General features: G+C 72.4%; 56 protein-coding genes (1 of these 56 running past the window's edge). 31 read left to right on the top strand and 25 right to left on the bottom strand.

The window, feature by feature from the left end:
• The 9 genes in view from ABD292_RS04320 to ABD292_RS04280 are tightly spaced (at most 38 nt apart) and all read left to right on the top strand, a layout consistent with a single transcriptional unit that may run on beyond the window.
• Positions 1 to 782, top strand: partial view of an ABC transporter permease gene (locus ABD292_RS04320; RefSeq protein WP_344205385.1) — the 3' portion only. Its footprint begins 73 nt before the window's first position; 782 of the gene's 855 nt are visible here — the last part of the coding sequence; its start codon lies off the left edge, out of view; its stop codon occupies positions 780 to 782.
• A 4-nt stretch (positions 783 to 786) separates the two neighbouring features.
• The gene (locus ABD292_RS04315) at positions 787 to 1,806 is read left to right on the top strand and encodes an MCE family protein (RefSeq protein WP_344205384.1); all 1,020 of its coding nucleotides are present in this window, start codon (positions 787 to 789) and stop codon (positions 1,804 to 1,806) included.
• Between the two features lies 1 nt (position 1,807).
• Positions 1,808 to 2,863, top strand: coding sequence for an MCE family protein (locus ABD292_RS04310; protein ID WP_344205383.1), 1,056 nt, complete (start codon positions 1,808 to 1,810; stop codon positions 2,861 to 2,863).
• Positions 2,863 to 3,900, top strand: a complete 1,038-nt coding sequence (locus tag ABD292_RS04305) for an MlaD family protein (protein WP_344205382.1) — start codon at positions 2,863 to 2,865, stop codon at positions 3,898 to 3,900. The genes ABD292_RS04310 and ABD292_RS04305 overlap by 1 nt, the downstream gene beginning before the upstream one ends.
• Positions 3,897 to 4,910 carry an MCE family protein gene (locus tag ABD292_RS04300; RefSeq protein WP_344205381.1) on the top strand — a complete coding sequence of 338 codons (1,014 nt, stop codon included), beginning with the start codon at positions 3,897 to 3,899 and terminating at the stop codon, positions 4,908 to 4,910. Before ABD292_RS04305 ends, ABD292_RS04300 begins: the two co-directional genes overlap by 4 nt.
• Positions 4,907 to 5,923 (top strand): MCE family protein, encoded by a 1,017-nt coding sequence (locus ABD292_RS04295; RefSeq protein ID WP_344205379.1) that lies wholly within the window; start codon positions 4,907 to 4,909, stop codon positions 5,921 to 5,923. Before ABD292_RS04300 ends, ABD292_RS04295 begins: the two co-directional genes overlap by 4 nt.
• Positions 5,920 to 7,257, top strand: a complete 1,338-nt coding sequence (locus tag ABD292_RS04290) for an MlaD family protein (RefSeq protein WP_344205377.1) — start codon at positions 5,920 to 5,922, stop codon at positions 7,255 to 7,257. The genes ABD292_RS04295 and ABD292_RS04290 overlap by 4 nt, the downstream gene beginning before the upstream one ends.
• A complete protein-coding gene (locus tag ABD292_RS04285) occupies positions 7,254 to 8,144 on the top strand; it encodes a hypothetical protein (protein ID WP_344205375.1) in 891 nt (296 codons plus the stop codon). The genes ABD292_RS04290 and ABD292_RS04285 overlap by 4 nt, the downstream gene beginning before the upstream one ends.
• A gap of 38 nt (positions 8,145 to 8,182) precedes the next feature.
• Positions 8,183 to 8,764 carry a 4'-phosphopantetheinyl transferase family protein gene (locus ABD292_RS04280; RefSeq protein ID WP_344205373.1) on the top strand — a complete coding sequence of 194 codons (582 nt, stop codon included), beginning with the start codon at positions 8,183 to 8,185 and terminating at the stop codon, positions 8,762 to 8,764.
• Here the strand turns inward: ABD292_RS04280 and ABD292_RS04275 are convergent.
• Positions 8,761 to 9,705: a cation diffusion facilitator family transporter gene (locus ABD292_RS04275; RefSeq protein WP_344205371.1), complete on the bottom strand. Its 945-nt coding sequence runs from the start codon at positions 9,703 to 9,705 to the stop codon at positions 8,761 to 8,763. The two genes, ABD292_RS04280 and ABD292_RS04275, sit on opposite strands and share 4 nt — an antisense overlap.
• Positions 9,706 to 9,738: 33 nt before the next feature.
• Here ABD292_RS04275 and ABD292_RS04270 point away from each other — a divergent pair, with 33 nt between their 5' ends.
• The 3 genes from ABD292_RS04270 (at position 9,739) to ABD292_RS04260 (ending at position 12,514) form a co-directional block, all read left to right on the top strand.
• Entirely contained in the window at positions 9,739 to 10,197 is a 459-nt protein-coding gene (locus ABD292_RS04270) for a MarR family winged helix-turn-helix transcriptional regulator (RefSeq protein WP_344205370.1), read from the top strand.
• Positions 10,198 to 10,283: 86 nt separating this feature from the next.
• Positions 10,284 to 10,937: an LppX_LprAFG lipoprotein gene (locus tag ABD292_RS04265; RefSeq protein WP_344205368.1), complete on the top strand. Its 654-nt coding sequence runs from the start codon at positions 10,284 to 10,286 to the stop codon at positions 10,935 to 10,937.
• Positions 10,934 to 12,514 carry an MFS transporter gene (locus ABD292_RS04260; RefSeq protein WP_344205366.1) on the top strand — a complete coding sequence of 527 codons (1,581 nt, stop codon included), beginning with the start codon at positions 10,934 to 10,936 and terminating at the stop codon, positions 12,512 to 12,514. The genes ABD292_RS04265 and ABD292_RS04260 overlap by 4 nt, the downstream gene beginning before the upstream one ends.
• A gap of 21 nt (positions 12,515 to 12,535) precedes the next feature.
• Here ABD292_RS04260 and aspS read toward each other — a convergent pair whose 3' ends face one another.
• From aspS to ABD292_RS04235, 5 genes are all read right to left on the bottom strand, one after another.
• Complete coding sequence (gene aspS, locus ABD292_RS04255) at positions 12,536 to 13,798, bottom strand: aspartate--tRNA(Asn) ligase (RefSeq protein ID WP_344205364.1); 1,263 nt, start codon at positions 13,796 to 13,798, stop codon at positions 12,536 to 12,538.
• 336 nt (positions 13,799 to 14,134) lie between these two features.
• Complete coding sequence (gene der, locus ABD292_RS04250) at positions 14,135 to 15,526, bottom strand: ribosome biogenesis GTPase Der (RefSeq protein ID WP_344205363.1); 1,392 nt, start codon at positions 15,524 to 15,526, stop codon at positions 14,135 to 14,137.
• 42 nt (positions 15,527 to 15,568) lie between these two features.
• Entirely contained in the window at positions 15,569 to 16,225 is a 657-nt protein-coding gene (cmk, locus tag ABD292_RS04245; protein WP_344205362.1) for a (d)CMP kinase, read from the bottom strand.
• 52 nt (positions 16,226 to 16,277) lie between these two features.
• On the bottom strand, positions 16,278 to 17,639 hold the full coding sequence (locus ABD292_RS04240; protein WP_344205361.1) for a carotenoid oxygenase family protein: 1,362 nt from the start codon (positions 17,637 to 17,639) through the stop codon (positions 16,278 to 16,280).
• Positions 17,636 to 18,442: a TetR/AcrR family transcriptional regulator gene (locus ABD292_RS04235; protein WP_344205358.1), complete on the bottom strand. Its 807-nt coding sequence runs from the start codon at positions 18,440 to 18,442 to the stop codon at positions 17,636 to 17,638. The genes ABD292_RS04240 and ABD292_RS04235 overlap by 4 nt, the downstream gene beginning before the upstream one ends.
• A gap of 118 nt (positions 18,443 to 18,560) precedes the next feature.
• Between ABD292_RS04235 and ABD292_RS04230 the strand changes: the two genes are divergently transcribed.
• Together ABD292_RS04230 and ABD292_RS04225 are read left to right on the top strand one after the other, a co-directional pair.
• Positions 18,561 to 19,406: a glycosyltransferase family 2 protein gene (locus ABD292_RS04230; RefSeq protein ID WP_344205356.1), complete on the top strand. Its 846-nt coding sequence runs from the start codon at positions 18,561 to 18,563 to the stop codon at positions 19,404 to 19,406.
• Between the two features lie 50 nt (positions 19,407 to 19,456).
• Positions 19,457 to 19,651 (top strand): DUF2795 domain-containing protein, encoded by a 195-nt coding sequence (locus tag ABD292_RS04225; protein ID WP_344205355.1) that lies wholly within the window; start codon positions 19,457 to 19,459, stop codon positions 19,649 to 19,651.
• Positions 19,652 to 19,765: 114 nt separating this feature from the next.
• Here ABD292_RS04225 and ABD292_RS04220 read toward each other — a convergent pair whose 3' ends face one another.
• The 9 genes from ABD292_RS04220 to pyrG form a co-directional block, all read right to left on the bottom strand.
• Positions 19,766 to 20,854 carry a prephenate dehydrogenase gene (locus ABD292_RS04220; RefSeq protein ID WP_344205354.1) on the bottom strand — a complete coding sequence of 363 codons (1,089 nt, stop codon included), beginning with the start codon at positions 20,852 to 20,854 and terminating at the stop codon, positions 19,766 to 19,768.
• Between the two features lie 39 nt (positions 20,855 to 20,893).
• Positions 20,894 to 21,253, bottom strand: coding sequence for a chorismate mutase (gene aroH / locus ABD292_RS04215; RefSeq protein ID WP_344205353.1), 360 nt, complete (start codon positions 21,251 to 21,253; stop codon positions 20,894 to 20,896).
• A 75-nt stretch (positions 21,254 to 21,328) separates the two neighbouring features.
• The gene (locus ABD292_RS04210) at positions 21,329 to 23,389 is read right to left on the bottom strand and encodes a pseudouridine synthase (RefSeq protein WP_344205352.1); all 2,061 of its coding nucleotides are present in this window, start codon (positions 23,387 to 23,389) and stop codon (positions 21,329 to 21,331) included.
• Positions 23,386 to 23,919, bottom strand: coding sequence for an SMC-Scp complex subunit ScpB (scpB, locus tag ABD292_RS04205; RefSeq protein WP_344206429.1), 534 nt, complete (start codon positions 23,917 to 23,919; stop codon positions 23,386 to 23,388). Before scpB ends, ABD292_RS04210 begins: the two co-directional genes overlap by 4 nt.
• A gap of 538 nt (positions 23,920 to 24,457) precedes the next feature.
• On the bottom strand, positions 24,458 to 25,279 hold the full coding sequence (locus ABD292_RS04200) for a segregation and condensation protein A (protein ID WP_344205351.1): 822 nt from the start codon (positions 25,277 to 25,279) through the stop codon (positions 24,458 to 24,460).
• Entirely contained in the window at positions 25,276 to 26,211 is a 936-nt protein-coding gene (locus ABD292_RS04195) for a ParA family protein (RefSeq protein ID WP_371250375.1), read from the bottom strand. The genes ABD292_RS04200 and ABD292_RS04195 overlap by 4 nt, the downstream gene beginning before the upstream one ends.
• Before the next feature lie 123 nt (positions 26,212 to 26,334).
• Entirely contained in the window at positions 26,335 to 27,240 is a 906-nt protein-coding gene (gene xerD, locus ABD292_RS04190) for a site-specific tyrosine recombinase XerD (protein ID WP_344205349.1), read from the bottom strand.
• A 21-nt stretch (positions 27,241 to 27,261) separates the two neighbouring features.
• The gene (locus ABD292_RS04185; protein WP_344206428.1) at positions 27,262 to 27,870 is read right to left on the bottom strand and encodes an NUDIX domain-containing protein; all 609 of its coding nucleotides are present in this window, start codon (positions 27,868 to 27,870) and stop codon (positions 27,262 to 27,264) included.
• A gap of 8 nt (positions 27,871 to 27,878) precedes the next feature.
• Positions 27,879 to 29,543, bottom strand: coding sequence for a CTP synthase (gene pyrG / locus ABD292_RS04180; RefSeq protein ID WP_344205347.1), 1,665 nt, complete (start codon positions 29,541 to 29,543; stop codon positions 27,879 to 27,881).
• 110 nt (positions 29,544 to 29,653) lie between these two features.
• Between pyrG and ABD292_RS04175 the strand changes: the two genes are divergently transcribed.
• From ABD292_RS04175 to ABD292_RS04165, 3 genes are all read left to right on the top strand, one after another.
• A complete protein-coding gene (locus ABD292_RS04175) occupies positions 29,654 to 30,298 on the top strand; it encodes a DapH/DapD/GlmU-related protein (protein WP_344205346.1) in 645 nt (214 codons plus the stop codon).
• Positions 30,299 to 30,360: 62 nt separating this feature from the next.
• On the top strand, positions 30,361 to 31,482 hold the full coding sequence (locus ABD292_RS04170) for an NAD(P)H-dependent flavin oxidoreductase (RefSeq protein WP_344205344.1): 1,122 nt from the start codon (positions 30,361 to 30,363) through the stop codon (positions 31,480 to 31,482).
• Positions 31,483 to 31,508: 26 nt separating this feature from the next.
• Positions 31,509 to 32,252, top strand: a complete 744-nt coding sequence (locus ABD292_RS04165) for a GntR family transcriptional regulator (RefSeq protein WP_344205343.1) — start codon at positions 31,509 to 31,511, stop codon at positions 32,250 to 32,252.
• Here the strand turns inward: ABD292_RS04165 and ABD292_RS04160 are convergent.
• Complete coding sequence (locus ABD292_RS04160; RefSeq protein WP_344205342.1) at positions 32,245 to 34,608, bottom strand: GcvT family protein; 2,364 nt, start codon at positions 34,606 to 34,608, stop codon at positions 32,245 to 32,247. The two genes, ABD292_RS04165 and ABD292_RS04160, sit on opposite strands and share 8 nt — an antisense overlap.
• A 69-nt stretch (positions 34,609 to 34,677) precedes the next feature.
• On the opposite strand from ABD292_RS04160, the gene ABD292_RS04155 reads away from it, so the two are divergent.
• Positions 34,678 to 35,610 carry a phosphotransferase gene (locus ABD292_RS04155; RefSeq protein ID WP_344205341.1) on the top strand — a complete coding sequence of 311 codons (933 nt, stop codon included), beginning with the start codon at positions 34,678 to 34,680 and terminating at the stop codon, positions 35,608 to 35,610.
• A gap of 19 nt (positions 35,611 to 35,629) precedes the next feature.
• Positions 35,630 to 36,235, top strand: a complete 606-nt coding sequence (locus ABD292_RS04150) for a DUF4126 domain-containing protein (RefSeq protein ID WP_344205340.1) — start codon at positions 35,630 to 35,632, stop codon at positions 36,233 to 36,235.
• 147 nt (positions 36,236 to 36,382) lie between these two features.
• Here the strand turns inward: ABD292_RS04150 and ABD292_RS04145 are convergent, their stop codons facing one another.
• Entirely contained in the window at positions 36,383 to 37,195 is an 813-nt protein-coding gene (locus tag ABD292_RS04145; RefSeq protein WP_344205339.1) for an alpha/beta fold hydrolase, read from the bottom strand.
• A gap of 3 nt (positions 37,196 to 37,198) precedes the next feature.
• Positions 37,199 to 38,059 carry a glucose 1-dehydrogenase gene (locus ABD292_RS04140; RefSeq protein WP_344205338.1) on the bottom strand — a complete coding sequence of 287 codons (861 nt, stop codon included), beginning with the start codon at positions 38,057 to 38,059 and terminating at the stop codon, positions 37,199 to 37,201.
• A 179-nt stretch (positions 38,060 to 38,238) separates the two neighbouring features.
• Here ABD292_RS04140 and ABD292_RS04135 point away from each other — a divergent pair, with 179 nt between their 5' ends.
• Entirely contained in the window at positions 38,239 to 38,844 is a 606-nt protein-coding gene (locus tag ABD292_RS04135) for a hypothetical protein (RefSeq protein WP_344205337.1), read from the top strand.
• Positions 38,845 to 38,893: 49 nt separating this feature from the next.
• Positions 38,894 to 39,478 carry a Uma2 family endonuclease gene (locus ABD292_RS04130; RefSeq protein ID WP_344205335.1) on the top strand — a complete coding sequence of 195 codons (585 nt, stop codon included), beginning with the start codon at positions 38,894 to 38,896 and terminating at the stop codon, positions 39,476 to 39,478.
• Here the strand turns inward: ABD292_RS04130 and ABD292_RS04125 are convergent.
• Complete coding sequence (locus ABD292_RS04125; protein ID WP_344205333.1) at positions 39,469 to 40,266, bottom strand: MBL fold metallo-hydrolase; 798 nt, start codon at positions 40,264 to 40,266, stop codon at positions 39,469 to 39,471. The genes ABD292_RS04130 and ABD292_RS04125 overlap by 10 nt on opposite strands.
• Before the next feature lie 47 nt (positions 40,267 to 40,313).
• On the opposite strand from ABD292_RS04125, the gene ABD292_RS04120 reads away from it, so the two are divergent.
• Positions 40,314 to 40,736, top strand: coding sequence for a MerR family transcriptional regulator (locus ABD292_RS04120; RefSeq protein ID WP_344205331.1), 423 nt, complete (start codon positions 40,314 to 40,316; stop codon positions 40,734 to 40,736).
• On the opposite strand, the gene ABD292_RS04115 is transcribed toward ABD292_RS04120, so the two are convergent.
• Together ABD292_RS04115 and ABD292_RS04110 are read right to left on the bottom strand one after the other, a co-directional pair.
• Positions 40,712 to 41,272, bottom strand: coding sequence for a hypothetical protein (locus tag ABD292_RS04115; RefSeq protein WP_344205329.1), 561 nt, complete (start codon positions 41,270 to 41,272; stop codon positions 40,712 to 40,714). The genes ABD292_RS04120 and ABD292_RS04115 overlap by 25 nt on opposite strands.
• A gap of 40 nt (positions 41,273 to 41,312) precedes the next feature.
• Positions 41,313 to 41,852, bottom strand: a complete 540-nt coding sequence (locus ABD292_RS04110; protein WP_344205328.1) for a PadR family transcriptional regulator — start codon at positions 41,850 to 41,852, stop codon at positions 41,313 to 41,315.
• A gap of 58 nt (positions 41,853 to 41,910) precedes the next feature.
• Here ABD292_RS04110 and ABD292_RS04105 point away from each other — a divergent pair, with 58 nt between their 5' ends.
• Positions 41,911 to 42,672, top strand: coding sequence for an alpha/beta fold hydrolase (locus tag ABD292_RS04105; protein ID WP_344205326.1), 762 nt, complete (start codon positions 41,911 to 41,913; stop codon positions 42,670 to 42,672).
• A gap of 426 nt (positions 42,673 to 43,098) precedes the next feature.
• Here ABD292_RS04105 and ABD292_RS04100 read toward each other — a convergent pair whose 3' ends face one another.
• From ABD292_RS04100 to ABD292_RS04090, 3 genes are all read right to left on the bottom strand, one after another.
• Positions 43,099 to 43,818: a PepSY domain-containing protein gene (locus ABD292_RS04100; protein WP_344205325.1), complete on the bottom strand. Its 720-nt coding sequence runs from the start codon at positions 43,816 to 43,818 to the stop codon at positions 43,099 to 43,101.
• Between the two features lie 69 nt (positions 43,819 to 43,887).
• A complete protein-coding gene (gene uvrB / locus ABD292_RS04095) occupies positions 43,888 to 45,999 on the bottom strand; it encodes an excinuclease ABC subunit UvrB (RefSeq protein ID WP_344205324.1) in 2,112 nt (703 codons plus the stop codon).
• Positions 46,000 to 46,037: 38 nt separating this feature from the next.
• Complete coding sequence (locus tag ABD292_RS04090) at positions 46,038 to 46,271, bottom strand: helix-turn-helix transcriptional regulator (protein WP_344205323.1); 234 nt, start codon at positions 46,269 to 46,271, stop codon at positions 46,038 to 46,040.
• Positions 46,272 to 46,441: 170 nt separating this feature from the next.
• Between ABD292_RS04090 and ABD292_RS04085 the strand changes: the two genes are divergently transcribed.
• From ABD292_RS04085 to ABD292_RS04055, 7 genes are all read left to right on the top strand, one after another.
• Positions 46,442 to 48,067, top strand: a complete 1,626-nt coding sequence (locus tag ABD292_RS04085) for an SPFH domain-containing protein (RefSeq protein WP_344205321.1) — start codon at positions 46,442 to 46,444, stop codon at positions 48,065 to 48,067.
• Positions 48,064 to 49,293 (top strand): SPFH domain-containing protein, encoded by a 1,230-nt coding sequence (locus tag ABD292_RS04080; RefSeq protein WP_344205319.1) that lies wholly within the window; start codon positions 48,064 to 48,066, stop codon positions 49,291 to 49,293. Before ABD292_RS04085 ends, ABD292_RS04080 begins: the two co-directional genes overlap by 4 nt.
• 16 nt (positions 49,294 to 49,309) lie before the next feature.
• Positions 49,310 to 50,083, top strand: a complete 774-nt coding sequence (locus tag ABD292_RS04075) for a sporulation protein (protein WP_344205317.1) — start codon at positions 49,310 to 49,312, stop codon at positions 50,081 to 50,083.
• Between the two features lie 143 nt (positions 50,084 to 50,226).
• Positions 50,227 to 51,267, top strand: a complete 1,041-nt coding sequence (locus ABD292_RS04070; protein WP_344205315.1) for a hypothetical protein — start codon at positions 50,227 to 50,229, stop codon at positions 51,265 to 51,267.
• Positions 51,264 to 51,878: a hypothetical protein gene (locus ABD292_RS04065; protein WP_344205314.1), complete on the top strand. Its 615-nt coding sequence runs from the start codon at positions 51,264 to 51,266 to the stop codon at positions 51,876 to 51,878. The genes ABD292_RS04070 and ABD292_RS04065 overlap by 4 nt, the downstream gene beginning before the upstream one ends.
• A 10-nt stretch (positions 51,879 to 51,888) precedes the next feature.
• The gene (locus ABD292_RS04060; RefSeq protein WP_344205313.1) at positions 51,889 to 52,689 is read left to right on the top strand and encodes an inositol monophosphatase family protein; all 801 of its coding nucleotides are present in this window, start codon (positions 51,889 to 51,891) and stop codon (positions 52,687 to 52,689) included.
• Between the two features lie 120 nt (positions 52,690 to 52,809).
• Positions 52,810 to 53,052, top strand: a complete 243-nt coding sequence (locus tag ABD292_RS04055; RefSeq protein ID WP_344205312.1) for a hypothetical protein — start codon at positions 52,810 to 52,812, stop codon at positions 53,050 to 53,052.
• A 3-nt stretch (positions 53,053 to 53,055) separates the two neighbouring features.
• On the opposite strand, the gene ABD292_RS04050 is transcribed toward ABD292_RS04055, so the two are convergent.
• On the bottom strand, positions 53,056 to 54,213 hold the full coding sequence (locus ABD292_RS04050) for an ArsB/NhaD family transporter (protein ID WP_344205311.1): 1,158 nt from the start codon (positions 54,211 to 54,213) through the stop codon (positions 53,056 to 53,058).
• A 270-nt stretch (positions 54,214 to 54,483) separates the two neighbouring features.
• Between ABD292_RS04050 and ABD292_RS04045 the strand changes: the two genes are divergently transcribed.
• Positions 54,484 to 55,043: toll/interleukin-1 receptor domain-containing protein (locus ABD292_RS04045; protein WP_344205309.1), on the top strand; the 560-nt coding region annotated here is incomplete at its 3' end.

Raw genomic sequence — 55,043 nt, 5'->3', positions numbered from 1 at the left:
CGGACTGGCCGCTGTTCGTGGGGAAGGTGCTCTTCTACTGCGTGCGCGACGTCGTCCTGCGGCTGCGTTACGTCAAGGTCGTCATCCGGCAGGTCAGCGACGTCGTGGTGGGGGTCGGGGCGACCGTCATCGGCGGCGGCATGGTGTTCGTGGTGTTCACCATGGCGTTCGTCGTGGGCGCGACCGTCGGCCTGCAGGGCTACCAGGGGCTGCAGGCCATCGGCGCGGAGTCGTTCATGGGGCTGGTCGGCAGCTTCGCGAACGTCCGCGAGATCACCCCCATCATCGCGGCGACGGCGCTCGCGGCGCAGGTCGGCTCGTCGTTCACGGCCGAGCTCGGCGCGATGCGGATCTCGGAGGAGATCGACGCGCTGGAGGTGATGGGCATCAACGCCTTCACCTATCTCATCTGCACCCGCGTGGTGGCGGCGTTGCTGGCGCTCGTGCCGATCTATCTGATCGCGTTGTTCGCCAGCTTCTTCGCCACCCGGCTCATGTGCACGGCGTTGTTCGGGCTCGCGCCCGGCGTCTACGACTACTACTTCTATCTGTACCTGCCGGTCAGCGACATCCTGTTCAGCGTCGCCAAGGTCGGCGTGTTCGCCTTCGCGGTCATCGTGATCCACTGCTACCACGGCTACCACGCCACGGGCGGGCCGGTGGGCGTGGGGGTGGCGGCGGGCCGTGCCATCCGCCAGTCGATCGTCACGATCGTGCTGCTCAACCTGCTGCTGTCGTACCTGTTCTGGGGCGGCGGCGGCAACATACCGCTGACGGGGTGAGCCGGTGGCCCGATTCGAACTTCCCCTCGCCGCCCGGGTGGGCATCGCCTTCGCCGTGCTCGCCGTGCTGGCCGCGACGGGGGTCGTCGTGGTGCGCACGGCCACCGAGGCGGCCGGGACGCGGATCGACGCGGTGTTCGCCCGCGCCGGGCAGGGCCTGGACACCAACTCGCCGGTCAAGATCCGCGGCATCACGGTGGGCGACGTGACCGGCGTCTCCCTCGACGCCAAGGGCCGCGCCGTGGTCACCATGCACGTGCGGCCGGAGGTGCGGGTGCCGGCCTCCGCGTCCGCCTCCGTCGAGCCCAGCTCGGTGTTCGGCCCCAAGTACGTCGCCCTCGTCCCCGGCCCTGACGAGGCCACCGGCCCCTTCCTCGCCTCCGGCGCGGTCATCACGAACACCACGGGACCGCTCGACCTGTCCGACACGCTCGGCGCCGCCTACCGCGGCCTCGACGCGATCGACCCGCGCGAGGTCACCGTCATCGTCCACACCCTGGCCCGCGGCCTGGACGGCGAGGGCGGCAACCTGCGCGAGCTGATCGGCGACGCCGGCACCCTCGTCGGCGTGGCCCACCGCCGGCGCGACCTCGCCCGGCGGTTCCTGCGCGACACCGCCGCGCTCGGCACGGCCCTGTCGGACAAGGGCGACGAGCTGGTCTCGATCTCCTCCGACGTCAACGTCATCACCCCCGACCTGCTGAGACGCGCCGACAAGGTACGCGCCCTGCTGGAGGAGACGACCTCGATCGCCGAGCAGGGCGCGCACGGCCTGTGCGCGCACCGCCAGGACCTGCGGGCCGGGGTGCACTCCGCCGAGCGGGTGGCCGCGCTCATCTACGCCCAGCTCGGCCTGGCCGGCGACGGCGTACGCGGGCTCAACCGGCTGCTCGACCTGCTCAACGAGCTCGTCGAGGCCCCCGGCCCTGGCGGCAGGAACCAGCTCCAGGTGGAGGCGTTCGTGGAGACCGACGTCTGCGAGCTGTTCGTCGGCGCCTGCGGCCCGACCGACGGGAGGCGCTGAGATGGGCGTCTCCGCCGAACGGGCCCGCCGCCGCTGGACGTTCCTGCGCTTCGCGCTGTTCCTCGGGCTGACCGTGACGCTGATCGTGGTGATCGGCGTGCAGATCGCCCGGGTCGGCGGCGGTGGCGGCTACCGCGTCGTGGCCGCGTTCGACGACGTGTCCGGGCTGGCCGAGGGCGACCAGGTGAAGATCGCCGGCGCGCCGGTGGGCCGGGTCGAGGACATCAGGGTCGTGGACGGCCGCGCCGAGGTCACGATGGAGGTGCAGGACGCGGTCAGGGTGCCTGCCGACACCGAGGCGGCGATCCGCTGGCGCAACGCGATCGGCCAGCGCGTGGTCTACCTGCTGCCCGGCACCGCGCCCGGCCGGCTGCCGCCCGGCGGCCGGATCGCGCGCACCTCGTCCGTCGTGGACGTCGGGCAGCTCGTCAGCGATCTCGGCCCGCTGACCCGCAGCCTCGACGCCGACCAGATCAACCAGCTCCTGACCGCCGCCGCGGCCGCGCTCAAGGGCAACGAGCGCAACCTCCCGCGGCTGCTGGACAACGTGGACGCCATCACCACCACGGTCGCCGAACGCCGGCAGACGATCGAGGGCCTGCTCAAGGACTACGCGACCGTCAGCGACGTGGTCGCCCGCCGGGACGTGCAGATCGAGCGGCTCGTCGACAACCTCGTCACGCTGACCGAGGCGTTCGCCGCCAACCGCAAGCTCGTGGACGACTCGCTGGTGGAGCTGTCGGCCACCGTGCACACCGCCGACCAGGTGCTCGGCAGGAACGCCGGGGAGCTGGGCGCGTTCGTGGACAACCTCCAGGGGCTGACCGGCGGCGTCCGGCGGCACGTGGGCCAGATCGACCGGACGGTGAACACCCTGCAGCCGGTGCTCGCGCGGGCGTACTCGACGGTGGACCGGGGCCGCTACTTCGTCACCGCCGTGCCCTGCCTGGCGCTGGGGCCGGCGCCGTGCCCGTACGGGATGCAGACGCCGCCGCCGCTCCGCAACACGCGCGTGCAGAGCGCCGACGACCTGCGCAAGCTGATGGTGGGCCGCTGATGCCGCTCAAATCCTTCCGGGACCGCAACAAGCACGCCGTCGGCCTGGTGTCGATGGTGACGCTCGGCGCGATCCTCGTCGTCACGTTCCTGGTCGGCAACCTGGGGCTGCTGGAGGGCGGATACACCGTCTCGGGCGTGTTCGCCGACTCCGGCGGGCTGCGGACCGGCAACGACGTGCGGGTGGCCGGGGTACGCGTCGGCAAGGTGACCGAGGTGCGCGCCGACTACGCCCGGGGCCAGGTCGTCGTCACCTGGCGGGTGGACGACGGCGTACGGCTCGGCCGCGCCACCCGGGCCGACATCGCCCTGTCGAACCTGCTCGGCGGCCGCTACGTCAAGCTGTCCGGCGCCGTCGCGGCCCCCTACCTGGACCAGCTCCCCGAGGCGCAGCGGCGCATCCCCCTGGACAGGACGGGCGTGCCGACGCTGGTCAACGACGCCATCAACGACGCCACCCGGCTGGTGAAGCGGCTCGACACCGACGCCGTGGACGACCTGCTGAGCGAGCTGAACAAGGTGGACCTGTCCAAGAAGGGCCGGCTGACCCGGCTGCTGCGCAACATCGGCGACCTGTCGGACACGATCAGCAAGAGCGAGCCGCAGCTCCAGCGGCTCCTCGACAACGGCAACAAGATCATGGATGTCCTGGAGAAGAAGGACAAACAGCTCGTCCGGCTCATCGACGCCATCGAGGTCATGCTGCGCGAGCTGCGCAAACGGCGCAACGAGCTGCGCACCTTGCTCGGCGACGGCAGCGACCTCGTGCAGAGCACCACGCGGCTGATCAGCGAGCACGAGCGCGCCCTCGTCCAGGTGCTCGACGACAACGCGGCCATCACGACCCGGCTCAGCGGCAGCAACAAGGAGTTCAACGCGCTCCTCGCGTGGGCGGGCCCGACGTTCACGGGCCTCGCCACGATGGGCGGCCAGGGCCCGTGGCTGGAGGCCATCGCCACGGGCCTCGGTCCCATCAACCCCGAGGTGCTGGCCGCCGTGGCCAAGGACAGGGCGAAGGACAGGAAGGACGACCGGTGAGGCGGCTGGCGGCGGTCCTGACGATGTGGGCGCTGCTGGCGTCCGGGTGCTCGGTGCTGGGGGCGCAGCCGTACCGGCTGACGGCGGTCTTCAGCGCCGCGCCCGCCCTGTACGAGCAGGCGCGGGTCAAGGTCATGGGCCTCGACGCCGGCTACGTCGAGAGCATCCGCGTCGACGGCGACCGGGTGCGCGTGAGCCTGCTGGTGGACCGGGAGGTGCCGCTGCCGGCCGACGTCCGCGCCGTGGTCGCGCCGCAGAACACCCTGGGCGAGCGGAACGTCGTGCTCCACCCGCCGTGGCGGCCCGGCGACCGGCGGATCGCGGCCGGTGCCACGATCCCGCTGGAGCGCACCGAGCTGCCGGTGGAGATCGACGACGCGCTCGACGCGTTCACCAAGCTGACCGACGCGCTCGACTCCGACAAGCTGGGCGAGACGGCGGGCGACCTGGCCCGCAGCGTACGGGGCCGCGGCAAGACGATCAACAACGCGATCGCCGACACCGCCGAGCTGACCGGCACCCTCGCCAAGCAGGACCAGCAGCTCGTCGACCTGGCCAAGGGCCTCAACAAGATCGCCACCACGCTCAACGAACGCGAGAGCCAGGTGACGGGCGCCATCGACTCCTTCTCCGAGGCCAGTGCCATCCTCGCGGAGGAGCGGCGGCGGCTGCGCGGCTTCATCGCCGGCATGGCCGACTTCGTCCGGCGCGGCGACGTGCTCATCGAGCAGTACTCCACCCGGCTGCCGCAGGCCGCGGGGACGCTGGCCGAGCTGGTCCTGACGATGCGGGCCAACAGCGAGTCCGTCGCGCGGGCGGTCAAGGGCGCGGCCGACTTCGCCGACGTGCTCGTCGACTCCTGGGACAGGAAACACCACGTGCTGAAGATCCGGGTCGTGCTCAGCGCGCTCACCAGGGCCTGGCTGCAGCCGCTGTTCGACGCGCTGAAGCTCGGCCCGGTGCCGTGCCTGCCCGGCGGGCTCAGCAACTGCCCGAGGAGGCGGCGATGAGGGCACGCCTGCCGGCCGCGCTGCTCGCGCTGCTCATGACCGCGTCCTGCGCGCTGCCGACGCCGGGCGCCACGACGGGCGAGCTGACGCTGCACGCCGTCTTCGACGACGTGCAGAGCCTGGTGACCGGGCACAGCGTGCAGATCGCCGACGTACGGGTCGGCACCGTCACCGGCATCCGGCTCCAGGGCTACCGGGCCAGGGTCACCATGTCGGTCCAGGCCGCGCACCGGGTGCCGCAGGGCAGCACCGCCACCGTCGCGAAGACGTCCGTGCTGGGCGAGAACTACGTGCTGCTCACCCCGCCGCCGGGCAAGGATCTGACCACCGGGCCGTACCTCGCCGACGGCGCCACCATCGCCGAGACCTCCGTCGAGCCGGACATCGAGCAGGTCACCGCCAGGGCCGGGCCGCTCATCGAGGCGCTCGGCGCGCAGGACGTCAACGCCATACTCGACGCCGCCTCGACCGCGTTCGCCGGGCAGGGCGACCAGGTCAACCGGCTCATCAGGCAGACCGCCGAGGTCACCGACGCCTACGCGGCCGCCCGCGCCGACCTCGCCACCACCATCGACGCGCTGGCCCGGCTGGGCGACGACCTGGCCGAGGGCAGCGCCGAGCTGGACCGGCTGCCCGGCACGCTCGCCGCGGCCACCTCCCGGCTCGCGCACGGCCGCCGGCACATCAAGACGACCGTGATCGCCCTGACGAAGCTGGCCAGGGAGGCCAACCTCACCGTCTACCCGCGCCACGCGGCCCGGCTGCGTACGCTGCTGCGCGAGCTCGAAGCCGTCTCGTCGTCGATGCAGCGCGGCAAGGAGGACCTCAAGAGGCTGGTGAACGAGCTCCAGGAGTTCATCGACGCGCCGCCGATCGTGGTCAACGGGCAGATGCTCACCTACCTCTGGCTGAAGGGCCTGCTGCTGCCCGCCCCCGCCCCCTCCTCCCCCGGCGACCCGCCCGCGGCCGACGGGCGCGGGGACTTCCGCCTGCTGCTGGAGCCGCCGCGATGAGGCACCGCATCCACCTGAACCTCGGCTTCTTCGTGCTGCTCGGGATCGTCATGACGGTCTGGGCGTTCAGCACCGTCATCCGGCTGGACGTCATCGAGCGGCCGTACCGGGTGTCGGCCGAGTTCGTCTCCTCCCCCGGGCTGGTACGCGGGTTCGACGTGGCGTACCTGGGGGTGCGGGTCGGCAGGATCGGCGACGTGCGGCTCGCGCCCGGCCGGATCGTCGTCGGGCTCGACCTCGACCGCGACGTACGGCTGCCGAAGGGCGTGACGGCCGAGGTGCGGCGCAAGTCGGCGGTCGGGGAGCCGTACGTGGAGCTGTCGCCGCCGGCGACCGGCGTGCGCGGGCCGGTCCTCGCGGCCGGGGACACGATCCCGCTGACGAAGACGGCGGTGCCGCTCGACTACAAGCGCCTGTTCGAGGGCGTCGGCAAGCTGCTGAACGCCGTACCGCCCCGCGACGCCAGGACCATCACCCACGAGCTGGCCGTCGCGCTCGACGGGCGGGCGCCCGCGATCCGGAACATCATCGAGGACGCCCACCAGCTCACCGGGACGCTGGCCGACAACGCCGACGCGCTCGACGAGCTGGCGGTGCAGCTCACCCGGCTCACGCACACCCTGGCCGGGCGGAAGGACGCCCTCGCCTCCGGGATCGGCGACCTCAGCGCGGTGACGGCCGCGCTGCGGGCCTCGCGCACCGACCTGAACGCCTTCCTCGACCAGGGGCCGGGGGTGTTCGCGCAGCTCGACGCGGCCGTCAAGCGGTCACGGCCGGGGTTCTCCTGCCTGCTGACCGGGCTGGGGCTGCCGCACCGGCCCGCCTTCTCGGCCGCGACCGAACGCAACGCCCACCACCTGCTCGCCATCGTGCCGACGGCGCTCAGCCTGGCCGACGACATCAGCGAACGGCAGGGCGGCACCGTGTACGGGAAGGCGACGTTCATCTTCAGCGTGCCGGGCGGGCCGACCCCGGCCGAGGAGTACGCGGGGCCGCTCGGGCCGCCGCCGGTGCCCCGGGCGCGCGCCTGCCCGAAGCGGGCGGTCGCCGCCGACGTCCGCCACACCGGCGCCCCGGCCTCCTCCGACCCCGACCCCGACACCGCGTCGCCGCCCGACCCTCCTTCTCCTGAACCGTCTCCCGAACCGTCGGACCAGGACGAGCTCGACCCCGGAACGCCCTCCCCCAGCGGGGCCGCCGCCCCGTCGTCCCGTACCCCGACGAACATCGTCCCGCTGATCGCCGCGATCTTCCTCGCCGTGGTGGCGAGTGGTGGCATCGTGGGCTGGACCGCGGCGGGCCGGGCGGCCCGCCGCCGTGAGGAGTCCGATTGACCCCCGAACAACACCTCGCCCCCACCCCCCACACCGCCTCCTCCCCGGAGGAGACACCCCCTCCCCAGGAGAGGCCCTCCCCACCAGAGCCCGAGGCGCCACCCGCCCCGCCCTCCCCCGAGTCCGAGGCGCCACCCGCCCCGCCCTCCCCCGAGTCCGAGGCGCCACCCGCCCCGCCCTCCCCCGAGTCCGAGGCGACGCCCGCCCCACCTTCCCCCGAGTCCGAGGCGCCACCCGCCCCGCCCTCCCCCGAGTCCGAGGCGACGCCCGCTCCCTCTTCCCCCCAAGGGACGCCCGCCGGTGACGACGGGAAGCGGCGCCGGATCGTCCGCGCCAAGCTGGCCGGCGCGGTGGCCGCCATGCTGGTGGTGGCGCTCGCCGCCACCGCCGGCCTCCAGTGGTACGCCGCCGCCCGCGCCGACGAGGCCCGCACCGCGCTGGAGGCCGAGCGGGCGCTGCGCCTGGAAGTGTCCGGCGCGGCGAGCGCGTTCAGCACGTCCTTGCTGAGCTACGACTACCGCGACCTCCAGTCCACCCGCTCCACCCTGAGCGCCCAGGCGACGGGCGACTTCCTCACCACCTACGACACCGCGTTCGGCGGCGCGATGGCGCAGGTCATCGTCAAGCTGAAGGCCGTCGCCCAGGCCACGGTCCGCGAGGTCTACCTGGCCGACGTGGACGAGGCCACGGCGCACGCGATCGTCGTCGTCGATCAGCAGGTGAACACCTCGGAAGCGATCCGCTCGGTGAAGGATTCGCACCTTAAGATCGCTCTTGTGAAGGAGAAGGGCGTCTGGAAGGTCCGCGACGTCACCGTGCTCGGCGCCGCCTCGGATGACCAGTACGCACTCGACGACGGCAAGAACGACGACAAGAAGAAGGACTGACGATCGGCCCTCTGGCGATGGGCGGCCACCCCGGTGAGGTGCGCGCGCCCGAACACTGGCTCACCGAGGTGGAGCGCGAACGCGCCGCGCGGTTCCGTTTCGAGGCGGACCGTGACACGTTCGTCGCCGCCCACCTGCTCGTCCGGCTCTGCGCGGCGGCCGCGCTCGACGCCGACCCGGCCGCGCTGACGCTGCTGCAGATTTGCGACGTGCACGGCCCCGGCCACGGCAGACCGTACGTCGAGCAGGCCCCCGAGCTGGGCGTGAGCCTCAGCCACACCCGCGGGTACGTCTGCGCCGCGGCCGGTCCCGGCAAGGTCGGCGTGGACGCCGAGCGGGTGCCGCCGGGCCCGCTGGACGAGGCGCTGGCCGAACGCGTGCTCACCCCGCGCGAGCGGGCCGAGGTCACGGGCAACGACGAGCTGATGCGGCGCTGGACCCGTAAGGAGGCGCTGATCAAACGGGGCGAGCTGTCGCTCGACCAGCTGGACCAGCTCGACAGCGGCGGCGACGACCTGGACGGCCGCCACCTGCTGGAGTGGACGGCCGGCCCGGACCTCAGGGTGGCGGTCGTGACGGACCTCCCGGCCCGCCGCGTGCCGATCCCGCACGTGAGCTAGCCGGAGGGGCGGCGGGTCGGGGTGGGGTCGAGGAAGACCAGCCTGACGACGGGGAACTCCCGGCGCAGCCGCCGGTCCACCTCGTCGCAGGCGATCTCGACGCCGGCCGCGCTGGCCTCGTCCCTGAAGTCGATCTTGGCGGCGACCAGCACGTCGCCGGGGCCGATCATCATGGTGAGCAGCTCGACGACGTCCTCGACCTCCGGCTGGGCCAGGAGCACCGCGCGGATCCCGGTCTCCACGGAGGGCGGCGCGGCCTGCCCGATGAGCAGCGACAGGTTGGCCCTGATCAGGGTGAGCGCGGCCAGCAGCAGGAGCAGGCCGATGGCGACGGAGGCCAGGCCGTCCCACAGGGCCGACCCGGTGAGCTGGGAGCCGAGCAGCCCGCCGCCCGCGATCACCAGCCCGGCCAGCGCGGCCGCGTCCTCGAACACCACGGCCTTGAGCGCCGTGTCGGAGGTGATCCGCACCAGCCGCACCGGATGGAGCTGGTAGCGGGCCGCCTCGGCACGCAGCTGCCCGTACGCCTTGGCGAACGACAGGGACTCGATGACGAAGGAGACGGCCAGCACGATGTAGGACGGGAGGAGGTTGCCGAGCTCCTCGCCGCGGCTGATCACGTGCACGCCGTGCGTGACGGAGAAGCCGGCGCCGCCGACGAGCGTGGCCACCGCCGCAAACATCGCCCAGACGAACCCGGCCTTGCCGTACCCGAACGGACGACGCCGGTCGGCGGGCCGGCCCGAGCGGCGGATCGCGACCAGCAGCAGGATCTCGGTGGCGGTGTCGGCGGCCGAGTGCGCGGCCTCCGACAGCATGGCCGCCGAGCCGCTGAACAGCCCGGCGATCAGCTTGGCCAGCGCGATGGCCAGGTTCGCGGCCCCGGCCACGAGCACCGTGCCGAGGCTCTCCGCCCCCTTCTCCGCCGGCCTCTCCCCCATGCCGTTCACTCTACGTACGCTAATCTTGAGATCATGAGCGCCCCTCGCTGGCTGTCATCCGCCGAACAGCGTGCCTGGCGCACGCACCTGGCGCTGCACAAGCTGCTCATGCACCGGCTCGACCGCGAGCTGCAGGAGCACGCCCTGTCGCTCAACGACTACGAGATCCTGGTCAACCTGTCGGAGAGCCAGGGCCGCCGGATGCGCATGAGCGACCTGGCCGACGCCACCATCCAGTCCCGCAGCCGCCTGTCGCACCAGATCTCCCGCATGGAGGCCAAGGGCCTGGTCAAGCGGGAGGACTGCCGTGACGACCGGCGGGGCACGTTCGCGGTGCTGACGGACGAGGGCTGGGAGACCATCCAGCGGGTGGCGCCGTTCCATGTGGCGAGCGTGCGCGAGCACTTCGTGGACCGACTCACCGACGAGCAGCTCGAAGCGATCGAGGCGGCGTACGCGCCGCTCGTGGAGCAGCTGAAGAAGCTGCGCTGACCGCGCCCGCGCCTGGTCGCGGGCCGACATCCAACCGATATCCGCGACCGCGCGCGGCCTCCGCCACCGGTCGCTACGATCCGCTCATGCTCAGAAGACTTCTGATCGTGGCGGTTCTCGCGCTCGCGTCGGCCTGCTCGTCGGGTGGCGGCGGCGGCGAGGCCGAGCTGCCCGCCGGCCCCGACCTGATGAAGAAGGCCGCCGAGGCCATGACGACGGTCAAGTCGGCCGCCTTCTCCATCGCCACCGAAGGCAAGCCGGAGGTGCCGCTGCAGAAGGCGGACGGCAGGCTCACCGCCGGCGGTGACGCCGACGGCACGCTCACGATCTCCATCCTGGGCAACCTCCAGGAGGTCACCTTCGCCCTCGTCGGCGACACGGTGCACTTCAAGGGCCCGACGGGCGGCTTCCAGAAGATGACCAGGCAGCAGCTCGCGCAGTTCTACGACCCGTCGGTGATCCTGGAGCCGACGAAGGGCATCGCGAAGATGCTGTCCTCGGCGACGAACCCGCAGGTCGAGGGCGTCGAGGGCGGCGCCTACCGGGTGGCGACGACGTTCCCCGCCCAGGTGGTCAAGGACATCGTGCCGGGGGTCACGCAGGATGTGAACGGCAAGGTCTGGATCGACCAGGCCACCAGCAGGCTCAGCAAGGCGAGCCTGCCGTTGCCCGGCGGCACCGTGACGGTGTCGTTCAGCGACTACGACGCGCCGGTCACGATCACGCCGCCCGCCGGATGATGGCCGTCGCCCGCCGGGTCGCGCTCGGCGCGGGGGGCGCGGTGGTGCTGCTGGCCGCGCTCGACGCGTACGTGGTGGTGACCGTCCTCATCGAGATCGCCAGGGACGTCGGCGTGCCGCTCAACCACCTGGAGCGGGCCACGCCGATCGTCACCGGGTTCCTGCTCGGCTACATCGCGGCGATGCCGCTGCTCGGGCAGCTCTCCGACCGTTACGGGCGGCGGCCGCTGATCCACGCCTGCCTGGCGGTGTTCGCGCTCGGGTCGGTGCTGACGGCGCTGGCGGCCGGCGAGACGATGGTCGTGGCCGGGCGCACCGTGCAGGGCATCGCGGGCGGGGCGCTGCTGCCGATCACGATGGCGCTCATCGGTGACCTGTGGGAGGAGCGGGAGCGGCCGGTCGCGCTCGGCGCGGTCGGCGCGGCGCAGGAGCTGGGCTCGGCGCTCGGCCCCCTCTACGGCGGGCTGCTGGCGCAGATCCCGGCGTTCGCGGTGGCGGGCGTGGAGCTGGGCGGCTGGCACGCCATCTTCTGGGTCAACGTGCCGCTGGCGGCGCTCGCGGCCGTGGCGGTCCACTTCACCGTCCCCGGCCGGCCCGCCCGTCCCGTGGAAGGCCCAGTGGAGGGCCCAGTGGAAGGCCCAGTGGAGGGCGCGGCCCGGCGCGTGGACGCGGTGGGCGGCGCGCTGCTGGCCCTCGCCCTGGCCCTGCTCGTCATCGGCCTGTACAACCCCGACCCGGCCGAGGCGTTCCTGCCGCCCTGGGGAGCGCCGCTGATCGCGGCGGGCGCGGTGGCGGCCGGGGTCTTCGTCTGGTGGGAGATCCGCTCCCCCGTCCGCATCCTCGACCTGTCCGGCGTCCCCAAGGGGCCGCTGCTGGCGACGCTGGGCGTGAGTTTTCTCGCGGGGGCGGCGCTGCTGGTCACGATGGTGTTCGTGCCGTTCACCGCGCAGACGCTGCTCGACCGGGACGAGCTGGGCGCGGCGTTCGTCCTGGCCCGGTTCCTGATCGCGCTGACCGTCGGCGCGCTGCTCGGCGGGGTGCTCTCCCGCCGGCTGGGCGAGCGCGTGGTCGCGGTGGCCGGCATGGTGGTCGCCGCGGCCGGCTACGGGCTGATGAGCCGCTGGCCGCTGCGGCTGGCCGAGGCGGGCCTGGCCGTGGACGCCGCCCTGGTGGTGGCCGGGCTGGGCCTCGGCGTGGTGATCGCCCCGGTGTCGTCGGCGGTGCTGCGCGCCAGCCGGGCCGACCAGCACGGGGTGGCCTCGGCGGCGGTCGTGGTGGCCAGGATGATGGGCATGCTGGTCGGCATCGCGGCGGTGTCGGCGTGGGGGTTCCACCGGTTCCAGTCGCTCACGGCCGACCTGGACACCCCGCTCCCGTTCGGCGTGGACGCCGCGACCTACCAGCGGCAGCTCGCCGAGTACACCGGCCAGGTGCAGGCGGCGCTGCACGTGGAGTACACCGAGATGTTCCTCGTGACGGCGTTCGTCTGCCTGACGGGCGCGGCGGCCGCCTTCCTCATGCCGCGCCGCCTCCCCGGGCGGGTCCCCGCGCCGGCCCCGGCAGCGGAGACCCGCTGACCGGGGCCGGGGCGCCGCCGGTCAGGGAGACAGGCGGTGGAGGTCGCGGGGGAACGCGGTGGTCTCGCGGATGTTGGCCGCGCCCGTCAGGCGGGCCGTCCAGCGTTCCAGGCCCAGCGCGAACCCGCCGTGCGGCGGCATGCCGTACCTGAACGCCTGCAGATACCCCTCGTACGGCTCCACCGGCTCCCCGCGGGCGGCCAGCGCCGCCGTGTAGTCCTCGTACCGGTGCAGCCGCTGCCCGCCCGTCACCAGCTCCAGCCCCCGGAACAGCAGGTCGAAGCCGTTGGAGTAGGCGGGCCTGGCGGGGTCGGGGTGGGTGTAGAACGGCCGCTTTGTCATGGGGTAGCCGGTGACGAACAGGAACTCCGACCCGTGCTCCCGCAGCGCCCACTCCGACAGCCACCGCTCCTGCGCCGGGTCCAGGTCCGGCTCGCCGGAGGAGGTGAGCCGCTGCGCCTCCGTGAAGTGCACGGCCGGGATCTCGGCGGGCACGTCGGGCAGCGTCAGGCCGAGCAGCTCGACGGCCGGCGCGGCGCGGTCGCGCACCGACGCCAGCATGCCCGCCACGGCCTCGCGGAGCACGGCCATGACGTCCCGGTGGTCGGCCACGAAGCCCAGCTCGGCGTCCAGGCTGGTGTACTGGGCCAGGTGCCGCGCGGTGTCGTGCGGCTCGGCGCGGAAGACCGGCCCGACCTCGTAGACCCGCTCGAACACCCCCACCATCGTCTGCTTGTAGAACTGCGGCGACTGGGCCAGGTAGGCGCGCCGCCCGAAGTAGTCGATGCCGAAGATGTTCGCCCCGGACTCGGTGGCCGAGGCGACGATCTTCGGGGTGTGGATCTCGGTGAAGCCGAGCCGGTCGAGCGTCTCGCGGAACCCGGCCACGCTCGCGGCCGAGATCTCCAGCGGCGCCCGCAGCCGGGGGTGGCGGAGCGCGACCGGCGCGTGGTCGAGCACGGTCGGCAGCGCGGCGGGCACCACCGGCCGGTAGAGGTCGAACGGAGGCGGCGCGCCCGGCTCTGCCAGCACTTCGATCTCCGGCTCGGTCAGCTCGACGCCGCCGGGCGCCTGCGGCCGGGCGGTCACGGTGCCGGTGACCCGGACCACGCTCTCCTCCCCCGGCAGGCCGCTCCCGGTGACCACCTGGGCCAGGCCGGCGCGGTCGCGTACCACGAGGAAGGACACGGATTTCAGGTGCCGGCGGCGATGGACCCAGCCGGCGATCGTCACTCGTCGTCCGGTGTGCTCGGCGAGCTCAGCGGACAGAATACGAGAGATCATCACAGCTCCTCTGCAGGATGTGCGTGATCCCTTGGGAGTGCGGGGGAGAAGGGAGCTCCCGGTGCCACCGCACTTTCGCCGCCCCGCCGGAGCGGCGCGGCCTCGAAGAGGACCCGATGACGGGGGTCAGGCCGGCGGGGCATTTCCTCCCCGCACTCAGGAGTGTCTTCGCCGCGGGGCTCGGGACCGCCTTCACAGCTTCCGGCGGCTCTCTGGACCCGAGCGGGGCCGCGGCTACTCGGCTCCCTCAACGTGTTGCCGATCACTCTACGGCCGGGTGGGCCTCCGGGGCAAAAACGGGCGGGCGCTCCCGGTCTCCGGAAGCGCCCGCGCCCGTCACTTGTCCTTCTTGGGACGCTTTTCCCTGATCTTCATGGTGACCTCGATGGGCGAGCCCGCGAAGCCGAACTCCTCGCGGATGCGCCGCTCGATGAAGCGCCGGTAGGTGTCCTCCAGCCAGCCGGAGGTGAACAGCACGAACTTCGGCGGCTCGGTCGACGCCTGCGTGGCGAAGAGGATCTTCGGCTGCTTGCCGCCCCGCACGGGCGGCGGCGTCTGCTGCACCAGCTCGGTCAGGAACGCGTTGAGCCGTGCCGTCGGCACCCGCGTGGACCACGAGTCGAGCGCCTTCTCCAGCGCCGGGACCAGCCGGTCGACGTGCCGCCCGGTCTTGGCGGAGATGTTGACCCGCAGCGCCCACGGAGTGCGGACGAGCTGCCGGTCGATCTCCTTCTCCAGGTAGTAGCGGCGGTCCTCGTCGACGAGGTCCCACTTGTTGAAGGCGACCACCATGGCCCGGCCCGACTCGATGACCAGACCGATGATGCGCAGGTCCTGCTCGGTGAGCGGCTCGCTGGCGTCGATCAGCACGATCGCCACCTCCGAGCGCTCCAGGGCCGCGCGCGTGCGCATGGCGGCGTAGAAGTCGGCGCCCTGCAGCTCGCGGTCGCGCCTGCGGATGCCGGCGGTGTCGATGAAGCGCCAGGTGCGCCCGCCCAGCTCGACCAGCTCGTCCACCGGGTCGCGGGTGGTGCCCGCCATCGGGTCGACCAGCACCCGCTCCTCGCCGGCGAGCTTGTTGAGCAGCGAGGACTTGCCCACGTTGGGCTTGCCGAGCAGCGCGATCCTGGCCGGGCCGCGCTGGGTCTCGAACGTGACGCGCGGCGTGTCGGGCAGCGCGTCGAGCACCACGTCGAGCAGGTCGCCGCTGGAGCGGCCGTGCAGGGCCGAGACGGGGTAGGGCTCGCCGAGGCCGAGCGCCCACAGCGCGGCGGCCTCGAGTTCGAGCTGCTGGTTGTCGACCTTGTTGGCGGCCAGCACGACCGGCTTGCCGGACTGGCGCAGCACGGCGCCCACGATCTCGTCGGCGTCGGTCGCGCCCACGGTGGCGTCCACCACGAACACGATCACGTCGGCCAGCTCGACGGCGACCTGCGCCTGCTCGGCGATGCGCAGGTTCATGCCGGTGGCGTCGGGGTCCCAGCCGCCGGTGTCGACGACGGTGAAGCGGCGGCCACGCCAGTTGGCCTCGTAGGTGACGCGGTCACGGGTCACGCCCGGCACGTCCTCGACGACCGCCTCGCGGCGGCCGATGATGCGGTTTACCAGCGTGGACTTGCCGACGTTCGGGCGTCCTACGATGGCGACGACGGGCAGCGGAGCGCTGTCGCCGTGCTCGGTGATCTCAAGGTCGTCGAGCTCTGCCTCGACCCAGTCCCCCGTTGACACGATATTTCGTCCTTTGTGTGAGTACCGCGCCTGACATGGTCATCAGGCGCGCTCCTTGACCAGCCTCAACACCTCCGCGATCACCTCGTCGAGGCTGAGCGCGGTGGTGTCGAGCTCGACGGCGCCATCCGCCATCGAGAGTGGGTCGGTCTTCCTCGTCGAGTCCAGGGTGTCACGCCTGGCCATGGCCTCCTGCTGCGCCTCGACGGTGGTGCCCGCCAGCTCGGCGGAGCGCCTGCGGGCACGCGCCTCCGCGCTCGCCGTCAGGTAGATCTTGACGGGGGCGTCGGGGCAGACGACGGAGCCGATGTCGCGGCCCTCGACGACGATGCCGCCGGCGCCGATGGCCTCCCGCTGGAGTGCGACCAGCCGCGCCCGCACCTCGGGGACGGCGGCCACGACGGAGACCGCGCCGGTCACCTCGGCCTCCCTGATCGGCCCGCCGACGTCGACGCCGTCGACGTGGATGGCGGGCGCGTCGGGGTCGGTGGCGCAGACGATGCCCGGCTCGCCGCTGCGGGCCGCGATCGCGGCCGGATCGGCGAGGTCGACGCCCTGCTGGAGCATCCACCAGGTCATCGCGCGGTACATGGCTCCGGTGTCGAGGTAGCGCAGGCCCAGCGCGCGGGCGACCCCGCGCGACACGCTCGACTTGCCCGACCCCGAAGGTCCGTCCATGGCGACGACCAGACCGGTCACGGCCTCTCCCTCTTGACGTGTGTCTCGACCTGAAGAGGCTACCGCGTCCGGCTCAGTCGGCGATCCAGCTCCCGTGGAAGCCGAGCGGGACGCGGGCGGGAAGGTGCACGGTGGCGACCGGCTCGCCGGTGAAGTCGCGGGCCGAGACGATCACGAGGTCGGCCGCTCCCCTGTCCGGGTCGTTGACGAGCGTCATCACGTAGCCGTCGTCCTCGGCCTCGCCCTCGGGGACGAAGACCGGCTCGCCGACGTACGCCCCCCGCCCGAACTGCCGGGCCTCCTGCGTGCCGCGGACCAGGTCGTGCTTGATGAGGGTGTTGTCGAACGCCTCGTCCGGCAGGTCCTCCAGCCCCGTGTCGTGCGGGCTGACGATGTCGTTCAGCTCGCGGGCGGCGGCGGTGTAGCCGTAGCGGTGGGGCAGGCCGGTGCGCCGCTCGTCGATGCGCGGGAACTCCTGCGAGCGGTCGTCCAGCCGGGTCTGGGAGACCTTGCCGGAGGCCGGGTCCACGCGCCAGCGGTCGAGGGTGGGCGCGCCGCCGGCGTCGAGCCTGGCGTCCACGAACCTCTTGGGGTAGCGGATCACGTCCACCACCACCTCGTCGCCGTCGTCGTAGGCGTTGACCGTGTGGAAGACCCAGCACGGCTCCACGTCGAACCAGCGCGTCTCGCCGCCCGCGCGGGGCAGCAGCCCGATGCGGGCGCCGTGGGCCTCGTTCCAGGCGTACGGCAGCGGCGTGCCCTTCTGGGCGTGCTCCATGCTGAACGTGACCGGCAGGTCGTAGAGGACGACGTAGCGCTCGGTGAGGGCGAAGTCGTGCAGCATCGGCGCGTCGGCGATCGGGATGTCGCGCACCTGCCGCACCGTGCCGTCGGGGCCGAGGACGAGGTGCTGGTGGTGGTCCCAGCCGAAGAAGTACGCCACCGCGTGCAGCTCGCCGGTGACCGGGTCGGCGTGGGTGTGGGCGGCGAACCCGCCCGGCAGGCCGCCGCCGAAGTCGCAGCTGCCGATCGTCTCCAGCTCGTAGCTCAGCTCGTACGGCAGCGCGCCCGCCTCCACGGTCGCGAACGTGCGCCCGGCCAGCCCGATGACGTGCGTGTTGGGCGCGAAGTCCATGCCCGCGTGCACGGGTCCGGGCCGGACCGGCTCGCCGAGCCTGCGGGCGACGTCGGCGCTGCGTACCCAGCGGTTGCGGTACCACTCGGCGCGGCCGTCGCGCAGCCGCACCCCGTGCACCATGCCCTCGCCGAGGAACAGGTGGGAGGCGTGCGGGTCGTCGAGGCTGAGCGGGTTGGGGCCGTTGCGCAGGAAACGGCCGTTGAACACGGCCGGGATGCGGCCGGTCACCTCCAGGTCGAAGGCGGTGATCTCCTCGGTCACGGGTGCGAAGCCGTCCCTGAACGGGGTGGTGGTCATGACGCGGTCCTCTCTACGGACTCCTCGTACGGCAGTTCGCGAAACTCGCCGCCCGGCTCGTCGTCGGGCAGGTCGGGCGGCAGCAGGAAGGGGGCGAGCACGGCGGCGTACAGGGCGCGGTAGCGCCGGGCGGCCTCGGGCGCCGCGAAGAAACCGGTGATCTCCAGGCTGACGGCTCCGTGGACGGCCATCCAGAGCAGGTCGGCGATCTCCCTGGCGGTGCCGCCGCGCAGCAGCCCGTGCTCCAGGCACGCCCGTACGGCGTGGACGAGCAGCTCGAACGAGCGCCGCGCGGCCGCCACCGCCTCGGGCCCCGGGCTGAACCCGGGCACCGCGCCCTGGAACATGACCCGGTAGTAGTCGGGCTCGGCGAGCGCGTAGTCGCGGTAGGCGTCAAGCCCGGCCCGCAGCTCGGCCAAGGGATCGGCCGGCGGTTCGGAGAGGGGGCCGTCGACGGCGATCCTCTTGCCGTGCTCGTCCCCTTTGCCGTGCTCGCCCCTCTTGTCGTGCTCGTCCTCGGGCGCGGCGTGCAGCCGCCGCTCCCCTCGCGCGCTCTTCGGCGCGGCGCGCAGCCGGCGCTCGAACCGGGCGAACCCCTCCAGCCACAGGGCCTCGACCAGCCCGTCCTTGCCGCCGAACAGCGTGTAGATGACCTTCGTGGAGCAGCCGGCCTCGCCCGCGATGCGCCGGACGGTGAGCGCGCCCGGCCCTTCGGTGACGAGCAGGTGCGTGGCGGTGTCGAGGATCGCCGTCCGGACGACGTCCTGCCCTTCTCGCTGTGCCTGCTGGTACGCGGTCGCCATGCTCGGTAACGCCGTTTCTTCTCGGTAACGTTGTTACCGTCCTTTGTACGCCCTCCTCCCCCGGTTCATCAACCGCCATTTAGTGACTAAGGGGGTTTCGGCAGGTAAGTGCTCTGATGTGAGCGAAGCCCGGGTCACGGTCGTGGTGGCCAGCAAGGACAGGCTGCGAGCGCTGGCCCGCTCGCTCCCCCGGCACCCGCGTCCGGTGATCCTCGTCGACAACGGCTCCACCGACGGGACGGTGGGCTTCGTCCGCAAGCACTTCCCCGACGTACAGGTGGTCGAGGCGGGCGAGAACCTGGGGGCGCCCGCCCGCAACGTCGGCGTACGCCTCGCGGAGACGCCCTACGTGGCCTTCGCCGACGACGACTCCTGGTGGGCGCCGGGAGCGCTGGGACGGGCGGCCGACGTGCTGGACGCCCACCCCCGGCTGGCCGTCCTGGGGGCGCGCGTGCTCGTGGGCCCCGAGGAGCGGCTGGACCCGGTGTCGGAGCGGATGGCGCACTCGCCGCTCGGCGCCGAGCCTGACCTGCCGGGGCCGAGCGTGCTGGGCTTCCTGGCGTGCGGCGCCGTGGTGCGGCGGGAGGCGTTCCTGGAGGCGGGCGGGTTCGACGACGTGATCTTCTTCTTCGGCGAGGAGGAACGGCTGGCGGTGGACCTGGCGGCGCGCGGATGGGGCCTGGCGTACGTGGACGACGTCGTGGCCCACCACCACCCGTCACCGTCCAGGGACCCCCGGGGACGGCAGGTGCTGGCCGCGCGCAACTCCGTGCTCACGGCGGTGCTGCGCCGCCCGTGGACGGTGGTGGCCCGCCGGTTCCTCGCCGCGCTGCGCCGGGGGCCGGCGGGCTGGGAGGGGCTGCGCAGGGCCGTACCCCGCCTGCCGCGGGCCCTGGCCGCCCGCCGCGCCCTCCCTCCATCCGTCGAACGCGACCGCCGCCTGCTGGAACGCGCCGGCGGCTGACTTCGGGGCACCCGCTGTTACCTCCCGCGTACGACGGGCAGCAGGCCGACATGAGTACAGCACCGAACCCGATCCAGCTCCAGAAGCACCTGAGCGGCGTGGACTACCCCGCCAGCAAGGACGACCTGGTCCGGGCCGCCCGTGACCACGGCGCGGACGACGACATCGTCAAGGCTCTGGAGGACATGCCGGACCGCGAGTACGACGGCCCCAACGCCGTCAGCCAGGCGGTCACCAAGAAGTGACCGAGCGGTGACCAGCGTGCGCGGTGGGCCGCCGACACCCGCCGCGCACCCCGCCGCGCACCCCACCGCGCACCCCACCGCGCACCCCACCGGGGCACCGCGGCGCCGGCGGGGTCAGGGAAGCTGCCAGCCCCGGTCGCGCAGCGCCTCGACGAGCGGGACCGCGGCGTCGGGCTGCACGGACAGCTCGGCGATGCCCAGCGGCAACCCGGGCGCGTGCTCCAGCCGGACGTCCTCGACGTTGACCCCGACCTCGTCGCACACCTGGAACAACCGGGCGAGCTGCCCGGGACGGTCGCCGATGACCACCTGGACCACCGCGTACGCCGAGGCGGGCCCGCCGTGCTTGCCCGGGATGCGGTCGTGCCCGACGACACCCCGCTTGAGCAGCTGGGTGATGTCCTGCATGGCGGTGCCGTCGCCGTCGGCCAGGGCGCGCAGCGCGCCCGCGGCCTCGGTGAGGTCCCGCGCGACGGCCTCCAGCACCTCGGCGACCGGGGCCGCGTTGCCGGACAGGATGCCGAGCCACAGGCCGGGGTCGCTGCCGGCGATCCTGGTGACGTCCCTGACGCCCTGCCCTGCCAGGCCGAGCGCGACGTCGGTGGTGTCGGCCAGGCGCGCGGCCACGGCCGAGGCGGTGACGTGCGGCGCGTGGGAGACGACGGCCACGGCGCGGTCGTGCTCGACCGCACCGACCTCGACCGGGTTGGCCCCGCACAGCTCGACCAGCCGCAGCACGGCGGCCTTCGCCTCGGGATCGGCCTCACCGGTGGGGCACAGCGCCCACGGACGGCCCAGGAACAGGTCCTCGCGGGCGGCACCCGGACCGCTCCGCTCCCGGCCCGCGAGCGGGTGCGAGGCGACGTACGACGTCAGGTCGCAGCCGAGCTGCCGGGCCCGGTCGATGGGCTCGGCCTTGACGCTGGCCACGTCGGTGTAGAAGCGCGCGGCGTCGTGCCGCTGCAGCTCCAGCAGCTCGCCGGCCACGAACGCCGGGGGCACCGCGATCACCGCCAGGTCCACGCCCTCCTCGGGCGGGGCCTCCGGCGTCCATTCCTCGCCCGCGCCGAGCTCGCGCGCCAGCCGTACGGCGCCGGGGTCGCGGTCAGCGAGCAGGACCCGCACGCCGTGCCTGCGCAGCGCCAGCGCGGTGCTGGTGCCGATGAGACCGGTGCCGACGACGAGCACGGTGCGTAGTTCCATCTGGATGTCCTGGTGTGTCGGGCCGCCCCTGATCGGGGCCTATTGGGCGATGTCCTGGCGGAGCGCCACGGCCCCCCGCAGGTAGACGTGGTGGATCTCCGAACGTGGGCGATCGGTCTCGATGTGGGCCATGAGCCGTACGACGCGGGGCAAAGCGCCCGGCACGTCGATCTCGGTGCAGCAGATCAGCGGGACCTCGTGGAAGCCCAGCTTGCGCGCCGCGAGCGCGGGGAACTCCGCCGTCAGGTCGGGCGTGGCCGTGAACAGCACACTGATCACGTCGTCCGTGGTCAGCCGGTTGCGCTCCATGAGGACGCTGACCAGCTCGGTCGTGCCCTCGATGATCGAGTCACGATCGTTCGCGTCCACCTGGATCGCCCCGCGGACCGCCCGCACCATGTGGTTCGTCCCCTTCTGACAAGCGGGAGAGCCCGTGCGGAACAAAGCACGCACGGGCTCCTGCGTTCGGACAGATTACAGCTTCACGGCCGCGTACAGCTCGCCGACCTCTTTCAGGGTCAGCGCGCGGATGGTGCCGGGCTTGGTACGGCCCAGCTTCACCGGGCCGAACTCGATCCTGGCCAGGTCGATGACCCGGTGCCCGGCCTCCTCCAGCATGCGCCTGACGACGTGCTTGCGCCCCTCGTGCAGGACGACCTCGACCAGCGCCTGCTGGGCGTGCTCCTGCACGATGGCGAAGCTGTCGGCCCTGACGAGACCGTCCTCCAGCTCGATGCCCTGCTTGAGCCGGCGCCCGAGGTCCCTCGGGATCGGGCCAGGCACCTTCGCCCAGTACTTCTTCTGCACGCCGTAGCTGGGGTGGGTGAGCCGGTTGGCCAGCTCGCCGTCGTTGGTGAGCAGCAGCAGGCCCTCGGTCTCGGTGTCGAGCCGGCCCACGTGGAACAGCCTCGGCGCCAGCTCCTGGACGTAGTCGGCCAGGCACGGGCGGCCCTGCGGGTCCTCCATGGTGGACACGACGCCGATGGGCTTGTTGAGCGCGTAGTAGACCAGGTCGGGGGCCGTCGGGATGCGCTTGCCGTCCACGTGGATGACCTGCTTGGCGGGGTCGACCTTGGCGCCGAAGCGGCGTACGACCTGGCCGTTCACCGTGACGCGGCCCTCGCCGATCATCTCCTCGCACGCCCTGCGGCTGGCCACGCCCGCCTGCGCGAGCACCTTCTGCAGCCGGACGCCGTCCGGGACCTCGGTGGTGTCGCGCTCGTCGGTGTAGCCCTCGGGGAACAGGTCGCGGTCGCGGATGGGCTGACGGGCCGCCTTGATACGGGCCTGCTGGGGGCTGCCGGGACCCTTGCGGTCACCGGACGCGCCTCCTCCCGGCCCGCCGGCCCTGCCGGCCTTGCCGATGGTCTGGACGTCGTCACGCCTGCCGCCACGGGCGGTCGCCCGTACGACGCCCCGGGGGGCGTCGTCACGCCGGCCGTAGCGGGAACGGGTCGATCCCGCCTCGCGGGGCGCGCCCTGCTCGGAGCGTCCCCCGCTCCGGTCGGAACGGAAACCACCCCGGTCGTCCCGGCGCTCACCACGGTCGGACCGGTAACCACCCCGGTCCTCACGCCCGCCGAACCCGTCGGTACGGCCACCGGACCGCTCGACGCGGCCCTCGGAACGGCCGCCGAACCGGTCGGTGCGGCCTTCAGAACGGCCGCCGAAGCGGTCGGAACGCCCCTCAGGGCGGCCGCCGAAGCGGTCGGCGCGGCCCTCAGGGCGGCCGCCGAAGCGGTCGGAACGGCTCTCGGAACGGTTGCCGAAGCGGTCGGCGCGGCTGTCGGAGCGGTCGCCGAAGCGATCCGTGCGGCGCTCGGGACGGTCGAAGGAGCGGTCGGTGCGGCGCTCGGGGCGGTCGGCGCGGTAGCCGCCGCGGTTCCCGTCACGGTCGCGGTCCCAGGTCCGGCTGCCGGCCCGGTCACCGCCCCGGTCAGCGGTCCGGTCACTGGGCCTGCCGCTGGACCGGTCGCGGTCCCAGCCGCGGTCGCGATCGCCTCGGGGGCCGCCGAAGCCTTCGCCGCGCGGGCGCTCGGCGCGCGGGCTGCGACCGTACCTGTCGGAGCGGTCGTCGCGGGAGAATCCGCCGTCGCGGTCGCCGCGGGCGGGCCGGTCGTCGCGGTCGCCTCGCGACCAGGAGCCGCGCTCCCGGTCGCCGCCGCGGTCGCCACCGGCGTAACGGTCATCCCGGCGGTTGCGGTCGTCTCGGGGGTAGCGGCCCTCGCTCGCGCCGTCACGTCCGCCGTACCGGGCGCGGGAACCCCCGCGGTCGGCGCGGAGGGAGTCGCGCGAAGGCCGGTTGTCACTCACGGAGTCGCGGCCGTAGCCGCGGTCGTCACGGTCACCGCCGTAGGAGCGGTCACGGTCGCCGGACGACCTGCCACGGTCGCCGGACGGCCGGCCGCCGTATCCGCGGTCGTCGCGCTCCGCGCGGAAGGCGGGACGCCCGCCACGGCCGGCACTACGGTCCGAGCCGCCGGTGCGTCCACGACCGCGTCCATCACCGGACGGGGTGCTTCGCCTGTTGATCACTTTGTTGTCTCCTCGAGGTTCTCCACGTCGTCGGGGAGGAAGGGGGCGAGCTCGGGGAGCTCGCTCAGGTCCCGCAGTCCCAGACGTTCAAGGAAGTATGAGCTTGTCCGGTAGAGCACTGCCTGGCTCTCCGGGTCGGTGCCGGCCTCCTCGACCAGCCCCCTGGCGACGAGCGTCCGCATGACGCCGTCGCTGTTGACGCCGCGTACGGCGGCGACACGGGCGCGGCTCACCGGTTGCCGGTAGGCCACGACCGCGAGGGTTTCCAGCGCGGCCTGGGTCAGCCGCGACTGCTGGCCGTCGCGGACGAACCGCTCGACCAGCGCGGCGCAGTCGGCGCGCGTGTAGAACCGCCAGCCGCCTGCGACCTCTCTCAGAGCAAAACCCCGCCCGGAGGCGGTGTATTCCGCCGAGAGCCCGCGCAGCGCGGCGGCGACCTCGTGGGTGGGGCGCTCCAGCACCTGCGCCAGGGTCACCTCGGCGACGGGCTCATCGACCACCAGCAGGATAGCCTCCAGAGCCGCCTGCAACGTCGGCCCTTCCGCCTTCTCCCGCTCCTCCTGCTGGTCACCGGCCTCGAACTCCCCCGCGCCTGGGGCGGCGACGCCCCCAGGGCGGGGCGAAGGCGCGGGGGCTGGGGACGGCTCCGCTCGCAGGGGCTCTCGCACTTCTTCGGCCACGGGCGTCGCGGCGGTGAGGTGCGTCCCGTCCGCTGATGCCGGGCCGGCGTGAGGAGCCGGTGCAGGGGGTGCGGTGACCGGGGGCTGCGGCATCTCGGCGGGCTCGGACACCTCCGCCGGCCGCGGAGCCTCGGCGGCCTCGGACACCTCCGACGGTCGAGGCGCATCGACGGGCTCGGACTCTTCCGCCGCCTCAGAGAAGTCCGCAGGCTCGGCCGCCGGCTCAGGGACGTCCGCAGGCTCCTGCGCCGGCTCTGAGGCGGCCGCAGCCCCTGACACCTCAGCGGGCGGAGGTGCGTCGGCAGGGGGATCCGCCGGATGGGCCAGGGAGCCTGGGAGGGTCATCCAGGCGGGGAGCGGATGGCGGGGGTCGGAGGGGTTGGGGTTGTCAGTCATTGCGTGGCTTCTCCGCGGATTCCTCGTAGTCGTCCCCCACCGCCACATCCCCCTCGTCGGCCCCGGTCCAGGTGACGTGCAGGTCGCCCAGCGGCTCGACCTGCTCGAAGGTCACCGCCGCCTCCCTGAACAGCTCCAGCACGGCCAGGAACCGCGCGATGACCTCGAAGGTCCCCGCGCAGTCGGCGACGAGCGCCCGGAAGGTGGCCCGGCGCAGCCGCCGCAGGTGCGAGACGAGGATCGCGGCCTGCTCCTTGACGCTGGCCAGCGGCTCGTAGATGTGCCCGATCCCGACGGTGGGCGGCGCCTTGGGGGTGAAGGCCCGCGCCGCGATCCTGGCCAGCTGCTCGGGCCCGACGCCCAGCACCAGCTCGGGCAGCAGGTTCGCGAACTGGGGCTCCATCTGCACGGTACGCGGGAAGCGCAGCGCCTCCTCCGCCATGAGCCCGGAGAAGACCTTCGCGACCTCTTTGTACGCCTTGTACTGCAGCAACCGCGCGAACAGCAGGTCCCTGGCCTCCAGCAGCGCCAGGTCCTCCTCGTCCTCGACCTCGCCCGAGGGCAGCAGCCGGGCCGCCTTGAGGTCGAGCAGCGTGGCCGCGACCAGCAGGAAGTGGCTGGTCTGGTCGAGGTCCCACTCGGGGCCCCGCGAGCGGATGTAGGCGATGAACTCGTCGGTGACCTTGGAGAGCGAGACCTCGGTGATGTCCAGCTTGTGCTTGGCGATGAGGCCGAGGAGCAGATCGAAGGGCCCTTCGAAGACGTCCAGGTGGACCTGGAAGCCCTGGGGGTCGGTCTGCTCGGCGGTGGTCACCTCGCCATTGTGGCAGGTGCCGGCCAGCGCGAGAGCACTTCGCGGGCCAGCTCGCGATAGGCGTTGGCGCCCAGCGAGGAGGGGTCGAACGTGGTGATCGGCTCACCGGCCACGGTCGCGTCGGGGAAGCGCACGGTGCGGTTGATGACCGTGTGGAACACCTTGTCGCCGAACGCCTCGACCACGCGGGCCAGCACCTCGCGGCCGTGCAGGGTGCGGGCGTCGTACATGGTGGCGAGCAGGCCCTCGATCTCGAGGTCCTCGTTGAGGCGCTCCTGGACCTTGGAGATGGTGTCCATGAGCAGCGCGACGCCGCGCAGGGCGAAGAACTCGCACTCCAGCGGCACCATGACGCCGTGGGCGCAGGTCAGCGCGTTGATGGTGAGCAGGCCGAGCGACGGCTGGCAGTCGATGAGGCAGACGTCGTAGTGCGGCAGCAGCGGCTTGATGACGCGGCCGAGCACCTGCTCGCGAGCCACCTCGGTGACCAGCTGGACCTCGGCGGCGGACAGGTCGATGTTGCTGGGCAGCAGGTCGAGGCCCTCGACGCCGGTCTGCAGCAGCACCTCCTCGGCGGTGACGCCGCGCTCCATGAGGAGGTTGTAGACGGTCAGGTCGAGCTGGAGCGGGTTGATGCCCAGGCCGACGGAGAGCGCGCCCTGGGGGTCGAAGTCGACCAGCAGGACCTTGAGGCCGTACTCGACGAGGGCGGCGCCCAGGTTGATGGTGGTCGTGGTCTTGCCGACCCCGCCCTTCTGATTGACCATCGCGACGACGCGCGCGGGGCCGTGCACGGCGGGCGGCACCGGCTCGGGGAACACCGGCCGTGGCCGCTGCGTGGGCCCCAGGTTGACGCCGTTGGAAGGCGCGTTGGTCTTCGTGTCGCCCCAGGGGTTGTCGGGGGTCCCCGGGGTCGAACCCTTGGTCGTCACAGTCACCAGCTCGAACCTCCCTGACGGTCCCGAACCGGACCGTCCGGACGGACACTATGGCGTCACCACTTAACGCGGCAAGGCGGCACGCCGTCGCCGCGGCACGTCGCAAAAGACTATAGATCACTGCCGGGCGCGTGGGTGCGCCGCCGCGTAGACCTCGCGGAGCTTGTCGACGGTGACCAGGGTGTAGACCTGCGTGGTCGTGACCGAGGCGTGGCCGAGCAGTTCCTGGACCACCCTGACGTCGGCGCCGCCGTCGAGGAGATGGGTGGCGAACGAATGCCGCAGGACGTGGGGGCTTATCCCGTCGAGCCCGGCTCGTTCGGCGGCGGCCTGGAGCACTTCCCAGGCGCCCTGCCTGGTCAGCCGCCCGCCGCGGGCGTTGAGGAAGACGCCGGGCGTGCCGCGGCCGTGCGCCAGCAGGCCGGGCCGGGCGCGGACGAGGTAGGCGTCGAGCGCGGCGCGGGCGTAGCGGCCCAGGGGGACGACGCGGGTGCGCCCGCCCTTGCCGCGCAGGCGCACCTGGTCGTCCTCCAGGTCGTCGACGGCCAGGCCGACGGCCTCGGAGATGCGCGCGCCGGTGCCGTACAGGACCTCCAGCAGGGCGCGGTTGCGCAGGGTCAGGGGCGCGCCGTCGGGGCCCGAGGCGGCGATGAGCCGTTCGACCTCGTCCACCGTGATGGCCTTGGGCAGCCGGCGGAGCTGGCGCGGCGGGCGCACCTGGTGGGCGGGGTCGTGGGCGGTGACGCCTTCGCGCAGGGCGAAGCGGTGCAGGCCGCGTACGGCCGAGACCGCGCGCGCGGCCGAGCTGGCGACGAGCGCGGGGTGCTCGCCGTCGCCCTCGCGCAGCGCGGCGAGGAAGGCCTGTACGTCGGCCTCCCCCACCTCGCCGAGCTCGGCACGGCCGCGCGCCTGCAGATGCTCCATGTAACGGCGCAGGTCACGGCGGTAGGACGCGAGCGTGTTGGCGGCCAGCCCCCGCTCCACCGCCAGATGGGCGAGGTAGCTGGAGAGCACTGCCTCCACGAGCCGGTCCTTCCCGATACGTCACGCCTCCGGGGCGTCGGCCGGGCGCAACGTCGCGAAACCCTCGACCGAAGCCGCATATGCGGCGAGGATACCGGCCACGGCCGGGGAATTGTGGATCATACCCATGAGCGCCTTCTCGACCGCGTCGGGCAGCGGGACCCATTCGACCGGCATGTCGATCTCCTCGTGCCGGTGCACGAAGCCGTTCTCCTCGTCGGGGATCTTGGTGAGGTCGCGGGCGAGGAAGACCCGGATGCGCTCGTCGCTCATGCCGGGCGAGGTGCGCAGGTCGACGAGGGTGTGCCAGGTGGCCGCCCGGTAGCCGGCCTCCTCGGCCAGCTCACGGGCCGCCCCGTCGACCAGCGATTCGCCCGCCACGTCGCGGATCCCGGCCGGCAGCTCCCACATGAGCTGCCGGGCCGGATGGCGGTACTGCCTGATCATGAGGACGCGGTCGAGGTCGTCGAGGGCGAGCACCGCGACGGAGCCGGGATGCACCACGTAGTCGCGGTCGGCGACCTCGTCGCGGGGCATCCTGACGGTGTCGGTGACCACCCGGATGACGTAACCGGAGAAATGTTCCTTGCTCTCGACGACGTCCCACGACTCGGGCGTGTCGCTGATCATGGCTGAGCTCACTGGGCGACCCTAGCGCCCACCCGGCCCTCGGCGTAGTCGAGCGCCGCGCCGATGAGGCCCTTGAACATCGGGTTGGCGCGGGTCGGGCGGGAGCGGAACTCGGGGTGCGCCTGCGTGCCGACGAAGAACGGGTGCGTCTCCACCGGCAGCTCGGTGTACTCGACCAGCCTGCCGTCGGGCGACAGGCCGGAGAAGACCAGGCCCACCTTCTCCAGCTGCTCGCGGTAGGCGTTGTTGACCTCGTACCTGTGGCGGTGGCGCTCGTCGGCCTTGGCCTTGCCGCCGTAGAGCTTGCGGGCGAGCGAGCCCTCGGCGAGCTTGGCGGTGTAGCTGCCGAGGCGCATGGTGCCTCCCATGTCGCGCTCGCCGGCGACGACGTCCTCCTGGTCGGCCATGGTGGAGATGACCGGGTGCTTGGTGTCGGGGTCGAACTCGGTGGAGTTGGCCTCGGTGATGCCGGCCATGTTGCGGGCGGCCTCGATGACCATGCCCTGCATGCCGAGGCAGATGCCGAGCAGCGGGATCTTCTGCTCCCTGGCGTGCCGGATGGCGCCGATCTTGCCCTCGATGCCGCGCACGCCGAACCCGCCGGGGATCAGCACGCCGTCCACGCCGTCGAGCTCGCGCTCGGCGCCCTCGGGCGTCTCGCAGTCGTCGCTCTTGACCCAGCGGATGTTGACCCGCGCGTCGTTGGCGAAGCCGCCCGCGCGCAGCGCCTCGGTGACCGACAGGTAGGCGTCGGGCAGGTCGATGTACTTGCCGACCAGCGCGATGGTGACCTCCTTGGCCGGGCGGTGCACCCGGCGCAGCAGCTCCTCCCACTCCTTCCAGTCGACGTCGCGGAAGGGCAGGCCGAGCCGGCGTACGACGTAGGCGTCGAGGCCCTCGGAGTGGAGCACCTTCGGGATGTCGTAGATGGAGGCGGCGTCCACGGCGGAGACCACGGCGTCCTCGTCGACGTCGCACATGAGGCTGATCTTGCGCTTGATCGCCGTCTGCACGGACCGGTCGGAGCGCAGGACGATGGCGTCGGGCTGGATGCCGATGCTGCGCAGCGCGGCCACGCTGTGCTGGGTGGGCTTGGTCTTGAGCTCGCCGGACGGCCCGATGTAGGGCAGCAGCGAGACGTGCAGGCAGAAGACGTTGTCGCGGCCCACCTCGTGCCGGATCTGCCGGACGGCCTCCAGGAACGGCAGCGACTCGATGTCGCCGACGGTGCCGCCGACCTCGGTGATGACCACGTCGACCTCGGGACCGGCCATGCCCCTGATGCGGTCCTTGATCTCGTTGGTGATGTGCGGGATGACCTGGACGGTGTCGCCGAGGTATTCGCCCCGCCGCTCCTTGGCGATGACGTTGGAGTAGACCTGGCCGGTGGTGACGTTGGCCGAGCCGTGCAGGTCGGTGTCGAGGAAACGCTCGTAGTGGCCGACGTCGAGGTCGGTCTCCGCGCCGTCGTCGGTGACGAACACCTCGCCGTGCTGGAACGGGTTCATCGTCCCGGGGTCCACGTTGAGGTAAGGGTCGAGCTTCTGCATGGTGACCCGGAGACCGCGTGCCTTGAGCAGGCGACCGAGGCTGGAGGCCGTGAGCCCCTTGCCGAGACTGGAGGCGACACCGCCGGTGACGAACAGATGCTTGGTTTGCGATGCGCTGCGCAAAGGGGCTCCCGTGGCTCGATGTGTGGTCGAAGTGTCCACGGGCTCTCAGGATATCAAACAACGCCCCTCACATGCCCGAACGGTATGACCTAGCGGTAACTTTGGTGGCTATGTCACTAGTTCGGCGGATCGTGAACGCGGCGATCCATCGCGCCTACGCGGCGATCCGCCGTGCCGGCGCGATCACTCCGGCCACTCCGGGCGGCCATGAATTCCGCCGGATCGGCGACGGGGTCAGCATCGCGTTCCCTCCCGGGGCGATCTTCGGCGAGGCGTACATCGAGATCGGCGACCACACGCTGATCGGCGAGCGCGTGTCGATCTCCTGCGGCATGAACCCCGGACTTGACCTCGGCCCCTCCTCCATCCTGCGGATCGGCCGCGGCTGCTCGATCGGCCGGGGCAGCCACATCGTGGCCCACCAGTCGATCGACATCGGCGACGACGTCTTCACCGGCCCGTACGTCTACATCACCGACCAGAACCACGTCTACGACGACCCCGACATCCCGATCGGCCGCCAGTGGCCGCGCAACAGCCCCGTCTCGATCGGCTCGGGCTCGTGGCTGGGCGCCGGGGCGATCATCCTGCCGGGCACGACGCTCGGCCGGCAGTGCGTGGTGGCGGGCGGCGCGGTGGTGCGCGGCACCTTCCCGGACCACAGCGTGGTGGCGGGGGTGCCGGCGCGGCGGGTCCGCGGCTACACGCCGGAGCTGGGCTGGCACGACCCCGTACGGCCGGACCCGGCCTCCTGACCCGGGGCGCCGTTGCCCACCGGGGATGGACCGAACTTCCTTCGGTCGGTTAGCGTCGGTTCATGAGGACCCCTGTGTGCGAACGTCTCGGCGTCGAGTTCCCGTTGTTCGCCTTCAGCCACTGCAGGGACGTCGTGGCCGCGGTCACGAACGCGGGCGGGTTCGGGGTGCTGGGCGCGGTCGCGTACTCGCCCGACCAGCTCGACACCGAGCTGACCTGGATCGACGAGCAGGTGGGCGGCAGGCCGTACGGCGTGGACGTGCTCGTGCCCGGCAAGGTGGACGCCGCCGCGCTGGAGGGCGGCCACCTGATGGACTTCGTGCCCGAGCGGCACCGCGACTTCGTCACCCATCTGATGGCGAAGTACCAGGTGGGCGGGTCGGCGCAGCCGATGGCGGCGACGGCGGACTCGTTCGGCCGGCGGGTGACGGCGGCGGGCGCGTCGAGCCTGGTGGACGTGGCGCTCAAGCACCCGATCGGGCTGATCGCGAGCGCCCTGGGCCCGCCCCCGCCGGAGATGGTGGCCAAGGCGCGGGAGGCCGGGGTGCCGGTCGCGGCGCTGGTCGGCACCGTGGAGCACGCGCGCAGGCAGGTGGCCGCGGGCGCGGACCTCATCGTGGCGCAGGGCACCGAGGCGGGCGGCCACACCGGCGAGATCTCCACGATGGTGCTGGTGCCGCAGGTCGTGGACGCGGTCGCGCCGGTGCCGGTGCTGGCCGCCGGCGGCATCGCGAGCGGGCGGCAGATGGCGGCGGCCATGGCGCTCGGCGCGCAGGGCGTGTGGTGCGGCTCGGTCTGGCTGACCACGGAGGAGGCCGAGACGGCTCCGGCGGTCAAGCGGAAGATGCTGGCCGCCTCGTCGCTCGACACGGTCCGCTCGCGTTCGCGCACCGGCAAGCCGGCCCGCCAGCTCAGGTCCGCCTGGACGCAGGAGTGGGACGCCGCCCAGGAGAGCCCCGGGCCGCTCGGCATGCCGCTGCAGATGCTCATCGCCGAAGGGGCGATGGCCCGCATCACCACGGCGGCGGAGCGGGGCGAGCCGGGCGCGCTGGAGCTGGCCAACTACTTCGTCGGGCAGGTCGTGGGCCAGCTCGACCAGATCAAGCCCGCCCGGCAGGTGGTCTACGAGATGGTCAGCGAGTTCGCCGAGGCGGTCGAGCGCCTGGCCCGGCTCTCGGAGTGAGCGCCCCGCCGGAGTAACCTGCGCCTGTGGTCGGCACTCCGCCTGAGCTGGAACGCGGCACCGGCGTCCCCGCGCACGTGCAGATCGAGCGGTGGCTGCTGGAGTCGATCGATCGGGGCGAGCTGGCGCCCGGCGACCGGCTGCCCGGCGAGCGGGAGCTGGCCGGGCGGCTCGGCGTGAGCCGGATGACGCTGCGCCAGGCCCTCGCCACGCTGGAGCGCGACGGACTGCTGGTACGGGTCCCGGGACGGGCGGGCGGGGCGTTCGTGTCCGAGCCGCGCGTCGAGTGCGACCTGACCGGGCTCGCCGGGTTCACCGAGCAGATGCGCCGGGCCCACCTGCGGGCCGAGGCGCGCGTCCTGGCCGCCGCGACCGTGCCCGCGCCGGTGGCGGCGGCCAGGGCGCTGGGGGTCGCGGCGGGCTCGCCGGTGCACGAGGTGGCCCGGGTGCGCTCGGCGGGCCGCTCGCCGGTGGCGCTGGAGCGCTCGTTCTTCCCGCCGCTGCCCGGCTTCCTCGGCGCGGACCTGACGGGCTCGCTGTACGCGCTGCTCGGCGCCCGCTACGACCTGGAGCCACGGACGGCGGTCGAGCACCTGGACCCCGTGATCGCCGGCGCCGGGGAGGCCGCCGAGCTGGGCATCGCGCCGGGCGCGCCGCTCATGCTCATCGAGCGGACGGCGTACGCGGCCGGCGGCACCCCCGTGGAGTACGCCCGCGACCTGTTCCGGCCGGACCGGGTGCGGATCTCGGTGCGCAGCGGAGTCAGCTGAGCGGCGTCTTGACGACCGTGCCCGCCACGCGGGCGCCCTCGATCTCGACCTCCACCTCGGTGCCGATGCCCGCCTCCACGGGCAGGTACGCGTAGGCGATGGAGGCGCGGGCGGTGTAGCCGTAGCCGCCGGAGGTCACCCGGGACACCACCCGGCCGGCCAGGCTGACGGGCTCGTTGCCGAGCGCCACGGCGCGCGGGTCGGCGAGGACGAGGCAGCGCAGCCGCCGTTCCGGGCCGGGGTCGAGCGCGTCGCGGCCGACGAAGTCCTTGTCCGGCTTGACGCAGAAGCCGAGGCCGGCCTCGTACGGCGTGGTCTCCGGGCCGATGTCCGCGCCACAGACGCGGTAGCCCTTCTCCAGCCGGAGGCTGTCGATGGCGCGGTAGCCCCCCGCCACCAGGCCGTGCGGCTGCCCGGCGCGCCACAGGGTCTCCCAGAGCGCGCGGCCGTACTCGCTGGAGCAGTAGAGCTCCCAGCCGGGCTCGCCGACGAACGTCACGGCCAGCGCCAGCACCGGCACGTCGCCGACGGTGGTCTCGCGGGCGGTCATGAACGGCAGGTCCATCGGGCCGGGGGTGAGCCCGGCGACGACGTCGGCGGCGCGCGGGCCCCACAGGGCGAAGCAGGCGTACTGGCCGGTCACGTCGGCGATCCTGGCCTTGGCGCCGGTGAGCGCGGCCTGCCGGCGCAGCCAGCCGAGGTCGTGCGTGCCGAACGCGGTGCCGGTGACGACGAGGAACTCCTCCTCGCCCCGCCGGGTGACGGTGAAGTCGCACTCGATGCCGCCGCGCCGGTTGAGCGCCTGGGTGTAGACGACCGTGCCGATCTCGCGGGCCACCCGGTTGGCGCAGACCCGCTCCAGCAGCTCGGCCGCGTCGGGGCCGGTGACCTCGATCTTGGCGAACGAGCTCTCGTCGAACAGTCCGGCCGCCGTGCGCGTCGCGCGGTGCTCGGCGCCGATCGCGGGCGACCAGCCGCGCCCGGCCCAGCCGTACGGCCGCTCCCCCACGTCGCCGGTGTCGTTGGCCGCGTAGTAGTGGACCCGCTCCCAGCCCGCCTTCTCGCCGAAGACGGCGCCGTGGGCGGCGTGCCAGGCGTAGGCGGGCGAGGTGCGCAGCGGCCGGCCCGCGCCGCGCTCCTCGCCGGGGTAGCGGATGTCGTAGTAGGTCTCGTAGTTCTCCACGGCCCGCTTCAGCGTGTACGACGGTGAGCGGTAGTGGCGGCCGAAGCGGCGCACGTCCATGTGCCAGAGGTCCATCGGCGGCTCGCCCCCGATGATCCACTCGGCCATCACCTTGCCGATGCCGCCCGCGCCCGCGATGCCGTGGGCGCAGAACCCGGCGGCCACGTAGAACCCCGCGACCTCGCTCTCGCCGAGACAGAACTCGTTGTCGGGGGTGAACGCCTCCGGACCGTTGACGAGCTTGCGGATGCCGACGTCGCCCATCGCGGGCACGCGGAGCCGGGAGTTGGCGGAGATCTCCTCGAAGCGCGGCCAGTCCTCGGGCAGGAGGCGGCCGTTGAAGTCGGCGGGCACGGCGTCATAGGAGTCGGGGGCGGCGGTCCAGGGCGCGCAGGTGCGCTCGTAGCCGCCCATGACCAGGCCCCGCACCTCCTGCCGGTAGTAGACGAGCAGGTCGGGGTCGCGCAGGGTGGGCAGGCGGGGGTGGTCGTGGCAGGCGTCGGTGACGACGTACTGGTGCGACATCGGGATGATCGGGACGCGCACCCCGGCCATGCGGCCGATCTCGGCGGCGAACATGCCGCCGCAGTTGACCACGATCTCGCAGTCGATGTCCCCGTGGTCGGTGACGACGCCGGTGACCCGGCCGCGAGCCGTCCTGACGCCGAGGACGCGGACGCCGGTCCTGATCCGCGCGCCGCCCTCGCGGGCCCCGGCGGCGAGGGCGTAGCAGAGCTGGGAGGGGTCGATCTGGCCGTCGGTCGGCAGGTACGCCGCCCCGACCACGCCCTCGGGGTCCATGAGCGGGAACAGCTCCACGGCCTCGGCCACCGAGATCTCCTCCAGCGGCAGCCCCGACGCGCGCGCCCAGCCGATCTGGCGGCGGATCTCCTCCATGCGCTCGGGCGTGGAGGCGAGCTTGATGCCGCCGCACTCGGTCCAGCCGGCGTCGAGGGTGCGGTAGAGCTCGACGGAGTACTGGTTCATGCGGGTGAGCGTGGGATCGGCGCGGAGCTGGCCGACCAGGCCCGCGGAGTGGAAGGTGGAGCCGCTGGTCAGCTCGTCCCGCTCCAGCACGACGACGTCGCGCTCGCCGAGCCGGGTCAGGTGGTAGGCCACGGACGCGCCGCCGACGCCCCCGCCGATGATCACGATGCGGGCCGAGTCGCTCATGATCCGGAGGCTAACCGCCGGGGTGTGAAAGGTCTAGACCGTTCGGCGGCGGGCGGCCTAGCATCGACCATGGCCGTGCCCGAGGCGCCCGTCCCGTCCGAGCTGCTCGACCTGCTGGAGCGCGTCCCCCTGCCGGGCGGCGGGCCGCGCTCGGTCGAGGAGCTGCCCGGCGGGCTCACCAACCGCAACTACAAGGTCGTCACGCCCGCCGGCGCGTACGTGGTGCGGGTGCAGGCCAGCGACGGCGCGCTGCTGGCCATCGACAGGGACGCCGAGCACGCCAGCTCGCTCGCGGCGGCGGCCGCGGGGGTGGGGGCGCCGGTGCACGCGTACCTGCCGGAGCTGGGGGTGCTGGTGGTGGAGTACCTTCCGGCGCGCGCCTTCACCGAGGCGGACCTGCGGGATCCGGCGAACCTGCCGCGGGTGGCGGAAGCGTGCCGGCGGCTGCACGCGGGGCCGCGGTTCCCTCGGGACTTCGACATGTTCGAGGTGCAGCGGCGGTATTTGGGGATCGTGCGGGAGCGGGGCTTCCGGTTGCCGGCGAGATATCTGGATTTCATGCCCGACGCGGCAAACATCCGGAAATGTCTGGAGGTGCGGGCCGAGGGCACCGTTCCCTGCAACAACGACCTGCTGCCGGGCAACATCCTCGACGACGGCGAGCGCCTGTGGCTGATCGACTACGAGTACGCCGGCAACAACGACCCCTGCTTCGAGCTCGGCAACGTCTGGAGCGAGTCCGACCTGCCGCCGGGCCACCTGGAGGAGCTGGTCACCGCGTACTACGGCCGGCGGCTGCGCCACAAGATCGCCCGCGCCCGGCTGCTCGGCCTCATGTCGAAGTACGGCTGGACGCTCTGGGCCGCCATCCAGGACGGCGCGAACGACACCATCGACTTCGACTTCTGGTCCTGGGGGATGGAGAAGTACGAGCGGGCCGTGGCCGAGTTCACCGGCGGCGGGCTCACGGATCTCATGGACGAGGCCGCGCGTACCGACTGAAGCCGGGCAGACTGGAGCAATGCTCGCCGCACTGACCGGCCTGGGCCTGTCCACGGCCGCCGGCCTCAACGCCTACATCCCGCTCCTGGTCGTTGGCGTGCTGTCGAACTTCACCGACACCGTGAAACTCCCCGACGGCTACGCCTGGCTGTCGAACTGGGGCGTGCTCGCGATCATCGCGGTGCTGCTGGCCGCCGAGGTGGTCCTCGACAAGGTGCCCGCCGTCGACAGCGTCAACGACGCCATCCAGACCGTGGTGCGCCCGGCCTCGGGAGGCGTGGTCTTCTCCGCCACCAGCGCCGCCGCCGAGCTGGAGAACTCCTCCTGGATGACCGAGAACCCCTGGGTGGGCTGGCTGCTCGGCATCGGCGTCGCGCTGGCCGTGCACGCCATGAAGGCGGCCGCCCGCCCCCTCGTCAACGTGGGCACGGCAGGGGCCGGCGCCCCCGTCGTGAGCACCGTCGAGGACGCGGGGTCGCTCGGCATGAGCCTGATCGCGATCTTCCTCCCGTTGCTGGTGATCGTCGCGCTGGTGCTGCTCGCCGTGCTGAGCTGGTGGCTCCTGCGGCGCGTACGGCGGTTCCGTGCCCGCAGGCGGGCCGCCCGGAGTCAGCCTCCAGGATGATCCGCGATCACCCTGCGGGCTGATCCGCCGGTTCCCGCGCGCCCCCTACAGTCCTTCCCGGTAGCGAACGCGACGTGTGGGCGTCACGTGGCCCCCGACCCTGCCGCGCCCACGCGGTGAGGGGTCCCGGTGCTCCGCCGGGGCCCCTCACGCTGCCACTCGACGCAGCCACCCCGTCACCAGGTGGACGAACTCCGCGGGCCGCTCCTCGTGCAGCCGGTGGCTGGAGCCCTCCCAGCACACGACCTTGGACGCCGGGTCCTTCAGCAGCCCCGCCTCCCAGGACGCCCGCCCTGAATCGGACCAGATCGACAGCACCGGGCAGGTCCGCCGCGCCAGGTACTCCTCGCTCGCGGGCCGCGCCCCGATGGCGTCCGGCGCGGTGAACATCGCCTCCATCGCCTCGGCCAGCACGTGCGGGGCCATGCCGTGCAGGCGGCGCTTGTGCCAGCGGCGGACGACGGCGGGGGTGGCGGCGTTCGTGCACCACTCGTCGATGGCCTCGGCGGCCTCGTGCGGGCGCGGCCCGCGCAGGCCCGCGACCATCCGGGGGAAGCCGCGGACGATGTCGTCGGACATGCCGTAGCCGGGATCGACGGCGACGAGCGCGCGGACCCGGTCCGGATGCTCGACGGCGAGGACGGAGACCACCTGGGCGCCCATCGAGTGGCCGACCGCGACCACCTGCCGGACGCCGAGGTCGTCGAGGAGCGCCTTGAGGTCGGCGGCCATCGCGCGGGGCGTGTTGCCGGTCTCCGGGACCGACGAGTAGCCGTGCCCGCGCAGGTCGGGGGCGATCACGCGGTGGCCGGCGGCGGTCAGGGCGTCGATGTGCCAGGACCACTGGTGGGAGTCGGTGCCCCAGCCGTGCACGAGCAGCAGCGGCGGGCGTTCGGCGTCGCCGGTGCCGTCGTCGGTGTAGAAGAGCCGGACGTCGCCGGCCACGTCGGCATAGGCCATCGGTCAGCCCACCCCGCCCGCGCCGGGGCTCGTCCCTGGGCTCGTCCCCGGCGCTGGGCCTGCGGCGGGGCTCGCCCCGGGGGCCGGGCTGGGGACCGGGCTGGGGGCCGCGCCGGGGGGCGGGCCCAGGAGGGCGGCCTCGCCCGCCGTCCAGCCGCCGTCCACGGCCAGCTCCGCGCCGGTCACGTACGACGCCGCGTCCGACAGCAGGAACGCGATCGCCTCGGCCACCTCCTCGGGCTCGCCCCACCGCCCGGCCGGGGCCAGAGGGAAGGTCCCCTCTCCGGAGACGGCGCCGAACGGCCGGGTCATCGGGGTGACGATCATCCCGGGATGCACCGAGTTGACGCGGATCCGATCCCGCGCGAACTCCAGCGCCGCGATCTTCGTCAGCCCGCGCACGCCCCACTTGGAGGCGCCGTACCCGCCCGTTCCCGGCAGCGCGAAGAGCCCGGCGACGGACGACAGGTTCACGATCGCGCCGCCGCCCGACGCCCGCATGGCCCCGGCGACGGCCTTGAGCCCGAGGAAGACCCCGACCAGGTTGATCCGCAGCACCCGTTCGAACTCCGGCAAGGACTGCTGCTCGATGGTCACGGCGGTCGCGATGCCCGCGTTGTTGACCAGGCCGTCCAGCCGCCCGAACTCCTCGACCGTGCGCGCGACCACCGCCGCCCACCGCTCCTCGTCGGTCACGTCGTGCGGCAGGAACCGCCCGCCGATCTCCTTGGCGGTGGCGGTCCCCTCCTCCTCCAGCACGTCGGTGAGCACGACGTGCGCCCCGCCCGCGGCGCAGCGCCGCGCGGTGGCCGCGCCCATGCCGCGCGCTCCCCCGGTGATGATCACAACCTTGCCGTCCAGCATGCCCGCCGCCGCCCTTCCGCCGCGATCCAGCTCCGACCTTTGTGCACTGAAACACGACTCCTCTCCTGGATCAAGTGCTTGCTTGGCACAGACAGGGGCGCGGGCCGGGGCGCGGGCCGCGCGGCGCGCCAGGACCGCCGGGGCCGACTATCCTCAAGACAACGACACCGACAAGGGGGGTGACGGAGATCGGCGAATTCCTCGTCGTCGTCCTGGTGATTCTGGCGTTCCTCCTGCTGCTCGGAGGCGTCGGCATCTACCTGCTGGTCAAGCTGGGTCGAAAGGCCGCAGGCCACGCCAAGCAGGCAGCCGGCCGCCTCAGCACGCACGTCAACGCGATGGGCACGGGCGACGCCGCCGAGGTCGAACGCCTCCGCCTCGACCTGCGCCGCGAGGTCGCCCTCACCCGCCAGGCCTTCGAGCACGCCCAGCGCCAGGGCTGGGGCCTCGGCGACCTGCCCCGCCTCCTCGCCGACCTGGAGGCCCAGGCCGAGGTCCACGACGGCCAGCTCGGCATGTACGCCCAGCAGCGCCGCGTCTCCCCCTACGTGGACCACGCCACGCTCGGCCGGCTGCGCGAGCACCAGGCCACGCTGACGGCCATGTGCGCCCGCATCCGCGCCGACCTCCTCGGCGACCAGGTCCAGCACACCGCCGCCGGGATCGCCGACCTGTCGTCGCGTACGGACCTGGAGATCGAGGCCCGCCGCCGCCCGCCGGACCCCCTCGAAGAGATCGACGAGCTCTACCGCCGTTCCCTCGACGAACGCCGAGAACGCCCCTGACGTTCACTGATCGTGGCATCCTTGACACGCAGAGCAAGGAGTCACGTCGATGACCGCGGCCTTTCCCAAGTGGTTCCACCCCCGCCCGCGCGGCGGTTGGACCGCCGACATGCTCGACCACCTTCCCCCTGGCGCGCCGCGGCACGTCGAGCTGATCGACGGGTCACTGATCACGATGCCGCCTCGGACGGCGTTCCAGCTTTACGCGGTCCGGCTGTTCGAGAACCGCCTGAAGCCACCGGAGCACCTCGCGGTGGTCCGCGAGATGACGGTGACCCTGGGCATGCGCCAGCGGCCGGAGCCCGGCATCCTCCTGGTGGAGAAGTCGGCGATCACCCCGCGCACCACCTCCTTCCGGCCCGAGGACGTGCACCTGGTGGTGGAGGTCGTCTCGGAGGAGTCGATGGACCGCGACCGCACCACCAAGCCGATCAAATATGCCGACGCCGGCATCCGGCATTTCTGGCGCGTCGAACAGGAGGACGGCCTGCCGGTCGTCTTCACCTTCGAGCTGGAGCCGGACGTCAAGGCTTACGTCCCCACCGGCATCCACCGCAAGAGACTGCAGCTCGACATCGGTTTCGACGTCGACCTCGACCTGCATCTGAGCTGGCCGCCGCGCTCTCAGCGGTAACGAGCCAGTTCCCACGGGTCGTGCGCGGAGAACACCTCGACCTCGTCCCCGTGGTCGCGTACGAGCTCGCGCAGCCGGGCCTGGGTGCCGAGTCGCAGGTCGCGATGCACCTCTGAGCGGGTCTGGACGAAGTCCAGCAGCGGGTGCGGCTCCTTCAGCGCCTCCAGCTCACGGTGGTAGTAGTAGGCGTCGCCGCAGTGCAGGAGCCACCGGCCGCCGTCCCGCACGGCGACCCCCGTGTGGCCGGCGGTGTGCCCGCCGAGCGGGATCAGCTTGATCTCCGGCGGCAGCCCTTCCGGCTGCACCGCCGTGAAGCCGAACCACTCCTCCCCCGGTACGGGACGGTAGGTGACCCAGTCGGGGCCGTGAGCCCAGTGAGCGGGACGGTAGCGGGAGCCGGCCGCCTCGGCCAGGGCCGCTTCGAGCTCGGCGGCAAGCACATGAACCCGCGCGCCGGGGAAGTCGGGAAGGCCGCCGCAGTGGTCCACGTCCAGATGGGTCACGATGATGTGCCGGACGTCGGACGGCGTGTGGCCGAGCCGGGCGATCTGGCGGACGGCCGTCTCCTCCTCGTCCAGGACGGGTTGCGCCATCTCGACCCATTCGACCCCGAGCGTGCCGCCGGGGTCGCGGACATCGCCGAGACCGAGTCCGGTCTCGACCAGCACCAGGCCGTCGGCGTCGGTTTCGACCAGCAGACAGTGGTTCACGGCGGGCGCGGGCGGAGGACCGTCGTAGGTGGCCTCGATCGTCCGCACGGATCCGCAGTTCAGATGATGGATCTTCATGGCGTCTAGACTGCGACTTGAAGCGCGGTTCAAGTCAAGGGGCAGTGATGGACGAGGATTGGCTGGACATCGCCGAGGTGGCGCAGCGGTCCGGGCTGGCGCCTTCGGCGCTGCGGTTCTACGAGAAGAAAGAACTGATCGCCTCCGCCGGACGCAACGGGCTCCGCCGTACGTACCATCCGGACGTCCTGGACCGCCTGGAGCTGATCACGTGCGCGCGTGACGCCGGATTCTCGGTCGCGGAGATCGGCCGGTTCCTGGCGGCCCGGCCCGGAGACCCGGATCTGCGCGCCCGCATGGCCGCCAGGGCCGGCAGCCTCGATGAGCAGATCGGCCGGCTCACCCGGCTGCGCGACAGCCTCCGCCACGCCGCCGTCTGCGATCACGAGCCGATCATCAAATGCCCCGACTTCAAACAGGCCCTCGGCACCAGGCCCGCCCGACCTCAGCCGCGGCCCCATTCCCCGTAGACCAGGGCGGCCAGTTCGGCCTCCGTCGCGCCGGCGTTGGCCGCCGCCTTGGTGGCCTGGGCCTGGGCCGTCGTGGGCAGCAGGCCGGCCAGCAGGATCGGCAGGGACAGGCGGCGCAGCAGCACCTCCGCGGCCGAGACGCCGTACGGGCGGCGGGTCACCGCCACGTTCACCCGCAGCGCGTGCTCGTTGCCCGGCGGCACGCCGGGACGGTCGATCTCGACGGCGGCGTAGCGGAAGCCGTTCGCCAGGTCGCAGGGGGCGCAGCCGGCCGGGCCCCGGCTGAGCCGGCCGCCGCACTCGGGGCAGGTCAGCCGGTCGTAGGCGGCGTCCACCACTCGCCAGGGGTGCCGGTCGGGCTCGTCCACGACCATCTCGGCGATGAGGAGTTCGCCGGGCGGGTTCGCGGTGCCGAACTCGCGCTCCACGAAGGCCAGCCAGCCCTCCTCGACGATCTCGTCCACCAGGGCCGCGCACCGCGCACAGGCGGGCGCCCCGGCGGGCTCCCAGTGACCGCACTCCTCACATCGCCGCATGTCCCGAACGTACGCAAGCGTCCGGGCGCGGCGCATCCCGTTATCGGGCCGCCGGGGCGCTCTCCAGCTCCGCGATCGTGGCCCTGAGCCAGGTCAGCTCGGCCTGGCTGGTGGCCTGGGCGATGACGAGCAGGCCCTGCCGGAACGGGTCCGCGAACTCCTCGGCCGCCATCGGCCGCTCGCCGTCGTAGAAGAAGCTGGTCGGCTCCTCCAGGAACGTCAGCCGCCTGCGCAGCACGGCCGCCTGCGCGTCCGGCTCGTCCAGGAGGCGCAGGAACGCCAGCAGCGTGAACCAGCGGTTCTCGTCGCTGATGTCGAGGTCGGCGGGCTCGCGCAGGCGCCGCTCCAGCTCCGCACGGCCGTCCTCGGTCAGGTAGAGGACGCGGCGGGGCGCGGCGGCGACGCCCGGCTCGTCCTTCCTCGTCACCCATCCGGCGGCGGCCAGGCGCTTGATGGCCGGGTAGAGCGTGCCGTCGGCCACCGGGCGTACGTGCCCCATGAGGGCGGCCACCCGTTTACGCAGCTCGTAGCCGTGCAGGGGGTGGTCGCTGAGGAACCCGAGTATCGCCAGCTCCAACATGACGATGAGCATACCTCGGTGCCGATATATATTGATCCCGAGGTATGAGGAGGCCGTCATGCACGATGCCATCGTCCATCCCAGCGGCGCCCGCATGCGCTGGGTCGAGCTGCCCGGCCCGGATCCGGCCCGGGTCTACGTCCACGGACTCGGCGCCACCTCGGCCCCCTACTACGCGGAGGTCGCCGCTCATCCGCTGCTGCCGCGCCGCCGTTCCCTCCTGATCGACCTGCTCGGGTTCGGCATCAGCGACCGGCCGCGGGATTTCGCGTACACGCTGGAGGCCCACGCCGGCGCGCTGGCCGCCGCCCTGGAGAAGGCGGGGGTCGCCGACGCGGCGCTCATCGCCCACAGCATGGGCGGGGCCGTGGCCATCGTCCTGGCCGCCCGGTATCCCGAGCTCGTCTCCCAGCTGGTCCTCGTGGACGCCAACCTCGACCCCTACCCTCCGGCCCCGGTGCCGCCCGGCGGCAGCGGCATCGCGAGCTACGGGGAGGAGGAGTTCGTCGGCGGCGGGTGGAAGGAGGTGCGCGACCGCGTGGGGCCGCACTGGTGGTCCACGATGCGCCTGGCCGACCTGCGCGGGCTCCACCGCACGGCCGTCAGCCTCGCCCGGGGCACCGATCCCACGATGCGCGAGCTGCTCGTGTCGCTGCGGATGCCGCGTACGTACCTGCATCCGGAGGGCGGCGCCCCGGACGACGCCGACGGCCTGCGGGCGGCCGGGGTCCGGGTGCTGTCCATCCCGGAGTCGGGCCACAACATCATGCTCGACAACCCGGACGCCTTCGCCCGAACCCTCAACGATCTCCTCCCCTGACCACCCCGCTCCCCCGCCCTCCGGCCATGCAGGCCAGAGGGCGGAGGGAGGCGGGTAGGCGCGGGCGCAGGCCAAGGCGCGGGTACGGACCCAGGCGCAGGTGCGAATGCAGGCGCGGGTGCGGACCCGGGCGCAGGTGCGAATGCAGGCGCAGGTGCGAATGCAGGCGCGGGCGCGGACCCGGGCGCAGGTGCGAATGCAGGCGCAGGTGCGAATGCAGGCGCGGGTGCGGACCCGGGCGCAGGTGCGAATGCAGGTGCAGGCGCGGGTGCGGACCCGGGCGCAGGTGCGAATGCAGGCGCAGGTGCGGGTCCGCGCCCAGATGCGGGCGCGGACCCTTGTGTGAGTGCGGACCCAGGTGCGGGCGCGGGACCCGAGTGCGGCTACCGGCCCAGGTGCGGATGCGGAGCCGGGTGCGGATGCGGATCAGCCTGTGGGTGTTTCGGTGGTGGTCGGTGTTTCGGTTGTCGTGGGTGTGCCGGTCTCCGTGGGGGTGCCGGTCACGGCGGGGGTGGCGCTGCCGCGGTTGGTTGCCTCGCCGGTTACCGCGTCGATGGCGACTTCCTGCTTGGTCCCGTTCGGGAGGATGACGTCGGCCTCCCAGACGGGCTTGCCGTGTTCGGAGTCCAGGTTGAGCTCCGTCACGCGCCCCTCGGGGACGGTGGCGGTGATCTTGTCCAGGGCCTGGGTCCAGTCGACCTTGACCGCGCTCAGCAGGTTCTTGAGCTCGGCCATGTCCTCCGGATCGTCGTCCTCCAGGCTCGGGCCGGAGACGACCTTGCCGTCGGCGACGTCCAGCCGGCGCTCGGTGCCGTCGCGGTCGGCGACCTGCACCTCCCAGCGCTTGCCGTTCTCCTCGCTCTCGATCGAGACGAGCGTGGCGCCGGACGCGGCGGCGAGCGCGGCCTGGGCGGCGCGCTTCAGGTCGTCCGCCCCGGCGGCGCCGGGCGTGCCGGCGGTGGGCGAGCCCGTTGCGGGAGTGGACACCATCGGGCCGGTGGCCGGGGCGCTCGGCACGCCCCCGGTCGGGCTGGGCGGCTGGGCGGCCAGCCGCTCGATCCCCTGTGCTTCGTGCGCGGCCTGGCCGCCGCACGCTCCCGTCAGCAGCGCGGCGCCGGCCAGGACCCCCGTGAGCGTCTTGTTCATGGAGGCTCCGCTGCCCACCGGCGCCGGGTCCATGCCGCGCCCGGCCGAGCCACGGCCACTGGGCGAGGGCTACTTGACGCCGGCCTCGCGCATGTCGCGGAGCTCGCGCTTGAGCTCCTTGATCTCGTCGCGCAGCCGCGCCGCCACCTCGAACTGCAGGTCGGCCGCCGCCTGGTGCATCTGCTCGGTGAGCGACTCGACGAGCGACTCCATCTGGGCCCGCGGCATCTCGCCGGCGATGGCCTTGGCGTGCTGCCCGGCGGCGCGGCCGCCGAAGCCGGGCACCGGGGCCTTGCCGCGCGACTGCTGGCGGCCGCCTCCGCCGAGGAGCTTGTCGGTGTCGGCGTCCTCGCGCTGCAGCGAGTCGAGGATGTCGGCGATCTTCTTGCGCAGCGGCTGCGGGTCGATGCCGTTGGCCTCGTTGTAGGCGATCTGCTTGGCCCGGCGCCGGTTGGTCTCGTCGATCGCCCGCTCCATGGACGGGGTGACCTTGTCGGCGTACATGTGGACCTGGCCCGACACGTTACGGGCGGCGCGGCCGATGGTCTGGATCAGCGACGTCTCGGAGCGCAGGAAGCCCTCCTTGTCGGCGTCGAGGATGGCGACCAGCGACACCTCGGGCAGGTCGAGGCCCTCGCGCAGCAGGTTGATGCCGACGAGCACGTCGTATTCGCCGGTGCGCAGCTCGCGCAGCAGCTCGATGCGGCGCAGCGTGTCGACCTCGCTGTGGAGGTAGCGGACCCGGATGCCGAGCTCCAGGAGGTAGTCGGTGAGGTCTTCCGCCATCTTCTTGGTCAGCGTGGTGACGAGCACCCGCTCGTCGCGCTCGGCCCGCTCGCGGATCTCGTGGACCAGGTCGTCGATCTGGCCCTTGGTGGGCTTGACCACGATCTCGGGGTCGACCAGGCCGGTCGGGCGGATGACCTGCTCGACGACCTCACCCTTGGCCCGCCCCAGCTCGTAGGGGCCGGGCGTGGCCGACAGGTAGACCGTCTGCCCGATCCGCTCCAGGAACTCCTCCCACTTGAGCGGCCGGTTGTCCAGCGCCGACGGCAGCCGGAAGCCGTGGTCGACCAGGGTGCGCTTGCGCGAGGCGTCGCCTTCGTACATCGCCCCGATCTGCGGCACGGTCTGGTGCGACTCGTCGAGGACCAGCAGGAAGTCCTCGGGGAAGTAGTCGAGCAGCGTGTTGGGCGCGCTGCCGGGGGCCCGGCCGTCCATGTGGCGCGAGTAGTTCTCGATGCCGGAGCAGGTGCCGATCTGGCGCATCATCTCGATGTCGTACGTCGTGCGCATCCGCAGCCGCTGCGCCTCCAGCAGCTTGCCCTGCCGCTCCAGCTCCGACAGCCGCTCGGCCAGCTCCGCCTCGATGCCCGCGACCGCCGCGGCCATGCGCTCCTCGCCGGCGACGTAGTGGGAGGCGGGGAAGATGTAGAGCTCCTCGTCCTCGGTGATGACCTCGCCGGTGAGCGGGTGCATCGTGGACAGCTTCTCGATCTCGTCGCCGAACATCTCGATGCGGACGGCGAGCTCTTCGTACTTCGGGATGATCTCGATGGTGTCGCCGCGCACCCGGAACGTGCCGCGGGTGAAGGCGAGGTCGTTGCGGGTGTACTGCATGTCGACCAGGCGGCGCAGGAGCTGGTCGCGGTCGATGTCCATGCCGACGCGCAGGCGAGCCATGCGGTCGACGTATTCCTGCGGGGTGCCGAGGCCGTAGATGCACGACACCGAGGCGACCACGATGGTGTCGCGCCGGGTGAGCAGCGAGTTGGTGGCCGAGTGACGCAGCCGCTCGACCTCGTCGTTGATCGAGGAGTCCTTCTCGATGTAGGTGTCGCTCTGCGGGACGTACGCCTCGGGCTGGTAGTAGTCGTAGTAGGAGACGAAGTATTCGACCGCGTTGTTGGGCAGCATCTCCCGCAGCTCGTTGGCGAACTGCGCGGCGAGCGTCTTGTTGGGCTGCATCACCAGGGCGGGCCGCTGCAGCCGCTCGATCAGCCAGGCGATCGTGGCGGTCTTGCCGGTGCCGGTGGCGCCGAGCAGGACGCTGTCCTTCTCGCCGGCCTTGACGCGGCGCTCCAGCTCGGCGATGGCCGTCGGCTGGTCGCCCGAGGGAGTCATCTCGGTGACGACCTCGAACGGCGCCACCTTCCGCTGCAAATCTGTGACCGGACGCATGCTGCCACTGTAGGTGCCGCGACCGACAGAATCCGACCTCAGGCGGACCGCTCGCCGATGCGCGGGAAGGGCGTGGTGGAGAAGACGACCTCGACGGGCACCTCGAAGTAGCCGGCGATCCTCAGCGCCAGGTGAAGGCTGGGGCTGTACTCGCCCCGCTCCAGGTAGCCGACGGTCTGGTAGTGCACGCCCAGGGCGTCGGCCAGTTGTCTTCTGGTCACGTTCCGCTCGGCCCGGAGCAGCGCGATGCGGTTGTAGACGGTCTCGCTCATCACCGCGTATCTTCTCAGCCCCGCGCCCGGCCCACCTCAATCGTAGATCTACTACATAGGTGGCATGTCTACTACAAGGCGCAACAGACCTGTGACATCCCTTTGCAAGTGAATAGTAAGTGGCACCCGATACGGTCGGATTCGCGCCGGTAGTGGAAAAGAGAGGTTCGATGTCACGACCCAGAGAGGCACTGATCCAGGCAGGTCAGGGCATAGCCCAGGCGGTGGCCCAGGGGGGTGACGTACGCGGGGCGGTCGGCCAGGTCGCCGGCCAGTTCGCCGGGCAGGTGGGCGGCCCAGGAGGCCAGCGCGGCAACCAGGGCCAAGCTCCCGGCTTCGCGCTGAACCCGCACGACTTCGCGGCGGACAGGGACGGCGGCGCGTCCGTCGGCACGCTCATCGAGGCGCGCACCGCCTCGCTGAACGAGGCCGGCGAGATCGTCAACCGCAGCTTCGCCGAGAACGGCATGCACGTCATCTCGCCGGTCGTGATCCCCAAGAGCGGCACCGCCAAGGTCCTGGTGCCCCTGGGCATCCTCGTGGCGCTCGGCCTCATCGGCGCGCTCGGCAACGTCATCCCGAACACCGACCTGTTCTTCGGGCCGCACTACTGGGTGACGCTGGTCCTCGCGGCCGCGTTCCTGTGGTGGCGGCGCAGCGTGGTGATGGTGCCCGAAGGCTGCAAGGCGCTCATCACCAAGTTCGGCAAGCTGGTGCACATCGCCGACCCGGGCCGGGTGACGCTGTTCAACCCGTGGAAGCGGGTCAGCTACATCGTCAACACCACCCGTGAGTACCCGTTCAACGCCCCCATCCGCGAGGCGCCGACGCAGCAGGGCGTCAAGGCGAGCGTGGACCTGTTCCTGCAGTTCAGGATCGAGAACCCGGCGGAGTTCATCTTCGTGCTCGGCTCGGTCAGCGGCTTCCAGTCCAAGCTGCAGAACGCCATCAGCGAGGTCACCCGCTCCCTCATCTACGCCCAGCGCGCCGAGGACATCTACGACCTGGTGGGCGAGAGCACGCTCGGCATGCTGGAGAGCCTGAACCAGCAGTTCCTGCCGGCCGTCCGGCTCACGGACGTGAACATCACGCACGCCGAGCCGTCCAGCCAGGAGTACCGCATGGACCTGGCCGCCCCCGAGATGGTCAGGGTCGCCAAGGAGGCGTACACCTACGAGTACGAGCTCCAGCTCCGCAAGGAGCAGAACGAGGGCGACCTGGTCAAGGAGCTGGCCGGGCTCCAGGAGACGCTGAGCGCCATCCAGGCGGAGATCGCCGGCTACCAGGCCCGCATGGACACCGCGCTGGAGCGCGCGACCCACCAGGCCACGGCGCAGGCCAGGCAGCGCCTGGTCGAGGCCGAGTCCACGGCCAACGCCAACGCCGCGCTCCTGGAGGCGCAGGCACTGGACATCAGGGCGCTGTCGGCCGCCGAGGCCCCCGAGATCCTCGACTACCGCTTCCAGCAGGACCTGCTCGCCAAGCTGGAGTCCGTCGCCACCCGGCTGCCCCAGGTGGTGCAGGTCGGCGAGCAGAGCGACATCGACTTCCTCGCCCTCGCCCAGCAGCTCGTGGGCGGCAAGGGGGCGCAGCTCTTCTCCGCCGAGGACATGGCCGCCATCCGGTCCCGCCTCGACGAGATCGGCACCCGTGTCCGCGACCGCGAGGCCGAGATCGCGGCGCTGCTCAGGAAGGCCGCGGCCGACGTCGCCGGCGCCCAGGAGCCGCCCGTGCCCGACCAGGACCTGGAGCGAACCGTCGAACGCCTGCTGCCCGGCAAGGGGGAGATCCGATGAGCCGCGAGTTCTCCAAGATCAAGGAGTCGGTCGCCTCCTGGGGCGACATCCGCCAGCTGCTGAGGGGCGGCGAGCAGGGCCAGCTCGTGCCCGTCGTCATCCCCAAGGACCGGCGCGGCTTCGCCTGGATGACGCTGATCTTCCTGGCGCTCTACTTCGCGGGCATGGCCGCGCTGACCGACTTCACGGTCTCCGCCGCGCTGCTGGCGCTGCTGTTCCTGCTGCTCGCGCTGGTCACGATGTGGCGCAAGGCGATCATCGAGATCGAGGAGGGCACCACCGGCGTGCGCAGCCGCTGGGGCGCCATCACCGGCACGCTGCCGCCGGGCCGGCACTACCTGTGGCTGCCGTGGGACCGGGTGGACGCGGTCGTCGACACCTCCACCGAGATCCCGTACTCGGCGCCCATCGTGGCCTGCCCCACGGCCGAGAACGTGCCGCTGAAGTCGATCGAGTTCTTCCTGAAGTTCCGGATCGTCGACCCGGTGGCCTTCCACCGCACGATCGGCGCGGGCAACTTCGACCTGGTGCTGTCCAGCGCCGTGCAGGACGCGATCCGCCAGCGCAGCCGCAGGGTCAACACCGAGCGGGCCTACGACCTGCGCGGCTCCGACGTCGGCGACATGCAGGACGCGCTCAACCGGCAGCTCGGCCGCTACGGCGTGCGCATCACCGGCGCGAACATCCCCGACGTCCAGCTCCCCGACCAGTACCAGCAGCACCTGGCCACCAGGGAGAAGGTCGCCAAGGAGCTGTCGGCGTACGAGCGCGAGTGGGAGCTGACCCGCAAGCGCCGCATCGACACGCTGCTGATGGAGATCGAGCGCTCCAAGAAGACCCGCGACGCCCGCGTGGTCGAGGTCAAGGCCGCCTACAACACCGCGCGCAAGGACGTCGCGCGCATGCTGGAGGAGCAGGAGACCGAGGCGCAGCGGGTCACGTGGGAGATCGAGGCGCGCGGCAGGGCCGAGCTGACCGCCGCCGAGAACGAGGCCAAGGCGCTGCGCCGGCTGGCCGAGTCCTACCGCGACAACCGGGCCGTGCTGCAGTACGAGCTGGCCAGAAGGCGGCTCGACGTCGGCGCCCGCCTGGCGGAGAACGCCCCCCAGCCGCTGGTCGTACGGACCCAGCAGGGCCAGGGCGACTCCGCGCTGTCCACCCTCCTCCTGGCCCAGTTGCTCCCCCGCCTCTCGGGCCAGAACGGCCACTCCCCTTCCGCTCAGTAACCAGGAGAAGAACCCCATGGTGTTCCGCAAACTGATGGCCGCGTTCGGCGCGGGCGTCGAGGTCGACACGGTCCTCACGAACACGGGCGTGCGGCCGGGCGAGAGCCTGCACGGCGTGGTCAATTTCCGCGGCGGCAACAACGACTACAAGGTCGAGGGCATCTACATCGACCTGACCGCCGTGGTCGAGGTGGAGTCCGGCGACAACGAGTACAAGACGAGCTACAGCTTCCTGCGCCAGCAGGTCGCGGGCACGTTCCAGCTCGCCGCCGGAGCCCAGCACCAGCAGCCGTTCCAGATCGCGATCCCGTGGGAGACGCCGATCAGCGCGATCGGCGGCCACCCGCTGCACGGGATGAAGCTGGGCGTCCAGACGGAGCTGGCCCTCGCGGGCGCGCTCGACAAGGGCGACCTCGACCCGCTGTTCGTCAGCCCGCTGCCGGCCCAGGAGTACGTCATCGCGGCGCTCGACCGGATGGGCTTCCACTTCAAGAAGGCCGACCTGGAACGCGGCACGCTGTACGGCTCCACGATGCCGTTCTTCCAGGAGATCGAGTACTACGCCGGCGGGCAGTGGCGGCGCCACTTCAACGAGCTGGAGCTGACCTTCATCGCCGGGCCGCGGCAGATGGACGTCATCCTGGAGGCCGACAAGCGCGGCGGCTTCCTGACCTCCAGCCACGACGCCTACAACCGCTTCACCGTGCACTACGACGGCCCGCCGCACGCGGCGGAGCAGGCGCTGCAGCACGGCCTGGAGCAGATGGCCCGCCACCGCGGCTGGTTCTGAGCCGGGTCACGTCCCGGGCGGAGGGTGCCGCCCGGGGCGACGTCCCCGGCATCTTTCGCCAGGTGATCGTTCTCTGGTGGTCTCCTTGCGCGGTCGTTACCATGACCTCGGGGACTGACTGATCGTCGGACGGCGGGGCGAAGATGGCACGGTTCGTGTGGGCGATGAAGCGGGCCGCTCCGTGGGCGGCGCGCAACGCCGACGGCGCCATCGCCCTCATCCTGGCCGTCGTCGTGGGCGTGCTCGGCATCATGCCCAATGAGATGTTCGGCAAGGACGGCCAGGACATCCAGCGCCAGCTCGTCAACGCCGCGACGCTGGTCATCCTCGCGCTGGTGGCCACCGCGCTGCTGCGCGACCGGCTGCGCCAGGCCCCCGTCGAGCGGACGATCACCTCGGGCGCGCTGGCCGAGCTGCCGGTGCGCCTGGCGCGCATGGAGCAGATCGAGAGCCTCGCCCACAGCACCCGCCGCGCGCTCGACGCCCTGCAGCTCGTCCGCGTGCTGGGCAGCCGGCAGGAGATCGCGCAGTCGCACGCCGAGGCGCGCAAGGACACCGCCCGCTGGAGCTTCAAGGGCGGCACCGGCACCTACCTGCGGGCGGTCACGCTGCCGCTGTGCGTGGCGGCGGCGCGCAGGGAGAAGCGGCACCTCACCGTCAGGGTCGAGGTGCTCGACCCGGCCGACGCCGAGGTGTGCGAGACCTACGCCCACTACCGCCGCTCGCTGTCGGAGTCGCCCGACGCCACCGGCGAGACGTGGACGACCGACCGGGTCAGGAAGGAGTCGTACGCGACCATCCTGGCCGCCTTCTGGCACCGCCAGCGCTACGGCCTGCTCGACATCGCCGTGGGCCTGTCGGCCACGATGACCACGTTCAGGTGGGACCTGTCGAGCACCCGCCTGATCATGACGGTCGAGGACCCCAACATGGCGATGACGGCGCTCGCCGGCACCTTCTACTACGAGAACTGCGACACCGAGCTGCGGCTCAGCTTCGAGCAGGCGCGGCGGGTGCCGCTGGAGCAGTACAAGAAGGTGCCGCTGAGCGACGAGCCGACCATCGAGGAGGTGCAGGAGCTGTTCGAGCACATCGGCATGCCCCTGCCCAAGTCGTACGACGGCCGCGACGTGGTGGACATCGCGCGCAAGGCGCTGCGCGCCGTGGACCCCTACGGGCCATGAGCTACCGGGACGTACGCCGCAGGGTGACGGCGGGACAGGCGCGGGAATGGGCCCTGGAGGCGCTGGAACGGCCGCTGAGCGCCGTACGCCATCCCCTGGGCTTCGTCTGCCTGCCCCTGGAGCGCGACGGCGACGAGGGCGTCTGCGTCCATCTGTGGTCCGCCTCGCTCGCCCACGCCGAGAGCACCACCTCGCAGATCCACTGCCACAGCTGGGACCTTTTCAGCCACGTGCTCTACGGGCAGATACGCAACGTGCACGTCAACGTCACGGACGCCGGCGAGCAGGCCACGCACCGGGTGTTCGAGGTGGTCAGCGACGCCTCGGGCGACCGCATCTCGCCCACCGGCCGCACCGTGCGGCACGCCACCGGCCTCGTGGAGGTCTTCGGCCCCGGCGACACCTACACGCTGCCGGCCGGCCGCTTCCACTCCAGCGTGGTGCCCGAGGGCGGCGAGGCCGCCACCGTCGCGCTCGGCAGGGGCCGGCCGGGCAGCCATGACCTGTCGCTCGGGCCGCTCGACGCCGGTCCGCACCGCGTGTCCAGGCAGCCCCTGGACCCCGGCGAGACCGCACTCGCCGTCCGCCTCGTCACCGCGCACCTGACCTGAGGGGTAGCCGATGGACCTGGACCACGCTCGCACGGTCGCCGTCGAGGCCGCCGAGGCCGCGGGAGACCTGCTCAGGGAGGGCACGCGGGGCACGATCGGGGTCCGGGCCAAGGGCGTGGCCGGCGACGTGGTCACCGATCTCGACCTCGCCTCCGAGAAGCTGCTGCTGGAGCGCATCCTGACGGCGTTCCCGTCCCACTCGGTGATCGCCGAGGAGTCCGGGCTGGTGGGGGCCGCGGGCGGCGAGTGGACGTGGCTGGTCGACCCGCTCGACGGCACCAACAACGTGGCGATCGGGCTGCCCGCGTACGTGGTGGGCGTGGCGCTGTGCAGGGACGGGCGGCCGGTGCTGGGCGTGGTGCACGACCCGGTGTCCGGACAGACGTGGTCGGCCCTGCGGGGGCGGGGGGCGACGGCCTCCTCGGGGGCGCGTCTCGCGCCGCCGTACGCGCCGAGCCCGCACGGCCCGCTGCTGGCCTGGACCCAGGGCTACGGCGTCGCCAGGGACGACGCCACGGGCAGCGCGCTCAAGCTGGCGATGGAGCGGGCCGCCCGCCGGGTCCTGCAGCTGTGGGCGCCGCTGCTGTCGTGGGCGATGCTGGCGCGCGGCGACATCGACGGCATCGTCGGCTACCGCGCCGAGGCCGTCGACCTGCCGGCGGGCGCGCTGCTGGCCGTGGAGGCCGGGATCGACATCAGGACGTTGGACGGCGGGCCGTTCGAGGCGTGCATGGACGCGCCCGCCGAGCGGCGCAGCTTCGTCGCCGCCCATCCGCAGGCCATCCCCGGGCTGCTCGCGCTGCTCCACTGATCCGTTCTGTGCACAAGGTTCTGTGCACAAGTACGCGGAAGAAGTGTGTCGCAAGCCGATGAGTTCCGCTCCCGTCGGGCGTCTCATTGGACGACGGCACTTACGGAAGAGGAGCCCGACATGATGACCACGGCCGAACTCGCGCAGGTGCTCTTCACGACCGCTCTGCAGCCCTCCGACGCGCTCTCTCCTCACGCCATCCGCGAGGCCGTGGACGAGCGGCTGTGCGCGTGCGGCGGCGACCCGGCGCGGTGCGCGGGCCAGGTGGCGCAGGAGGCCGGCGACCACCCCGAGGCGTACGCGCGGCGCATGCGCTGGGCGCTCGGCGCGGTCGCCGGCGCCTACCAGCTCACCGCGGCCTGACCTTCACAGCGCCCAGACGGTGGCCACCAGGCCCACCACGGCCAGCCCGGCGCCGGTGAGCAGGAAGCGACGCATCGGCACCCGCACCTCGTGCCTGCGGCACGACTCGAACCACAGCAGCGTCGCCAGCGACGCCCACGGCGTCACCACCGGGCCGACGTTGGTGCCCACCAGCAGCGACAGCAGCCGGTCCTGGTCGGCGGCCGGGATGACGCCCTCGACGGCCTTGTACGCGGGCAGGTTGTTGATCGCGTTGGACAGGCCCGCGCCCACGGCGGCGGTGCGGTAGGGGTCGCCCTCGGCGCCGATCATCCAGGTCATGAGGTCGGCGAGACCGTGCCGGCTCAGCGTCGGCACCACCAGGAACAGCCCGGTCACGAACACCACGAGCTGCCACGGGAACAGCCGCCACGACAGGCGCTCCCGCGCGCGCAGCAGGAACGCCGCCAGGACGAGCGCGGCGGCCGCGCCCGCGGCCACGGCCACGTGCGCCTTGAGCAGCAGCAGCACGATGAACAGCAGGCAGCCGGCCGACGCCGCGCCGAACAGCGCCCGGTCGCCGACCGGCTCAAGCACCGGCGGGCTGTAGCGCAGGTCGCCCCGCTCCCCCCGCCGCCAGAAGAACGCCCATAGGAACGCCATCGTCACCAGGATGGCGGCGATCTGCGGGGCCCACATGCGGGCGGCGAACTCCTGGGCGTCGAGGCCGAGCTTGTCCATGGCCAGGAGGTTCGTGAGGTTGGAGACCGGCAGCAGCAGGCTCGCGGTGTTGGCCAGCCAGATCGTCGTCATCGCCAGCGGCAGGGGGGCGATGCGGGCCTTCGGGGCGAGGGCCAGCATCACGGGGGTGAGCAGGACGGCGGTGGTGTCCAGGTTCAGGAAGATCGTGACGAACGACGCGAAGGCCGTACAGAGGAGGAACAGGGCGGCGTAGTTGCCGCGGCCCAGCACCGCCATCCGCGCCGCGATGGCGTCGAAGACCTGGGCCTCCTTGGTCAGCTCGGCCAGCACGATGACCGCCACCAGGAAGATCAGCAGCGGCCAGATCTCGTCCAGGCTCTCGGCGGCGGCCTCCCACGGCAGCAGCCCGGTCGCCACGAACACCAGGCCGAGCACCAGGAGGCCGATCCTGATCCAGTCGAGCAGGCTGAGACGCCACACGCAGAAGATGATCGCACAGTGCTCATGGCCCGCGCTTCGCGCGGGCGGCTCGGTCGCTCAGATCCGCCGCCTTCCCTCGTCACTCCGGTCGCTTCGCTCCCTGCGTTCCTCAGTCCAGGCGACGGCGCTCCCTCGCGGGTGGCCCAGACGCTCAAACCCCCGCCTTCCCTCGTCACTCCGGTCGCTTCGCTCCCTGCGTTCCTCAGTCCAGGCGACGGCGCTCCCTCGCTACGCTCCCTCACGGGGATCTCGCGGGGGATACTGACTGGCATGGCACGTGACGGCAGGCCGACCGACATCTTCGTCAGCTACTCCCCGGCCGACACCGCCTGGGCGACATGGATCGCCTGGGAGCTCGAGGCGGCGGGCTACCGGACGATGATCCAGGCGTGGGACTTCGTCCCCGGCACCAACTTCATCGACTTCATGGACCGCGGGGTCAGCGAGGCCCAGCTCGTCGTCGCCGTGCTCTCGCGCAACTATCTGACCTCGCGCTACGGCCGCATGGAGTGGCAGGCGGCGCTGCGGGCCGACCCCGACAACCCCTCCAACAAGCTCGTCACCATCCGCCTGGAGGACGTCCAGCTCGAAGGGCTGCTGTCCACGATCACCTGGGTGGACCTGCTCGGCGTCACCGACCCGGGCCAGGCCAGGGCGCTGCTGCTGGGCCGGGTCGGCGAGGCGCTGGCGGGCCGGGCCAAGCCGGAGTACGCCCCCGCCTTCCCCGACGCCGGCAGGGGCGGCCGCGCGCCCGCCGCCGCGCCGACGCCGCCGACCCCGGCCGCCGAGCGGGCGCGGACGCGCCGCGCCCCGGTGACCGCGCCCGCCGT

The organism is Nonomuraea bangladeshensis, from assembly GCF_039529455.1.
Taxonomy (GTDB): Bacteria; Actinomycetota; Actinomycetes; order Streptosporangiales; family Streptosporangiaceae; genus Nonomuraea; species Nonomuraea bangladeshensis.
This window is presented reverse-complemented; position numbering and strand designations above follow the sequence as displayed.

What these genes read in the sequence shown, in the direction of transcription:
- ABD292_RS04310 (WP_344205383.1), top strand. Translation starts at nt 1,808, where the DNA reads ATGGGCGTCTCCGCCGAACGGGCCCGCCGCCGCTGGACGTTCCTGCGC.
- ABD292_RS04305 (WP_344205382.1), top strand. Translation starts at nt 2,863, where the DNA reads ATGCCGCTCAAATCCTTCCGGGACCGCAACAAGCACGCCGTCGGCCTG.
- ABD292_RS04295 (WP_344205379.1), top strand. Translation starts at nt 4,907, where the DNA reads ATGAGGGCACGCCTGCCGGCCGCGCTGCTCGCGCTGCTCATGACCGCG.
- ABD292_RS04290 (WP_344205377.1), top strand. Translation starts at nt 5,920, where the DNA reads ATGAGGCACCGCATCCACCTGAACCTCGGCTTCTTCGTGCTGCTCGGG.
- ABD292_RS04275 (WP_344205371.1), bottom strand. Translation starts at nt 9,705, where the DNA reads ATGGGGGAGAGGCCGGCGGAGAAGGGGGCGGAGAGCCTCGGCACGGTG.
- ABD292_RS04270 (WP_344205370.1), top strand. Translation starts at nt 9,739, where the DNA reads ATGAGCGCCCCTCGCTGGCTGTCATCCGCCGAACAGCGTGCCTGGCGC.
- ABD292_RS04265 (WP_344205368.1), top strand. Translation starts at nt 10,284, where the DNA reads ATGCTCAGAAGACTTCTGATCGTGGCGGTTCTCGCGCTCGCGTCGGCC.
- ABD292_RS04260 (WP_344205366.1), top strand. Translation starts at nt 10,934, where the DNA reads ATGATGGCCGTCGCCCGCCGGGTCGCGCTCGGCGCGGGGGGCGCGGTG.
- aspS (WP_344205364.1), bottom strand. Translation starts at nt 13,798, where the DNA reads ATGATCTCTCGTATTCTGTCCGCTGAGCTCGCCGAGCACACCGGACGA.
- ABD292_RS04240 (WP_344205361.1), bottom strand. Translation starts at nt 17,639, where the DNA reads ATGACCACCACCCCGTTCAGGGACGGCTTCGCACCCGTGACCGAGGAG.
- ABD292_RS04235 (WP_344205358.1), bottom strand. Translation starts at nt 18,442, where the DNA reads ATGGCGACCGCGTACCAGCAGGCACAGCGAGAAGGGCAGGACGTCGTC.
- ABD292_RS04225 (WP_344205355.1), top strand. Translation starts at nt 19,457, where the DNA reads ATGAGTACAGCACCGAACCCGATCCAGCTCCAGAAGCACCTGAGCGGC.
- ABD292_RS04220 (WP_344205354.1), bottom strand. Translation starts at nt 20,854, where the DNA reads ATGGAACTACGCACCGTGCTCGTCGTCGGCACCGGTCTCATCGGCACC.
- aroH (WP_344205353.1), bottom strand. Translation starts at nt 21,253, where the DNA reads ATGGTGCGGGCGGTCCGCGGGGCGATCCAGGTGGACGCGAACGATCGT.
- ABD292_RS04185 (WP_344206428.1), bottom strand. Translation starts at nt 27,870, where the DNA reads ATGATCAGCGACACGCCCGAGTCGTGGGACGTCGTCGAGAGCAAGGAA.
- ABD292_RS04175 (WP_344205346.1), top strand. Translation starts at nt 29,654, where the DNA reads ATGTCACTAGTTCGGCGGATCGTGAACGCGGCGATCCATCGCGCCTAC.
- ABD292_RS04170 (WP_344205344.1), top strand. Translation starts at nt 30,361, where the DNA reads ATGAGGACCCCTGTGTGCGAACGTCTCGGCGTCGAGTTCCCGTTGTTC.
- ABD292_RS04160 (WP_344205342.1), bottom strand. Translation starts at nt 34,608, where the DNA reads ATGAGCGACTCGGCCCGCATCGTGATCATCGGCGGGGGCGTCGGCGGC.
- ABD292_RS04155 (WP_344205341.1), top strand. Translation starts at nt 34,678, where the DNA reads ATGGCCGTGCCCGAGGCGCCCGTCCCGTCCGAGCTGCTCGACCTGCTG.
- ABD292_RS04150 (WP_344205340.1), top strand. Translation starts at nt 35,630, where the DNA reads ATGCTCGCCGCACTGACCGGCCTGGGCCTGTCCACGGCCGCCGGCCTC.
- ABD292_RS04145 (WP_344205339.1), bottom strand. Translation starts at nt 37,195, where the DNA reads ATGGCCTATGCCGACGTGGCCGGCGACGTCCGGCTCTTCTACACCGAC.
- ABD292_RS04140 (WP_344205338.1), bottom strand. Translation starts at nt 38,059, where the DNA reads ATGCTGGACGGCAAGGTTGTGATCATCACCGGGGGAGCGCGCGGCATG.
- ABD292_RS04130 (WP_344205335.1), top strand. Translation starts at nt 38,894, where the DNA reads ATGACCGCGGCCTTTCCCAAGTGGTTCCACCCCCGCCCGCGCGGCGGT.
- ABD292_RS04125 (WP_344205333.1), bottom strand. Translation starts at nt 40,266, where the DNA reads ATGAAGATCCATCATCTGAACTGCGGATCCGTGCGGACGATCGAGGCC.
- ABD292_RS04120 (WP_344205331.1), top strand. Translation starts at nt 40,314, where the DNA reads ATGGACGAGGATTGGCTGGACATCGCCGAGGTGGCGCAGCGGTCCGGG.
- ABD292_RS04115 (WP_344205329.1), bottom strand. Translation starts at nt 41,272, where the DNA reads ATGCGGCGATGTGAGGAGTGCGGTCACTGGGAGCCCGCCGGGGCGCCC.
- ABD292_RS04110 (WP_344205328.1), bottom strand. Translation starts at nt 41,852, where the DNA reads ATGTTGGAGCTGGCGATACTCGGGTTCCTCAGCGACCACCCCCTGCAC.
- ABD292_RS04105 (WP_344205326.1), top strand. Translation starts at nt 41,911, where the DNA reads ATGCACGATGCCATCGTCCATCCCAGCGGCGCCCGCATGCGCTGGGTC.
- ABD292_RS04100 (WP_344205325.1), bottom strand. Translation starts at nt 43,818, where the DNA reads ATGAACAAGACGCTCACGGGGGTCCTGGCCGGCGCCGCGCTGCTGACG.
- uvrB (WP_344205324.1), bottom strand. Translation starts at nt 45,999, where the DNA reads ATGCGTCCGGTCACAGATTTGCAGCGGAAGGTGGCGCCGTTCGAGGTC.
- ABD292_RS04090 (WP_344205323.1), bottom strand. Translation starts at nt 46,271, where the DNA reads ATGAGCGAGACCGTCTACAACCGCATCGCGCTGCTCCGGGCCGAGCGG.
- ABD292_RS04085 (WP_344205321.1), top strand. Translation starts at nt 46,442, where the DNA reads ATGTCACGACCCAGAGAGGCACTGATCCAGGCAGGTCAGGGCATAGCC.
- ABD292_RS04080 (WP_344205319.1), top strand. Translation starts at nt 48,064, where the DNA reads ATGAGCCGCGAGTTCTCCAAGATCAAGGAGTCGGTCGCCTCCTGGGGC.
- ABD292_RS04075 (WP_344205317.1), top strand. Translation starts at nt 49,310, where the DNA reads ATGGTGTTCCGCAAACTGATGGCCGCGTTCGGCGCGGGCGTCGAGGTC.
- ABD292_RS04070 (WP_344205315.1), top strand. Translation starts at nt 50,227, where the DNA reads ATGGCACGGTTCGTGTGGGCGATGAAGCGGGCCGCTCCGTGGGCGGCG.
- ABD292_RS04065 (WP_344205314.1), top strand. Translation starts at nt 51,264, where the DNA reads ATGAGCTACCGGGACGTACGCCGCAGGGTGACGGCGGGACAGGCGCGG.
- ABD292_RS04060 (WP_344205313.1), top strand. Translation starts at nt 51,889, where the DNA reads ATGGACCTGGACCACGCTCGCACGGTCGCCGTCGAGGCCGCCGAGGCC.
- ABD292_RS04055 (WP_344205312.1), top strand. Translation starts at nt 52,810, where the DNA reads ATGATGACCACGGCCGAACTCGCGCAGGTGCTCTTCACGACCGCTCTG.